The 56,585-nt window shown below is 71.5% G+C and carries 49 protein-coding genes (2 of these 49 only partly in view); 26 read left to right on the plus strand and 23 right to left on the minus strand.

What is annotated here, in order from left to right:
* Both ACSHV8_RS08155 and ACSHV8_RS08160 read right to left on the minus strand, forming a co-directional pair.
* A protein-coding gene (locus tag ACSHV8_RS08155) for a hypothetical protein (protein ID WP_436530968.1) crosses the window boundary here: on the minus strand, positions 1–158 show its start. 178 nt of this gene lie to the left of the window's left edge; the window shows 158 of its 336 coding nt (coding positions 1–158); the start codon lies at positions 156–158; its stop codon lies off the left edge, out of view.
* Positions 159–206: 48 nt separating this feature from the next.
* The gene (locus ACSHV8_RS08160; RefSeq protein WP_436530969.1) at positions 207–1,130 is read right to left on the minus strand and encodes an SMP-30/gluconolactonase/LRE family protein; all 924 of its coding nucleotides are present in this window, start codon (positions 1,128–1,130) and stop codon (positions 207–209) included.
* A gap of 71 nt (positions 1,131–1,201) precedes the next feature.
* Between ACSHV8_RS08160 and ACSHV8_RS08165 the strand changes: the two genes are divergently transcribed.
* Positions 1,202–1,645, plus strand: coding sequence for an Lrp/AsnC family transcriptional regulator (locus tag ACSHV8_RS08165; RefSeq protein ID WP_436530971.1), 444 nt, complete (start codon positions 1,202–1,204; stop codon positions 1,643–1,645).
* Positions 1,646–1,802: 157 nt separating this feature from the next.
* On the opposite strand, the gene ACSHV8_RS08170 is transcribed toward ACSHV8_RS08165, so the two are convergent.
* A complete protein-coding gene (locus ACSHV8_RS08170; protein ID WP_436530973.1) occupies positions 1,803–2,408 on the minus strand; it encodes a CGNR zinc finger domain-containing protein in 606 nt (201 codons plus the stop codon).
* Between the two features lie 46 nt (positions 2,409–2,454).
* Between ACSHV8_RS08170 and ACSHV8_RS08175 the strand changes: the two genes are divergently transcribed.
* Positions 2,455–3,183, plus strand: coding sequence for an MBL fold metallo-hydrolase (locus ACSHV8_RS08175; protein WP_436530975.1), 729 nt, complete (start codon positions 2,455–2,457; stop codon positions 3,181–3,183).
* Positions 3,184–3,254: 71 nt separating this feature from the next.
* On the opposite strand, the gene ACSHV8_RS08180 is transcribed toward ACSHV8_RS08175, so the two are convergent.
* Both ACSHV8_RS08180 and ACSHV8_RS08185 read right to left on the minus strand, forming a co-directional pair.
* The gene (locus ACSHV8_RS08180; protein ID WP_436530977.1) at positions 3,255–3,770 is read right to left on the minus strand and encodes a hypothetical protein; all 516 of its coding nucleotides are present in this window, start codon (positions 3,768–3,770) and stop codon (positions 3,255–3,257) included.
* The gene (locus ACSHV8_RS08185) at positions 3,767–4,561 is read right to left on the minus strand and encodes a class I SAM-dependent methyltransferase (RefSeq protein WP_436530979.1); all 795 of its coding nucleotides are present in this window, start codon (positions 4,559–4,561) and stop codon (positions 3,767–3,769) included. Before ACSHV8_RS08185 ends, ACSHV8_RS08180 begins: the two co-directional genes overlap by 4 nt.
* Before the next feature lie 89 nt (positions 4,562–4,650).
* On the opposite strand from ACSHV8_RS08185, the gene ACSHV8_RS08190 reads away from it, so the two are divergent.
* Positions 4,651–7,539, plus strand: coding sequence for an ATP-binding protein (locus ACSHV8_RS08190; protein ID WP_436530981.1), 2,889 nt, complete (start codon positions 4,651–4,653; stop codon positions 7,537–7,539).
* Between the two features lie 44 nt (positions 7,540–7,583).
* Here the strand turns inward: ACSHV8_RS08190 and ACSHV8_RS08195 are convergent, their stop codons facing one another.
* On the minus strand, positions 7,584–9,005 hold the full coding sequence (locus ACSHV8_RS08195) for a DHA2 family efflux MFS transporter permease subunit (protein ID WP_436530983.1): 1,422 nt from the start codon (positions 9,003–9,005) through the stop codon (positions 7,584–7,586).
* Positions 9,006–9,100: 95 nt separating this feature from the next.
* On the opposite strand from ACSHV8_RS08195, the gene ACSHV8_RS08200 reads away from it, so the two are divergent.
* The 7 genes from ACSHV8_RS08200 (at position 9,101) to manD (ending at position 16,059) form a co-directional block, all read left to right on the plus strand.
* On the plus strand, positions 9,101–9,817 hold the full coding sequence (locus tag ACSHV8_RS08200) for a TetR/AcrR family transcriptional regulator C-terminal domain-containing protein (protein ID WP_436530985.1): 717 nt from the start codon (positions 9,101–9,103) through the stop codon (positions 9,815–9,817).
* 74 nt (positions 9,818–9,891) lie between these two features.
* Complete coding sequence (locus ACSHV8_RS08205; RefSeq protein WP_436530987.1) at positions 9,892–10,899, plus strand: LacI family DNA-binding transcriptional regulator; 1,008 nt, start codon at positions 9,892–9,894, stop codon at positions 10,897–10,899.
* A 16-nt stretch (positions 10,900–10,915) separates the two neighbouring features.
* Entirely contained in the window at positions 10,916–12,124 is a 1,209-nt protein-coding gene (locus tag ACSHV8_RS08210; protein WP_436530988.1) for an ABC transporter substrate-binding protein, read from the plus strand.
* On the plus strand, positions 12,121–13,158 hold the full coding sequence (locus ACSHV8_RS08215) for an ABC transporter ATP-binding protein (RefSeq protein WP_436530990.1): 1,038 nt from the start codon (positions 12,121–12,123) through the stop codon (positions 13,156–13,158). Before ACSHV8_RS08210 ends, ACSHV8_RS08215 begins: the two co-directional genes overlap by 4 nt.
* Positions 13,155–14,042: an ABC transporter permease gene (locus ACSHV8_RS08220; protein ID WP_436530992.1), complete on the plus strand. Its 888-nt coding sequence runs from the start codon at positions 13,155–13,157 to the stop codon at positions 14,040–14,042. Before ACSHV8_RS08215 ends, ACSHV8_RS08220 begins: the two co-directional genes overlap by 4 nt.
* Positions 14,039–14,872 (plus strand): ABC transporter permease, encoded by an 834-nt coding sequence (locus ACSHV8_RS08225; protein ID WP_436530994.1) that lies wholly within the window; start codon positions 14,039–14,041, stop codon positions 14,870–14,872. Before ACSHV8_RS08220 ends, ACSHV8_RS08225 begins: the two co-directional genes overlap by 4 nt.
* On the plus strand, positions 14,869–16,059 hold the full coding sequence (gene manD, locus ACSHV8_RS08230; RefSeq protein WP_436530996.1) for a D-mannonate dehydratase ManD: 1,191 nt from the start codon (positions 14,869–14,871) through the stop codon (positions 16,057–16,059). The genes ACSHV8_RS08225 and manD overlap by 4 nt, the downstream gene beginning before the upstream one ends.
* Here the strand turns inward: manD and ACSHV8_RS08235 are convergent.
* Both ACSHV8_RS08235 and ACSHV8_RS08240 read right to left on the minus strand, forming a co-directional pair.
* The gene (locus ACSHV8_RS08235) at positions 16,022–16,603 is read right to left on the minus strand and encodes a TetR/AcrR family transcriptional regulator (protein WP_436530997.1); all 582 of its coding nucleotides are present in this window, start codon (positions 16,601–16,603) and stop codon (positions 16,022–16,024) included. The two genes, manD and ACSHV8_RS08235, sit on opposite strands and share 38 nt — an antisense overlap.
* Before the next feature lie 4 nt (positions 16,604–16,607).
* Positions 16,608–17,783 carry a glycosyltransferase gene (locus tag ACSHV8_RS08240; protein ID WP_436530999.1) on the minus strand — a complete coding sequence of 392 codons (1,176 nt, stop codon included), beginning with the start codon at positions 17,781–17,783 and terminating at the stop codon, positions 16,608–16,610.
* A 110-nt stretch (positions 17,784–17,893) separates the two neighbouring features.
* Between ACSHV8_RS08240 and ACSHV8_RS08245 the strand changes: the two genes are divergently transcribed.
* Complete coding sequence (locus ACSHV8_RS08245; RefSeq protein WP_436531001.1) at positions 17,894–18,757, plus strand: LLM class flavin-dependent oxidoreductase; 864 nt, start codon at positions 17,894–17,896, stop codon at positions 18,755–18,757.
* On the opposite strand, the gene ACSHV8_RS08250 is transcribed toward ACSHV8_RS08245, so the two are convergent.
* On the minus strand, positions 18,741–20,165 hold the full coding sequence (locus ACSHV8_RS08250; RefSeq protein WP_436531003.1) for an alpha/beta hydrolase: 1,425 nt from the start codon (positions 20,163–20,165) through the stop codon (positions 18,741–18,743). The genes ACSHV8_RS08245 and ACSHV8_RS08250 overlap by 17 nt on opposite strands.
* Positions 20,166–20,254: 89 nt before the next feature.
* On the opposite strand from ACSHV8_RS08250, the gene ACSHV8_RS08255 reads away from it, so the two are divergent.
* Entirely contained in the window at positions 20,255–21,016 is a 762-nt protein-coding gene (locus ACSHV8_RS08255) for a hypothetical protein (RefSeq protein WP_436531005.1), read from the plus strand.
* Between the two features lie 38 nt (positions 21,017–21,054).
* On the plus strand, positions 21,055–21,972 hold the full coding sequence (locus ACSHV8_RS08260; protein ID WP_436531006.1) for a hypothetical protein: 918 nt from the start codon (positions 21,055–21,057) through the stop codon (positions 21,970–21,972).
* A 32-nt stretch (positions 21,973–22,004) separates the two neighbouring features.
* On the opposite strand, the gene ACSHV8_RS08265 is transcribed toward ACSHV8_RS08260, so the two are convergent.
* The 3 genes from ACSHV8_RS08265 to ACSHV8_RS08275 form a co-directional block, all read right to left on the minus strand.
* Positions 22,005–22,217: a hypothetical protein gene (locus ACSHV8_RS08265; RefSeq protein WP_436531008.1), complete on the minus strand. Its 213-nt coding sequence runs from the start codon at positions 22,215–22,217 to the stop codon at positions 22,005–22,007.
* The gene (locus ACSHV8_RS08270; RefSeq protein ID WP_436531010.1) at positions 22,214–22,366 is read right to left on the minus strand and encodes a hypothetical protein; all 153 of its coding nucleotides are present in this window, start codon (positions 22,364–22,366) and stop codon (positions 22,214–22,216) included. Before ACSHV8_RS08270 ends, ACSHV8_RS08265 begins: the two co-directional genes overlap by 4 nt.
* 274 nt (positions 22,367–22,640) lie before the next feature.
* Positions 22,641–23,414, minus strand: coding sequence for a DeoR/GlpR family DNA-binding transcription regulator (locus tag ACSHV8_RS08275; protein ID WP_436531012.1), 774 nt, complete (start codon positions 23,412–23,414; stop codon positions 22,641–22,643).
* 97 nt (positions 23,415–23,511) lie between these two features.
* On the opposite strand from ACSHV8_RS08275, the gene ACSHV8_RS08280 reads away from it, so the two are divergent.
* From ACSHV8_RS08280 to ACSHV8_RS08300, 5 genes are all read left to right on the plus strand, one after another.
* A complete protein-coding gene (locus ACSHV8_RS08280; RefSeq protein ID WP_436531014.1) occupies positions 23,512–24,807 on the plus strand; it encodes an alpha-glucosidase/alpha-galactosidase in 1,296 nt (431 codons plus the stop codon).
* Between the two features lie 72 nt (positions 24,808–24,879).
* Complete coding sequence (locus ACSHV8_RS08285) at positions 24,880–25,761, plus strand: SIS domain-containing protein (protein ID WP_436531016.1); 882 nt, start codon at positions 24,880–24,882, stop codon at positions 25,759–25,761.
* Positions 25,762–25,809: 48 nt separating this feature from the next.
* Positions 25,810–27,108, plus strand: a complete 1,299-nt coding sequence (locus ACSHV8_RS08290; protein WP_436531018.1) for an ABC transporter substrate-binding protein — start codon at positions 25,810–25,812, stop codon at positions 27,106–27,108.
* Positions 27,108–28,028: a carbohydrate ABC transporter permease gene (locus ACSHV8_RS08295; RefSeq protein ID WP_436531019.1), complete on the plus strand. Its 921-nt coding sequence runs from the start codon at positions 27,108–27,110 to the stop codon at positions 28,026–28,028. Before ACSHV8_RS08290 ends, ACSHV8_RS08295 begins: the two co-directional genes overlap by 1 nt.
* Positions 28,028–28,849, plus strand: coding sequence for a carbohydrate ABC transporter permease (locus ACSHV8_RS08300; RefSeq protein ID WP_436531020.1), 822 nt, complete (start codon positions 28,028–28,030; stop codon positions 28,847–28,849). The genes ACSHV8_RS08295 and ACSHV8_RS08300 overlap by 1 nt, the downstream gene beginning before the upstream one ends.
* Before the next feature lie 113 nt (positions 28,850–28,962).
* On the opposite strand, the gene ACSHV8_RS08305 is transcribed toward ACSHV8_RS08300, so the two are convergent.
* From ACSHV8_RS08305 to ACSHV8_RS08335, 7 genes are all read right to left on the minus strand, one after another.
* Positions 28,963–29,379, minus strand: coding sequence for a hypothetical protein (locus ACSHV8_RS08305; RefSeq protein ID WP_436531022.1), 417 nt, complete (start codon positions 29,377–29,379; stop codon positions 28,963–28,965).
* Positions 29,380–30,138: 759 nt separating this feature from the next.
* Positions 30,139–30,921, minus strand: a complete 783-nt coding sequence (locus ACSHV8_RS08310; RefSeq protein WP_436531024.1) for an ABC transporter permease — start codon at positions 30,919–30,921, stop codon at positions 30,139–30,141.
* Positions 30,918–31,871, minus strand: coding sequence for an ATP-binding cassette domain-containing protein (locus ACSHV8_RS08315; protein ID WP_436531026.1), 954 nt, complete (start codon positions 31,869–31,871; stop codon positions 30,918–30,920). The genes ACSHV8_RS08310 and ACSHV8_RS08315 overlap by 4 nt, the downstream gene beginning before the upstream one ends.
* Positions 31,872–31,951: 80 nt before the next feature.
* Entirely contained in the window at positions 31,952–32,797 is an 846-nt protein-coding gene (locus ACSHV8_RS08320; protein WP_436531028.1) for a DUF4097 family beta strand repeat-containing protein, read from the minus strand.
* 17 nt (positions 32,798–32,814) lie between these two features.
* Positions 32,815–33,324 (minus strand): ribbon-helix-helix protein, CopG family, encoded by a 510-nt coding sequence (locus ACSHV8_RS08325; RefSeq protein ID WP_436531029.1) that lies wholly within the window; start codon positions 33,322–33,324, stop codon positions 32,815–32,817.
* A 57-nt stretch (positions 33,325–33,381) separates the two neighbouring features.
* Complete coding sequence (sigJ, locus tag ACSHV8_RS08330) at positions 33,382–34,236, minus strand: RNA polymerase sigma factor SigJ (protein WP_436531030.1); 855 nt, start codon at positions 34,234–34,236, stop codon at positions 33,382–33,384.
* Between the two features lie 12 nt (positions 34,237–34,248).
* Positions 34,249–35,136, minus strand: coding sequence for a carbohydrate kinase family protein (locus ACSHV8_RS08335; RefSeq protein ID WP_436531032.1), 888 nt, complete (start codon positions 35,134–35,136; stop codon positions 34,249–34,251).
* 202 nt (positions 35,137–35,338) lie between these two features.
* Between ACSHV8_RS08335 and ACSHV8_RS08340 the strand changes: the two genes are divergently transcribed.
* From ACSHV8_RS08340 to ACSHV8_RS08355, 4 genes are read left to right on the plus strand one after another with little or no spacing between them, the layout of a single operon-like run.
* On the plus strand, positions 35,339–36,226 hold the full coding sequence (locus ACSHV8_RS08340; protein ID WP_436531034.1) for a 1-phosphofructokinase family hexose kinase: 888 nt from the start codon (positions 35,339–35,341) through the stop codon (positions 36,224–36,226).
* The gene (locus ACSHV8_RS08345) at positions 36,220–37,065 is read left to right on the plus strand and encodes a class II fructose-bisphosphate aldolase (protein ID WP_436531036.1); all 846 of its coding nucleotides are present in this window, start codon (positions 36,220–36,222) and stop codon (positions 37,063–37,065) included. The genes ACSHV8_RS08340 and ACSHV8_RS08345 overlap by 7 nt, the downstream gene beginning before the upstream one ends.
* Positions 37,066–37,075: 10 nt before the next feature.
* Positions 37,076–38,449, plus strand: coding sequence for an SMI1/KNR4 family protein (locus ACSHV8_RS08350; protein ID WP_436531038.1), 1,374 nt, complete (start codon positions 37,076–37,078; stop codon positions 38,447–38,449).
* A 43-nt stretch (positions 38,450–38,492) separates the two neighbouring features.
* Positions 38,493–38,765, plus strand: a complete 273-nt coding sequence (locus ACSHV8_RS08355; protein WP_436531040.1) for a sulfurtransferase TusA family protein — start codon at positions 38,493–38,495, stop codon at positions 38,763–38,765.
* Between the two features lie 140 nt (positions 38,766–38,905).
* Here the strand turns inward: ACSHV8_RS08355 and ACSHV8_RS08360 are convergent, their stop codons facing one another.
* On the minus strand, positions 38,906–39,385 hold the full coding sequence (locus tag ACSHV8_RS08360) for a hypothetical protein (RefSeq protein ID WP_436531042.1): 480 nt from the start codon (positions 39,383–39,385) through the stop codon (positions 38,906–38,908).
* 174 nt (positions 39,386–39,559) lie between these two features.
* Here ACSHV8_RS08360 and ACSHV8_RS08365 point away from each other — a divergent pair, with 174 nt between their 5' ends.
* Positions 39,560–50,434, plus strand: a complete 10,875-nt coding sequence (locus ACSHV8_RS08365; RefSeq protein ID WP_436531044.1) for an amino acid adenylation domain-containing protein — start codon at positions 39,560–39,562, stop codon at positions 50,432–50,434.
* Positions 50,435–50,493: 59 nt separating this feature from the next.
* Here ACSHV8_RS08365 and ACSHV8_RS08370 read toward each other — a convergent pair whose 3' ends face one another.
* On the minus strand, positions 50,494–51,375 hold the full coding sequence (locus tag ACSHV8_RS08370) for a CPBP family intramembrane glutamic endopeptidase (protein ID WP_436531046.1): 882 nt from the start codon (positions 51,373–51,375) through the stop codon (positions 50,494–50,496).
* Between the two features lie 98 nt (positions 51,376–51,473).
* Here ACSHV8_RS08370 and ACSHV8_RS08375 point away from each other — a divergent pair, with 98 nt between their 5' ends.
* On the plus strand, positions 51,474–53,426 hold the full coding sequence (locus tag ACSHV8_RS08375; protein ID WP_436531048.1) for a sensor histidine kinase: 1,953 nt from the start codon (positions 51,474–51,476) through the stop codon (positions 53,424–53,426).
* Positions 53,420–54,085: a response regulator gene (locus ACSHV8_RS08380; protein WP_436536717.1), complete on the plus strand. Its 666-nt coding sequence runs from the start codon at positions 53,420–53,422 to the stop codon at positions 54,083–54,085. Before ACSHV8_RS08375 ends, ACSHV8_RS08380 begins: the two co-directional genes overlap by 7 nt.
* 12 nt (positions 54,086–54,097) lie before the next feature.
* Here the strand turns inward: ACSHV8_RS08380 and ACSHV8_RS08385 are convergent, their stop codons facing one another.
* Complete coding sequence (locus ACSHV8_RS08385; RefSeq protein ID WP_436531050.1) at positions 54,098–54,682, minus strand: TetR/AcrR family transcriptional regulator; 585 nt, start codon at positions 54,680–54,682, stop codon at positions 54,098–54,100.
* Between the two features lie 142 nt (positions 54,683–54,824).
* Between ACSHV8_RS08385 and ACSHV8_RS08390 the strand changes: the two genes are divergently transcribed.
* Complete coding sequence (locus tag ACSHV8_RS08390; RefSeq protein ID WP_436531051.1) at positions 54,825–55,862, plus strand: lysylphosphatidylglycerol synthase transmembrane domain-containing protein; 1,038 nt, start codon at positions 54,825–54,827, stop codon at positions 55,860–55,862.
* Positions 55,863–55,993: 131 nt separating this feature from the next.
* On the opposite strand, the gene ACSHV8_RS08395 is transcribed toward ACSHV8_RS08390, so the two are convergent.
* Positions 55,994–56,585: the 3' portion of a GNAT family N-acetyltransferase gene (locus tag ACSHV8_RS08395; RefSeq protein WP_436531053.1), read on the minus strand. The gene runs 35 nt beyond the window's last position; only the last 592 of its 627 coding nucleotides appear in the window; the start codon falls outside the window, past its right edge; the stop codon is at positions 55,994–55,996.

Consider the following 56,585-nt stretch of genomic DNA (forward strand, 5'->3'; position numbering starts at 1 on the left):
GAACTCGACGCGGCGATGCATGCGGCTAGGACTGTGGCCAGGGCGGCGATCACCTGAATCTGTTTCGTCGCCCGGGCGACGATGTTCGCGGCGACCACCTCGGGATGTTCCGGAGGGTCCGCCTCGTCCTGCTGCTCAGTCCTGCTATGTCCTGACATACTCCACATAGTAGTGATCAAGTCCGTCGCGTGCGGGGTTTTCGCAGGTCACCGCCCTGCCCGAGAGGGGGACGTCAGGAGGTTGACGCCGTTGAACGTGACGCGCAGGGCGTAGACGGACGTGCCGGCCGTGATGAACAGGTGGTTGAGCTGCGCGCCGCCGAACGTGAGGTTGGCGACCGGTTCCGGGGTCAGCAGTTTGCCGATCAGCGTGCCGTCGGGCGCGAAGCAGTGCACGCCGTCCCACGCGGCCGCCCAGATCCGGCCGTCGGTGTCCGCCCGGAGCCCGTCGAAGCGCCCGAAGTCGCAGGTCGCGAAGATGTCACCGCCCTGCAGGGCGCCGTAGCCGGTCACCTCGAAGACCCGGATGTGACTGGGCTCCTGCCGGGTGTCGGCGATGTAGAGCAGCCGCTCGTCCGGGGAGAACGCCAGCCCGTTCGGCCGGCTGAAGTCGTCGGCGACCACGCGCAGGTCACCGGTGTCCGGGTCGAGCCGGAAGACGTAGCAGGCGCCGCCGAACTCGCTCTCCGCGCGGTGGCCCTCGTAGTCGCTGCTGATGCCGTAGACCGGATCGGTGAACCAGATCGTCCCGTCGCCGCGCACCACCACGTCGTTCGGGCTGTTCAGGCGGTGGCCCCGGTACGTGTCGGCGAGCACGGTCACGCGGCCGTCGTGCTCGGTGCGGGTCACCCGGCGGTTGCCCTGCTCGCAGGTGATCAGGCGACCCTGCCGGTCCACGGTGTTGCCGTTGGCGTAGCCGGAGTTCTGGCGGAACACGCCGACCGTCCCGCTGGTCTCGTCCCAGCGCATCAGCCGGTCGTTGGGGATGTCGCTCCAGATCAGATAGCGCCCGGCCGGGAAGTAGGCCGGGCCCTCGGTCTTGCGGCAGCCGGTGTGCAGGCGTTCCAGGACGAAGTCGCCGTCGACGTACCGGAACCGTTCGTCGAGCATCGTGAATGCGGTGGCGGTCATGCCCGCAGCGTAGTCATACCGAACCTGGTAAGGTCAAGCACGTCAATTGCCGAACATCATCAGGAGATCGTGTGGACGAGATTGATCGGCAACTGCTGACGCAGCTTCAGGAGGACGCGACGCGGTCCTACGCCGACCTCGGGCGGGCGGTCGGCCTCTCCGCGGCCTCGGCCCATGATCGGGTACGGAAACTGCGCGATCGTGGCGTGATCCGCCGCACCACCGTCGAGGTCGATCCGGCCGCCGTGGATCGGGGCGTCGCCGCCTACGTGATGATCGACGCGAACTCCTGGATGGGTGACGCGCCGACCCGCGACGCGCTGCTGGCGATCCCGTCGATCCAGGAGGCCCACGTCGTTGCCGGCGCGTCGTCGCTGCTGGTCAAGGTCCGCACGGCGACCACCGAGCAGCTCCAGGCGACCCTGCGCGACCTCTACGCCATCGCCGGAGTTTCCGGCACCCGGACCGTGGTCGTCCTGGAGACGTTCTTCGAACGCCCCCTCAGCCTGGACTAACCGAAATGTCGGCTCGGCCGAGAGTGTTCAGGGCATCCGTTCAGCCCGGGGCAGGCGAAGCGCCGCACATGCCGGTCAAGGCTGGAGCGGCTGCAGCGTCCGCTCAGTCCGGGGCGGGCGCAACGGCGGCGAAGGCTGGAGCAGCCACGACGTCCGCTCAGGCCGGGGTGGCTGTGCGCCGGGCGTAGGCCCGCGCGGCCCGCGCCCGGTCACCGCAGCGGACCGAACACCACTGCCGCCGCCCGCCGCGCAGCAGGTAGCGAAGGCAGGGCCGGGAGTCGCAGGCGGCCAGCCGCACCGCGTCCGGCCCGGTGAGCAGATCGGCGGCATCGGCCGCGATCACCCCGAGCGCGTGATCCACGACCTGATCGGTCGGGTGCGGGGCCGACCGGTGCAGCCCGAGTGCCGTGTCCCAGTGCAGTTCGGCCGCGGTCGGCACCCGGGTCAGGGTCGCGTTGACGGTCTCCAGGGCCCCGGCCGGGGGCGGCGCCCCCTGCACGAACGCCGCGAGGATGCCGCGGATGGCCTCGCGCAGCGCCCGCACCCGGCCCGCGCAGATCTCTTTCAGTTCCGCGTCGGCCGGGATCAGTGCCCGCTCGGCCAGCCAGGCGGTCGCCGCGGCCGGGGTGTCGAGGAGATCGGTCACCGTCCCGCCGGGTGTGGCGAGAACGCTGTTGGCCAGGTCGAGGCCGGGATGCCGGTCGGCCCCGGGCGCAGTGTCGATCACAGTTCTCACGGTACCGCTTGCCCTTATCCGTGACAAACGGCTAGCGTCACGGATGACACCACTTCTATCCGTGAGGTTCGCGATGATCAGTGTGCAGACGTTCGGTGGTCCGACCGCGCTGTTCGAGTACGGCGGCCTGCGCTTTCTCACCGACCCGACGTTCGACCAGCCGCGCAGCTACGTCTACCCGAGCCGCACCACACTGGTCCGGCTCGCGCCGCCCAAGGCCGGCCCGGAGACCCTCGGCCGGGTCGACGCGGTGCTGCTCTCCCACGACGAGCACGCCGACAATCTCGACGACGCCGGTCGCGCCCTGCTCGCCGACGTGCCGCTGACGCTCACCACCGTCAGCGGCGCCGGGCGTCTCGGTGGCCGCGCCCGCGGTCTCGCTCCCTGGGAGTCCGTCCAGGTCGGCGACGTCACCGTGACCGGTGTTCCGGCCCAGCACGGCCCGGAGGGCTGCGAGCCGATCACCGGCGACGTGACCGGCTTCGTCCTGACCGGGAACGATCTGCCCACGGTGTACGTGAGCGGCGACAACGCCTCCCTCGAGATCGTCGAGCGGATCGCCGGGCGCTTCGGCCCGGTCCCGACCGTGATCCTGTTCGCCGGGGCCGCGCGCACCGGCCTGTTCGACGGCGCCCTGCTCACCCTGGACAGCGAGCAGGCGGCCGAGGCGGCCCGGATCCTCGGGGCCGACCAGGTCGTCCTGGTCCACCACGACAGCTGGGCCCATTTCACCGAGGGCCGCGACGTCCTGGTCAAGGCGTTCACCCGGGCCGGCCTGCTCGACCGCCTCCAACTCGACTGATCCCGATCAGCGCGGGCCGGCCACGTGAGAGCTACCACCGGCCCGCGGGTCGGGCAACGACCGGGCCGGCGTCACAGCACCGTCAGACCGCGCCCGGTGCTGTGGCTCTCGCTGTTCGGGAAGAGCGCCTCGCGATCCACGTCAGCATGCACATGGCAGCTGATCTTCGCGTCGCCGTCGTCCAGGCAGATCAGGGTGAGCCGCACCTCGTCGGTGTCGCCCGGCCCGAGGTCGGTGTCGGCCGTCCGTACGAAGAAATCGGTGTGTTTCGTCCCGGCCTTGAGCGGTTTGGTCGCCTCCTGGTCGGAGAACGTCTCCCCGGTCAGGACGTCGGGCACGATCAGCTTGGCGACGGCCCCCTTCGTCCCGGCCGCGTCGGCGATCGCCACGTGGTAGAGGACGTTGATCACCCGTACGCCGTTGGGAACGCCGCCGTTGAAGGCGCTCACCGTGAAGGCGCCGATCTGGTCGGTGGTCAGCACGTTCTGGTCCGGGTCGGTCGGCGTGACCTCGGTGATCTTCACGGTCACCAGGCTGTCGACGTAGTCGCGGACCGCGGCCGGGATGTCGTGCAGGACGATGCTCATCGCGATTCTCCTTTGGTCTTCCAGACGCCGTTGAGCAGGGGGAGCAGGACGTATCGGTCGGGGTCGGCGGCGGTCTCGCGCCGCAGTGTGTCGATCGCCTTCTCGGCGTCGGCCGGGGTGGTCAGCCCTTTCGCGTAGGCGACCGGGAGCAGGCTCACGTAGACGCTCTCCAGGATCGGCGTGCCCACCGCGACCGGGACCAGGCGTCCGGCGACGTCGGTGCCGTCCGGTGCGCCGATGCCGGCCTCGGCCATCAGGTACGGCAACCGGCTGCCGGCCCGCACGTCGCACCCGGCCGCCCCGAACGCCTCGATCAGCACCGCGGTCATCTCGTCGACGATGTCCAGCGGCGGGTTCACGCCGACCGCGCTCAGGTCGTAGTCCTGCACCACCAGGTGACCGCCGGGCGCGACGGCGTCCCACAACCGGCGCAGCACCTCCGCCTGCCGCGGCGTGTGGAACAGCAGCAGACGGGCGTGGACCAGGTCGTACGGGCCGCCCGGCACCGGATCGTCCGCGGTCAGGTCGTGGATGATCACCCGGCCCGGCGCCAGTGAGCTGATCCCCGGGTCCAGGTCGATGCCGGTCACCTCGCCGGACGGGCCGACCCGCTCGGCCATCAGCCGCATCGTCTCGCCCGGCCCGCATCCGGCGTCCAGGCAGCGGTCGCCGGTGCCGAGCCCGACCAGATCCAGCAGTCGCGCGGTGTCGGCCGACCAGAGCCGGGCCTGCGCCCGTACCCTCTCGTTCTCCTCTTCGGTGCGCCCCAGCGCATAGTCCGTTGTCTCCATGCACCGATGCTGGCCGTGACGGGGACCGGTTGAATCGTGGATCCGACCACGAGGTTTCGCGGAAGGCCACCACGACGTACGGTCCAGCCATGCCGCGGCTGTTGCTACAGCGCGATGCGGAGCTGGCGATGCTCGTCCACCGGCTCGGAGAAGTGCGCTCCGGAACCGGTGCGGTGATCGTGGTCGAGGGCCCGGCCGGCATCGGCAAGTCCAGTCTGCTCGCCGCCGCCGGTCTCGACGCGGAGGCGGCCGGCCTGCGGGTGTTGTCCGCGTGGGGCGGCCCGCTCGAACGTGACGCCGGTTGGGGGATCGCCCGGCAGCTGTTCGCGCCGCTGCGGCAGACCCTCGAATGGGACACCCTCGCCGTCGGGGCCGCGGCTCCCGCGCGCCGGGCCCTCGACGACGAGGGCGCCACGCACGCGCCGACCGGTGACGCCATGCACGCCGCGGCGCACGGCCTGACCTGGCTGACCTGCGGACTCGCGGCCCGCGCGGCCACCCTGCTGCTCGTCGACGACGTGCACTGGGCGGACGCGCCGTCGCTGCGCTGGCTCGGCCAGCTCACCCGCCGGATCACCGGGCTGCCGCTCGGCATCCTCTGCGCGGTCCGCTCCGGCGAACCACCGGCCGAACCCGACCTGCTCGCGGAACTTCTCGCGGCGGCCGGTGCGCCGGTGCGGCCGAGCCCGCTGGGCCCGGAGGCGGTCCGGTCGATCGTGCTGGACCGCCTCCCGGCCGCCGGTCCGGCGTTCACCCGGGCCTGCCACGCGGCCAGCGCCGGCAACCCGTTCCTGCTCGGCGCGCTGCTCGACCATCTCGCGGCCGAGCGCGTCGAGCCGTCCGACGAGGTCGCCGCCGGTCTCAGCGACTTCGGCCCGGACCAGGTCGCCCGCGCGGTCGACCGCCAGCTCGCCCGCCTGCCGCGCGGCACGGCCGACCTGGCCCGCGCGTTCGCGGTCCTGGGCCGCGGCGCACCCCTGCGACAGGCTCGCGATCTGGCCGGTCTGGATCATTCGCTGGCCTCACGCTCGGCCGACCGGTTGCGGTCCGCCGGGCTCCTGGAGGGCGGGATCGAGGGGTACGCACTGGTCCACCCCCTGGTGGCCGGGGCGCTCTACGGAGGCCTGCCGGCGGGGGAGCGCGCGGATTGGCACCGCCGGGCCGCCCGCATGCTGGTCGCCGAGCACGCCGACCCGGAAACCGTCGCGCTGCACCTTCTCCGCACCGAACCCGCTGGTGAACCGGCCACCGTCGCGGCCCTGAGCGCCGCCGCCGACCGAGCGTGGCGACGCGGTGCGGCACAGAATGCCGCGACCTTCCTGCGGCGGGCATTGACGGAAGGACCGATTTCCGCGTACGTGTCAGCGGATCTGCTCGGCCGCCTCGGCCTCGTCACCGCCGAACAGGTCAAGCCCGAGGCGTACCCGCTGTTCGCCCAGGCCGTCGAGCGCGCGACCGATCCTGATCAGCGCGCGAGCATCACGCTGGCCGGGGCACGGGCGCTCGGCATGGCCGGCTACCACGACCAGGCCCTCCAGCTCTGCCACCGCGTTCTCGACAGCGATCCCGGCGCGGCCCCGGCGGTCCTCGACGAGATCGAGGCCGAGCTGGTCTGCTCGGCCTGGCTGGACGCCGCGACGGTCCCCGAGGCGCGGCGGCGCACCCTGCGACACCCGTTCCCGGGCGCGGCACCGATGTGGGGTGTCCACCACGGTCACCTCGCGGCCGTCGAGGGCCGACCGGCGGCCGAGACCGCCGCGATCCTGCGCCCGGTGCTGGACGCCGAGATCGGCTCGCTGCTCGCCACCGTCCTGAAGTTCGCCCTGGTCGCGACCGAGGAGCTGGACACCGTGCGGGCGCTCTGCGACGCGCTGATCGATCAGGTCCGGCCGCGCGGCTGGATGACCGCCCTGGCCCACGGCAGTTTCGTCCGGGCGCACGCCCTCGTCACGGCCGGCCGGGTCCGGGAGGCGGTCGCCGACGCCCGGTTCGCGTTCGAGTTCAAGATGGCCAACCCGCCCGCCCCCGGCCTCGTCTGGACCGTGTTCCCCCTGGTGGAAGCCCTGACCGAGGCCGACGACCGGCCGGCCGCCGAGGCCGCCCTGACCGCCGCCGAAGCCGGCGGCTGGGGCAACCCGCCCGGCCCGCCACCTCCGGCCGGCGGGCCGGGCCCGGGGTCGCAGGTCGGATTGGGCACGCTGGCGCCGGGCAAGTTGCGGACCGCGCTGCTCCTGGAACGCCGCGCCCGCCTGCGCCTGGCCCAGCACCGCCCGGCCGACGCCCACACCGACCTGACCGCGGCGGCCGCGACCTGGCAGGCGCTCGGCGCGAGGCACCCGGGCCTGGCCGCCTGGCGCGTCGACGACTGCCTGGCCCTGTCCGCGCTGGGCGATCTGGAGACCGCCCGCCACCTGGCCGAGGAGCACCTGGACCTGGCCGCCCGGGTCGGCCTGGCCGGTCCGCGCGGCGCCGGCCTGCGGGCTCTGGCCCGCACGGTCTCCCCGGCCGAGGCCGTGCCGCTGCTGACCCAGGCCGCCCACCTGCTCGCCGCGTCCCCGATGCGCCTGGAACACGCCCGGGTCCTGACCGACCTGGGCGCCGCCCTGCGCCGGGCCAACCAGCGGGCGGCCGCCCGCGAGCCGCTGACCCAGGCCCTGGACCTGGCCGATCACGGCGGTATGCGCCTGATCGCCCGCCGGGCCCGCCAGGAGTTGCTGGCCGCGGGCGGCCGGCCGCGACGGTCGGTGATCTCCGGGCCGGGCGCGCTGACCCCGTCCGAGCATCGGGTGGCGGTGCTGGCCGCGCTGGGCCACAGCAACAAGGAGATCGCCGACCAGCTCTACGTCACCCGGCGCACGGTCGAGACCCACCTCACCCACATCTTCCAGAAGCTCTCGGTCACGAGCCGAGCCCAGCTGGCCACGTCCCTCCCTGACCGCACGTCCCTCTCTGACCGCACGTCCCTCCCTGACCGATAGTCACGAGCCGCGCCCCGGCGCGGGCGGGAACGCCCGACCGATGGTCACGACCCGCGGCCGGCGCGCGAGGTCTCCGGGGGAGCGCCCTCGGCCTCCGCCGCCGGCCGGGTGCCGCGCAACAGCAGGGCCGGGATCAGCAGCAGCGCCGCGGCCCCGGCCGTCCACCAGAAGGTCGTGCCGAAAGCCGCACCGAGCGATCCTCCTCCGGCCGCGTTCCGCTGCAGCGACACCGCCAGGACGGTCACCCCGAGCGAAGCCCCGACCTGCTGGAACACCCGCGTTGCGGTAGTGGCGTGCGGCACCGCGACACGATCCACCCCGCTGTAGATCCCGCTCTGCGCCGGCACCAGGACCGCCCCGAACCCCACCCCGCCGATCAGCAGCAGCGGCATCAGCAACCACTGGCTGGTCCCGGCCTCCAGCTGGGTGAACGCGAGCGCCACCCCGAGCAGCAGCACCGACCCGGTGACGGCGACGGCCCGCGCGCCGACCCGGGCCATGACCCGCCCGGCCAGGATCAGCGCCAGCGCCGACCCGACCCCGTTCGGGGCGAGCAGCAGCCCGGCGTGCAGCGGCGTGTACCCGTGAACCTGCTGGTAGTAGAGCGGGATCAGCAGAATGTTCCCCACCAGGGCCACCATCGCCAGGAACATCAGCACCGCCGACGCCGTGAAGTCCCGGTTCCCGAACAGCCGCAGGTCCACGATGGGCGCCGCGGCCCGCAGCGCGTGCACCACGAACGAGCCGAGCAGTCCCGCGCCGACGACCAGCGCGACCAGGGTCGGCGTGCCGAGTCCGCCGTCGTCGCTGATCCGGGACAGCCCCCAGATGATCGCGACCAGCGCGGGCGAGAGCAGCACCAGCCCGGCCACGTCGAGGCGGGCCTTCTCCGAAGGGCGATCGGCCGGCAGGACACGGGCCGCGGCCCAGGCCGCGACCAGGCAGATCGGCAGGTTGACCAGGAAGATCCAGCGCCAGCCGGATCCGGTGACCAGCACGCCACCGAGGATCGGGCCCAGCACCGGCCCGAGCAGCATGGGCACGCCGATCAGGCCCATCACCTTGCCGAAGTTCCGCCCGGCGGCCTGCCGCGCGATGATCGTCTGGAAGAGCGGGAGCAGCATCCCGCCGCCGACGCCCTGCACGGCGCGCATCGCGATCAGGCTCGGCGCCGACCAGGCCAGCCCGCACAGCAGCGAGCCGATCGTGAACAGCCCGAGCGCGCCGAGCCAGGCGCCGCGGCTGCCGAACCGGTCGATGGCCCAGCCGGCGACCGGGATCATCGCGGCCATGGCCAGCATGTACGACGTGCTGACCCACTGGATGACGTCGAGGTCGGCGTCGAAGTCGCGGCGCAGGCTCTCCAGCGCGATGTTGACCATCGTGGAGTCCATCTGCACCAGGAAGACGCCGAGCAGGGTCGCGCCGATGAGCGCGAGCAGGTTCCGCGGGATTTTCTCGGTCACGATCAAGACCTTTCGAGACGACGTACGGGATAGCGATACGCTGTATCAGTGACGGTACACCGTATCGCTTCTCCGTACACCGCTAGAATTTCGCCGTGACTGAGAACCGTGGTCCGCTGTGGACGCGCCCGGCCGCCGCCAAGCCCGAGCGGCTCACCCGCGAGACGGTCGTCGCCGCCGCGGTGGCCCTGGCCGACCGTGAGGGCCTGGAGGCGGTCTCGGTGCGGCGGCTGGCCACCGAGCTCTCGGCCCGCCCGATGAGCCTCTACACGTTCTTCGAGCGCAAGGACGACCTGGTCGACCTGATGATCGACCACGTGCTGGGCGAGATGCTGGTCCCGGAGCTGCCGGTCGGCGACTGGCGGGCCGCGCTGCGGGCGGTGCTGCACCGGCAGATCGCGGTCGGCCGGCAGCACCTGTGGGTGATGGGTGTCTTCGGGACCCGGGCGCCGATCGGTCCGAACGCGGCCCGGCACGCCGAGCAGTCCCACCAGGCGATCGCCGGGCTGCAGCTGGGTGCCGAGCGTTCGATCAAGCTGCTGCGGGCCGTCGACACGTACCTCTGGGGCTATGTGACCCTGAACGGTCAGGAGCTGGTCGCCCGGCAGCGCGACGGCCTCAGCGAGCAGGAGTGGCAGGCCTCCACGGAGGCGTATTTCGCCGAGCTGACCGCCGGTGGTGACCTGCTCAACCTGGCCGCGGCCGGCCGTTCCGCCCTGCTGCGCGGCACGGTCGAGGAGTGGACGGCCGACTTCGACGAGGGCCTGAACTGGCTCCTGGACGGCTTCGAGCGGACCCTGGACGAGTCGTAGCATCGACGACGGCAACTTCTTGACAATATTCTGGAAACGATTCCAGACTGACTCCACTGATCGATCGTCATCGAATGATCAAGGAGTCGGCCGTGGCGGTGACCATCAAGGACGTCGCCCGGCTGGCCGGGGTCTCGCAGTCCTCGGTGTGCCGGGCGCTGGCCGAACCGGCCCGGGTCCGGCCGGAGACCCGCGAACGCGTCGAGCGCGCCGCCCGTGAGCTCGGCTATCACCCCAACCGGGTCGCCCGCAGCCTGATCACCGGGCGCACCCTGAACATCGGCGTGGTCCTGCCGGATCTGGCCAACCCGTTCTTCCCGTCGGTGGTCAAGTCGATCCAGACGCAGGCGCGCCGGTTCGACTACGCGGTCTTCCTCAGCGACACCGACGAGGACCCGGCGGTCGAGGTCCCGGCCATCCGGGCCCTGGCCAAGCAGGTCGACGGGTTCCTGCTCTGCTCGCCCCGGGCGCCCGACGAGGACCTGCGGTCGTTTGCCGGGGAGAAGCCGATCGTCGTGCTGAACCGCCGGATCACGCCGTTCCCGTCGGTCACCGCGGACAGCGCCGACGGCATGCGGCAGGCCGTCGCCCACCTGCACGCTCTGGGACACCGCGACATCGCGTACGTCGCCGGCCCGCGCACCTCCTGGTCCAACCGCGACCGGCAGCGGGGCCTGCGCGCCGCCACCGCCGCCCGCGGGATGAACCTGGTCGAGGCCGGCAACGTCGCGCCCACCGCGGACGGCGGGGCCGCCGCCGCCGACCTCGTCCTGGCCACCCCGGTCACCGCCGTCCTGGCCTACAACGACCTGGTCGCGCTCGGTCTCATCCAGCGGTTCCGGGCCCGGGGCGTCGACGTGCCCGGGCGTCTCAGCGTCGTCGGTTTCGACGACATCCCGGTCGCCGGGCTGGTCGGCCCGCCGCTGACCACCGTCGCGATCGGCAAGGAGCAGATCGGCCGGGTCGGGGTGGATCTGCTGCTCGAACTGATGGCCGACCCGGATTCCAGCAGCACCGCCCGCCGGGTGCTGCCCACCCAGCTCATCGTGCGTGGTTCGACGGGCCCGCTCCCGCAGAAATAGCAGAAGGGATCCACCCATGTCGCCCAGTCGCCGCCAGTTCATCACGCTCACCGCCGCCGCCGTCACGGTCGCCGCCTGCAGCCCGCCCGACAACAACAACCCGGCGACCAGCGCCACCGGCCCGGTCCCGGACAAGCCGGCCAAGGCGGTCACCCTCAACGTGCTCGACGTGGCCGGGAACCTGCAGCTCACCCAGGGCATGATCGACGACTTCGTGGCCAAGAACGGCGGCGTCGTCGAGCGGGTCACCTACACCAAGGCGACCGCTCCGGAACTGGTCGGCAAGATCAAGGCCCAGCAGGCGGCCAACCGGGTGGACATCGACCTGGTGCTGACCGGGGTGGACGGACTGGCCGCCGGCATCGAGCAGCAATTGTGGGTCGCGCTGCTGCCCACGTACGCGAATCGTCTTTCCGGAATGGAAAAATACCTGGCCGGCGCGGCCGCGATGCAGAAGCTGGCCGGCAACGAGGGTGTCACCGTGACGTACTACCCGTCGGGGCCCCTGATCGAATACCTGCCGTCCAAGGTGCCGAGTCCGCCGAAGAGCGCGGCCGACCTGCTCACCTTCGCCAAGGCCAATCCGGGCGCGGTGCAGTACGCCCGCCCGTCCAACTCCGGGCCGGGCCGCACGCTGCTGATGGGCCTGCCCTACCTGCTCGGCGACTCGGACCCGAAGGACCCGGTCAACGGCTGGGCCAAGACCTGGGACTACCTCAAGCAGCTGGGCGAGTCGATCACGCTCTACCCGTCGACCACCAGCGAGACGATGAAGAACCTGGCCAACGGCTCGGCGAAGATCATCGCGTCGACGACCGGCTGGGACATCAACCCGCGCGTGCTCGGGACCGTGCCCAAGGAGGCCCAGGTCGGCACGCTCGACGGCTTCCACTGGGTGACCGACGCGCACTACGCCGTCGTGCCCAAGGGCGTCTCGACCGACAAGCAGTCCGCGGTCCTCAACCTGCTGGCCTGGATGCTCACCCCGGAACAGCAGGCCAAGGCGTACGACAAGGGCTACTTCTACCCGGGCCCGGCGGTCGACGGCGTGACCATCGAGATGGCGCCGCCCGAGAGCCAGCAGGCGATCAAGGACTACGGGCGGCCCGAGTACACCCAGCTGATCGCCGACAACCCGATCGAGGTCCCCCTGGAGGCGAAAGCCCTGGTCGCCGCGTTCGACCGCTGGGACCGCGAGGTCGGCGGCTCCAAGGTCAAGAAATGACGACGTTCGAGACGCTGCGCCTGGACGGGGTGACCCGCCGGTTCGCCGGTGCGGACGCCCTGACCGGGCTCGACCTGGAGATCCGGCGCGGCGAGTTCATCGCGCTGCTCGGGCCGTCCGGCTGCGGCAAGTCGACCGCGCTGAACTGCCTGGCCGGGCTGCTCCCGCTCAGCGACGGCAGCATCTGGCGGGACGGGACCCGCCTGGACGTCCTGCCGCCGGAGCGCCGTGGATTCGGGATGGTGTTCCAGAACTACGCGCTCTTCCCGCACATGTCCGTACACAAGAATGTCGCTTTCGGTCTGAAGATGCGCGGCGTGAACCGGGCCGAGACGCGGCGCCGGACCGACGAGGCGATCAAGCTGGTCCACCTGGAGGAACACGCCGGCAAACTGCCCGGGCAACTCTCCGGCGGCCAGCAGCAGCGCGTCGCCATCGCGCGGGCCGTCGTCGTCGAACCGTCGCTCGTCCTGATGGACGAGCCGCTGAGCAACCTCGATGCGAAACTGCGCCTGGAGATGCGCACCGAGATCCGCCGGCTGCACCAGAACCTGGGCCTGACCACGGTGTACGTCACGCACGACCAGGAGGAGGCGCTGTCCATGGCCGACCGTCTGGTCGTGCTGCGGGACGGGCGCGTGCAGCAGATCGGCACGCCGTCGGAGGTCCACACGCGCCCCGCGAACCGGCACGTCGCCGATTTCCTGGGTTTCCGCAACCTGCTGCCCGGCCTCGTCTCCGGTTCGTTCGTCAAGATCAACAATTGGGGGGTACGGACGGCGGGCACGCCCGTCGGCTCCCTCAGCGACGGCGATCCGGTCGTCGCCGCGATCCGCCCCGAGGACATCGTCCTGGGACCCGGTGGCGTCGAGGTGACCGTCGAGGTCGTCGAGTACCACGGCCGCGAGTTCGCCGCCGAGGCCCGCACCGCCGACGGCCTGCACCTGCATCTGCGCACGTCGGAGCACCTGGCCCCGGGTGACAAGGTGCTCGTCTCGTTCCCGCCCGAGCGGCTTCTGGTGTTCCCGGCATGACCGCCCCCGCCCTGGCCGTCCGGCACCGTCTCGCCGAGCGCGGCATCGACCCGCAACTGCTGCTCCTGGTCCCGGCCACGGTGTTCGTGGTCGCCCTGTTCATCTACCCGTTCGGCTACGGCATCGCGCTGTCCCTGCAGCCCGCGCAGGGCGGGGCGCTCGCCGCCTACCGCGCGTTCTTCAGCGACGCCTACCAGCGGGACACGATCACCACGACCCTGGCCATCGCCCTGCCCGCGGCCCTGTTCAACGTCCTGGCGGCGGTGCCGATCGCCTACCGGATGCGCGGCCGTTTCCGTGGAAAACGCCTGCTCACGACGATCCTGGTCGTGCCGATCACGCTCGGTACCGTGCTCACCGCCGAGGGCCTGCTCAACTTCCTCGGCCCGACCGGCTGGCTCAACCGGGCGTTGCTCAGCCTGAACATCGTCGATCAGCCGGTCACGCTCACCCACAACTACTGGGGTGTGTTCTTCTCGCTGATCATCACCGGGTTCCCGTTCGCGTTCCTGCTCGTCCTCTCCTACCTGTCCGGCATCGATCCGAGCCTGGAACGGGCCGCGGCGACCCTGGGCGCGGGCTGGGCGCAGCGGTTCTTCCGGATCACGCTGCCGCTGCTCGCGCCCGGGCTGGCCACCACGTTCTGCCTCACGTTCGTGCTCGCGTTCAGCGTCTTCCCGTCGGCCATCCTGGTCGGCGACCCGTCCGGCAGCACCCGGGTGATCAGCATCGCGGCCTACGAGGCGGCCTACGTGCACTACGACTACGCGGCCGCGTCGGCCGCGGCGATCGTCATGGGCGCGGTCGAACTGCTGGTCATCAGCATCGTCCTCGGCCTGCGGAGCCTGCTTTACACCGGTTCGACGGCGGGAGGCAAGGGATGAGACGGCGGATCGTGGCCAGCCCGGGCGCGTGGCTGGTGTGGGGGCTCGTCGTCATCTTCTTCATCGGGCTGGCCGGCGTGATCGGCTCGGTCGTCGTCAACTCGTTCGGCGTGCGATGGTTCGACACGTGGCTGCCGGAGGCGTTCACCACCCAGTGGTACGGCCAGGCCTGGACGGACTTCACGCTGCTGCCGGTCCTCACCGTCACGCTCGTGGTCTGCCTGCTCGTGGCCGGCATCTCCGTCCTGATCGGCGTGCCCGCGGCGTACGTGCTCGCCCGTCGCCGCTTCCCGGGCAGCCGCCTCGTCTACCTGCTCTTCCTGCTGCCGATTCTCATGCCACCCATCACGTACGGGATCCCGCTGGCCACCGTCCTCTACAAGTACGGCCTGGCCGGTCACCTCTCCGGCGTCGTCCTGGCCAACCTGGTCCCGTCGGTCCCGTTCGTGATCCTCACGATGACCCCGTTCATCGAGCAGATCGACCCGTCGGTCGAGCGCGCGGCCCGCATGTGCGGCGCCCGCACCCGGCACGTGTTCACCTCGATCCTCGCCCCGCTGCTGGTCCCCGGGATCCTGGCCGCCTCGATCCTGGTCGTGGTCCGCACCGTCGGCATGTTCGAGCTGACCTTCCTGACCGCCGGGCCGGACTCGCAGACCCTGGTCGTGGCCCTGTTCTACTCGATGTCGGCGGCCGGGATCCGGGCCCAGCAGTCGGTCGACGCGATGGCCGTCATCTACTGCGTGATGATGCTGGTCCTGCTCGTGGTGGCGCTGCGTTTCGTGAATCCGACCCAGCTGGTCGCCCGGGTGAAAGAGGAACCCGAGTGAGAATCGTCGAGGCCCGGGTGATCGTGACATGCCCGGGCCGCAACTTCGTGACCTTGAAGATCGTCACTTCCGAGGGCGTGTACGGGGTGGGCGACGCGACCCTGAACGGGCGCGAGCTCGCGGTGGCCGCCTACTTGAGCGAGCATGTGGTTCCGGCGCTGATCGGGCGGGATCCGGCGCGCATCGAGGACACCTGGCAGTACCTGTACAAGGGTTCCTACTGGCGGCGGGGGCCCGTGACCATGACGGCCATCGCTGCCGTGGACACCGCGCTCTGGGACATCAAGGGGAAAGTGGCCGGCCTGCCGGTGTATCAGTTGCTCGGCGGACGGTCGCGGGAGGGCGTGACCGTTTATGGTCACGCCAACGATGTCTCGGACATTTCACGATTTATGGCCCAAGGCTATCGTGCCGTCCGAGTCCAGGCTTCCATACCCGGCCTCCCGTCGGTCTACGGAGTCGGCAAGCCGGGGGAGACCTACGAACCCGCCTCCTCAGCGGTCCCTTCGGAGGCGGTCTGGGACACCTCGCTCTACCTCGACCACATCCCGCGCGTCTTCGCCGACGTCCGCGCCGAATTCGGGCCGACCTTGAAGTTGCTGCACGACGTCCACCACCGGCTCACCCCGATTGAAGCCGCCCGCCTCGGCCGCAGCCTGGAGCCCTACGCCCTGACCTGGTTGGAGGACCCGGTCCCGGCCGAACTCCAGGACGGCTTCCGCCTGATCCGGCAGCACACCACGACACCCCTCGCGGTCGGCGAGGTGTTCAACACGATCTGGGACTGCCAGGAACTCATCACGTCCCAGCTCATCGACTACATCCGCGCCACCGTCGTACACGCCGGCGGCATCACCCACCTGCGGCGCATCTTCGACCTGGCCGCGCTGCACCACGTCCGCAGCGGCTCGCACGGCGCCACCGACCTGTCCCCGATCTGCCTGGCCGCGGCCCTGCACGTGGACATCACCATCCCCAACTTCGGCCTCCAGGAGTACATGCCCCACACCCCGGAGACGGACGCGGTCTTCCCGCACGGCTACCACTTCGAGGGCGGCTACCTGCACCCGTCCGAAACCCCGGGCCTGGGCGTCGACATCGACGAGGACCTGGCCGCCCGCTATCCGTACCGTCCGGCCTCGCTGCCGGTCAACCGCCTGACCGACGGGACCCTGCACAGCTGGTGAGGCCGGTGATCAGGCGCTCGACGTCGGGCCCGGCCGGGCCCGAGGAGAAACCCGAGAGGCGATGCTGGAGGAGACCCTCGACACCGGCCAGCACGAGCGGCGCGACCCGCCGAGCCTCCGGGACGCCGAGCGACGTCAGGGCGGCCGCCGTCCAGTCGACCAGGAGCCCGCGGTCGGCGTTGAGCTGCTCCAACAGGGACGGCTCGACCACGCCCTGGGCGAAGATGACGAACCGCGCCGCCGTCCGGACCCGGGACACACTCGTGGCGTCGTCGACGAAATCGGCGTACGCGCGAATGAGCTCGGACATCTCCCCGGGGAAGCCGGCGGCGAGCCGCATCGCGTAACTTTCCGCGTCGAGCTGCCGAAGGCGCTCGATCGCGCCGTCGACCAGCCGGGCCCGGGTGCGGAAATAGTTCGAGGTCGAGCCGGGCGGGAGCCCGGCGGTGACGTCGACCCGGGCGTGACTGAGCGCGTGCAGGCCGCCGGTCCCGATGACCTGCAGGGCCGCGTCGGCGATGCGGACGGCGGTGGGGTGCGGCACCCGGTCACCCTACTTTCCGGATCTCGGCGACCGCCGCACCCGGCCCGTCCTCGACAGCGAGCCGCCGGGCCACCGCCGCGGCGCCCGGCCGGAAGGCCGGCGCCTCCTCGATCGCCTGGGCCAGCCGCCTCGGCGTGAGGCCCCGCATCGGCACGGGCCGTGGACCGGAGTCCAATGCGGCGATCCGCTCTCCCCAGAACGGCTGGTCGGCCGTGAACGGCACGGCCACCGACGGGACGCCCGCCCGCAACGCCGCGGCGGTCGTCCCGGCCCCGCCGTGATGGACCACCACCGCCGTGCGCGGGAACAGCCAGGCGTGCGGCTCCTCGTCGATGACCAGCACGTTTCTGCCCTCGGCCGACAGGCCCGCCGCCCCCCGTTGAACGACGGCCCGCCGGCCGAGGTGTTTCAGCGCACCACGGACGGCATCGGCCGACCCGGGGGCGGTCATGCTGCCGAAGCCGATGAAGATCGGCGGCTCGCCGTCGTCCAGGAACGTCCGCAACCGCTCGGAGAGACCGGTTCCGGCCGGCGGCCACCAGTAGCCGGTCATCGGACGGTGCGCCGGCCAGTCGTCCGGCGGCGGTACGACCGTGGGGCTGACGCCGTACACCGCCGGCCATCGCTCCCGCTCCATCCGCCGGAACATCGCCCGCGGGCCCAGCGGTGCCAGGCCCAGCTCGGCGCGGAACGCGGCGGTCGCGCGGGCGAACGGGAGCTGCCCGAGCAACCGGAACGCCCGGCCGGCGGCCCGGTTGCCCCGGCCGCCGAGCGAGTTCGTGGTCAGGATCAGTGGCGGGAACGCGCGGGTCGGTTCGAGCGGCTGCAGGAACGCGCCCATGCTCGGGATCCCGCGCGCCTCGGCGACGTGGTAGCCGAGCAGGCCCATCGGGGCGAGCAGCAGCAGGTCGGCGTCGCGGGCCGGGGCCGCGATCGCCCGCCCGATCTGCGGCCAGTGGGCGACCAGGGTGCTGGTGAGGCGGGCCGAGCTGAGCGGGCCGTCGCCGAACTCGACCGGCAGGGCGGCGAAGCCGAGGCCGGCCTCGTCCACGAACCGGCGGAGCGAGGCGTGGGTCGCGACCGTCACCCGGTCGCCGGTCGCGGTGAGGGCGGCGCCGAGGGCGGTGTACGGCACGACGTCGCCGCGTGTCCCGATCGTCACGATCGTCACGATGGCCATGGCCGCCAAGCTACTACGATCCTAGTAGTCGCGCCATGACGTAGCGAAGCGGAACGCAGTTCCGTATAGTTAGACGGAACCGCGTTCCGCTTTCTGTCGTCAGGAGAACCATGCCCACGTACGGGATCATGACCGCGCCCCAACAGGTCGACTACCAGGACATCCTGCGAGTCTGGGAGGAGGCCGACGCCGTGCCGGAGATCGGGCACGCCTGGCTCTTCGATCACCTCATGCCGATCGGCGGCGACCCCGGCGGCCCGATCCTGGAGGGCTGGACGCTGCTCTCCGCGCTGGCCGCCCGGACCCGGCGGCTGCGCCTCGGCCTGCTGGTGACCAGCAACCGTTTCCGCCCGCCGGCCGTGCTCGCCAAGATTGCCACCACGGTCGACGTCGTCTCCGGGGGCCGCCTCGACTTCGGGATCGGCGTCGGATCACGCCCGGGGCACCCCCTCGCCCTGCGCGAGTACACCGCGCACGGCCTGCCGTTCCACGACGTCGATCACGCCGTCGGCAGCCTCGACGAGGGTCTGACCGTGATCAAACGACTGTGGACGTCACCCGAGCCGTTCGACTTCGACGGCACGTACGTGCAGGTCAAGGGGGCTTTCGGGAACCCCAAGCCGGTGCAGCGGCCGTACCCGCCCATCATGATCGGCGGACGGGCGTCGGCCACCCTGCGCATCGTCGCCCGCCACGCCGACCTGTGGAACATCCCGGGCGGCGGCCCGATCGAGGACCTGGCCGCCCGGAGTGCGCTGCTGGACCGCTACTGCGAGAAGATCGGCCGCGACCCGGCCGAGATCACCCGCTCGATCCACCTGGGCGTCTCCTACGACGACCCGGCCGCGACCCGCGTCAAGATCGCGGAAGCCCTCGACGCCGGTTTCCAGCACTTCGTCCTCAGCGTGCCCGACCCCTACCCGCAGGGCGTCGCCCGCTGGCTGGCCGACGAGGTGATCAGCGCCAACAGGTGACGTCGCGCGCCGGCCGGACGCCGTCGGCCAGGAACGTGGTCACCCACGCGTCCCCGCACGCGTTGCCGTTCTCCAGGTAGGAGCCGTGACCGCCGGCGTCCACACTCACCATCCGGGCCCGATCCCCAAGAGCCAACCGCAAATTCAAGGCTTTCCCGTACGGCGTGGCCGGGTCCCGCAGATTCTGCACGAGCAGCACGTTCGACGGCCCGCGCGGCGTGACCCGGACCGGCGGCTCCTCCGGCGCGGGCGCGAACGCGCAGGTGTAGATGTTGACCGGCATCCCCGCGGTCAACGGGTGGGCCCGCCGGTCCGCGGCCACCCCGGCGGCATACGCCCGGACGTCCCGCGGCCAGCTCACGTCATGGCAGATCGTCGCGTCGAGCACCGCGAACGTGTTCTGCAGCGCCGCCTCGGGCGCCGCCGTCGTCGCCGGGAGCGGCCCGCCGGCCAGGGCGGCGCTCATCAGCCCGGCCAGCTGCGGGAACCGCGCGTCCGAGTACAACCCGTTGAGCAGATTCGCCCGCAGGGTGTTGCCGTCCAGCACCGGCGGGTTCGCGCCCGGCCAGGGCAGCGGCGCGGCATCCAGGCGTTCGGCGAGCCTCAGGTAGGTGCCGCGCACGTCGGTTCCCAGGTGATACTGCCCGTCCCGGGCGGCGGCCCAGGCCGCGAAGTCCGGGAACCGGTCCTCGACCCCGATCGCGTAGTTGGCCGCCCAGCCGCGTTCCACCAGGTCAGGGTCGGGGTCGTCGTTGCTGTCGAGCACCACGCGGTCGGTCCGCGCCGGGAACATCGTGGCGTAGACGGCACCCACGTAGGTCCCGTAGGACACACCCCAGTAGGAGATCCGCGGCTCGCCGAGCGCACGCCGGATCGCGTCCAGATCGCGGGCCTCGTTCCGGGTGCTGATGCTGTCGTAGACCGCCCCGCCGTTCTCCGCGCAGGCTTTGGCCGCCCGTCGAGCCCAGGCCACGTTGGTTTCGATGCTCCCGCCCGGCCCCGGCCACGGCAGAATCCCGGTCTGCGTGATGTCGGCACTCTGCAGGTCGCAGGAGACCGGCGTGCTGGCGCCGACCCCGCGCGGGTCGAACGAGACGAGGTCGTAGCGATCAAGAACGGACTGGGGGAGCTTGCCCAGGTAGGCGCTCGGCCGGTTCAAGCCGGAATTCCCCGGCCCACCCGGGATGAGCACCAGCACCCCTCGACGCGATTCCGGCGTGGCCGTCCGGATCCGCGACACCGCAAGCGCAAGGTGCGGCCCCTCGGGCCGGGCATAGTCGACCGGGACCGACAGGGTCGAGCACTCCTGCCGCCCGCCGGTGGCGCAGGCCGTCCAGTCGAGGCCGGGCGGAGCGGCCGGAACCGTGGTACCGGCGCTGAGAAGAGCAGCGATCAAGACCGTTTTCATACGATCGAGCCTGGCCCCCCGATCACCCGGGGTCGATAGAGCTGGCTCCCCGCCGATGGTCGGGTCAACCCCACTGACACTATGTGATCATGACCGTGGTCTGGCGTGTGCTTCGTGTGGCCCTGCTGGTGTTGTGGCTGCTCGCCGCGGCCGGAAGCTGGTGGACCGCACCCCGGCAGGTCGGCTACGACGAGGCCCGGGCCGCGATCGCCGACAAGAGCCTGACCGTGTACCAGTGGGGCGACACGTGGGACTCGAACTCGCGGTTCGTCTGGTTCGCCGCCGCCACCCTGCTGTCCTCGGGCCAACCGGGCCCGACGTTCGCGTGGCGCACCGCCGACGGCCGGGTCCGCTGGGCCGACACGGAATCCTTCGACCAGGTCACCACGACCGTCGCGGTCGACGGCTACTCCGGCCCGGGCGCGGCCGGCCTCGCCCAGCAGCTGCAGGCGGCCGGCCTCGAAAACCGATCCGGTTCCGTCGAGGCCCCCGGCCCGTGGGCCACCGGCGCCGCGGCCGTCCTGGCCCTGGCCGTCCTGGTCGTCATCATCGCCGGACCGGCGCCGGTGCTCGGCACCCGGTGGTTCTGGTTCTGGCTGACGTCACTCGCCCCGCTCGGCCTGGGGGTGATCTTCTGGCTCCTGCGGGACCGCCCCTGGTCACGGTCGGCCCGCCCCGCGGAACAGCCGGGCCGACCGTGGTCCCGCGTAACCCGCGCCGGCGCGTCCCGGGACCGCGGCTGGTTCGGCCTGGTGCTCGGCCTCCTCGCCGCCTTCCTGCTCGGCGTCGTCCTCACCGTGCTGAACAGCCTGCTCGGCGACCGCTGGGTGCCGCAAGCCCTGACCTGGTGAACCCGGCCCTCGTGGCGACCGGCCGGTAGAAAGACCGGGTGAAGGACAGCGACGCCGACATCGAGTCCGAACTCAGCCAACTCCGTAGCTGCCCGGCGAGCGATCGTCGAACTCTCGTATTACGGCTCACCAGGCGAGGACCAGCGATCGTTCCTGAGCTGCAGCGGATCCGGCGGCACGGCCCCGGCCGGCTGCGCGCCGCCGCGCTCGAAGTGTTGGTCACCATCGCCGGCGAGGTGGGCCTGCACCCGGCCGACCTGGCCGCGGCCGAACGTCTCGTGCGTATCAAGGCGCCCTCGGAACCGTTCCTGAACATCAGCCTCTGCTGGGACGCGTGGATGTGCGTCCGGGGCGGCGATCAGCGCGGCATCATGGCCGCTCTCGGGCTGACCCCGATCCGGCCGGCAACGTTCGCCCTGGCCAACACGGTGGTCTCCGACGGGAGCGACGGTCCGGTCTTCGTCACACCGCAGTTGAACGGGTGGACCGTCGTCGCCGGTGGATGGTGCGATCCGCAAAGAGACGAACGAGGCGACGCGGTCCGCCACCTGGTCGAGCAGCTAAGCAGCCGGTACGGCGAGGCGCACGCCTACTCCGTCACCGAGTACGGCGACGAGTCGGACTGGCTGATCGCGCAAGCCGGCCGCACCGTCCGGCGGTACAGCGAGACCGACCCGGTCTGGGCGATCGGCCACCCCCTGCCCGTCGAGCGCCGTCACCTCGACGCCCTGGGCGTCACCGGCGGCCCGGAGAAGATGCGCTCGGACCCGGACATGGAAGAGGCATTCTCCGACTTCTCGTTCGCGTGCACCGCCCGCACAGTCGCCGCCGAGATGAGCATCGACATCGTCGGAGGCGTCCAGCGAAGCACCTCCACCGTCGAGGGGCTCGGCATCCTGGCCCGGACCCCGGGCACAGCAGCCACCAGCATCGCCCCGTCCGCCTACCAGATCTAGCCGATCCTGAGGGCCGAATCCCCGGGTTGGTGTCAGGGGCGGACGAAGACCGCCAGGCGGCCGGCGGGACGGACGCTGTTCGACGTGTAGACCGTTGCGGCGTTGCCGTCGGGGGCGGTCAGCAGGTATTGGTGGCGGACGCCGGGCATGGGTTCGGCCAGGGCTTCGAGCAGTTGTGCCGTGCCGTCGCCCTGCCGCTGGCGGGCCGCGCGTACGCACATCTCCTTGAGGCCGCTGAATGTCACACGGGCTCTCTCGCTGACGGGGTGAGGGCTGTTCCGTAGAGCTCGGCGAGGAGCCGGCGGACGGTTCGTGGGATTCCGGTCTTGTCGGTGACCTCCTCGGCCACGAGTTGCACGGGACGCTCGAAGCCGGTCAGTTCCTCGCCGGTCATCGAGGCCGCGATGAAGCCGGGCAGCAGGTACGCGCGGCCGTCGGATGTCGGGAGGCCAGGGACGGATGGCCCGTTTTGACGCCGGTCGCACGGGTGCCGGCGACGGTGATGACGTAGGCCAGGGCGTCCAGGCGGGGAGTTCTGCCAGAACCAGTCGTCGTGGGAGGGTGGCCGGAGGCCCGGCGGTTCGTCACCGGGCTCCGGCAGCAGGGGTGTCCATGCCACGACGGCATCATGCCCCCGCCGTACGACAAAAGGGCCGGCTGACGCCCGGTCAGGTGGCGATGAGGACCTCGGTGCCGGTGCGGCGGATGGCGTCGAGGGCCGACGGGTCGGCGCTGGCGTCGGTGACCAGGGTGGCGACGTCGGTGACCGGGCAGATGCCGGCCAGGCAGACCTTGCCGACCTTGGAGCCGTCGGCGACGACGATGACGCGGTCGGCCCGGCGGATCATGGTGGCGTTGGTGTTGGCCTCGATCTCGTCGTGGGTGGTGAGGCCGCCGCGGGCGCTGATGCCGTCGACGCCGACGACGGCGACGGCCATGTTGAGGCCTTGCAGGGCCTGGTCGGCGATCGGGCCGACCAGCTCGTACGACTGGGTGCGGGACACCCCGCCCGTCATGATCAGTTTGAGGCGGGGGCGCAGGGCCAGCTCGGCCGCGATGTTGAGGGCGTTGGTGACGACGGTCAGGTCGACGCGCTCGGCGAGCAGGCGGGCGAGCAGGAGCGTGGTGGTGCCGCCGGTGAGGCCGAGCGTCAGCGGGCCCTTCGGGAGCAGGTTGGACACCGTACGCGCGATGAGGGTTTTTTCTTCGCGGTGTTGCCCGGTGCGGTAGCGGACCGGCAGCTCGTAGGCCACGTCGACGGCGACGGCGCCGCCGTGGGTGCGGGAGAGCAACCGCTGGTCCTCAAGGATCTGCAGGTCACGCCGGATGGTGGCGGCGGAGACGGCGAATTCGTCGGCTAAAGTGCCGGCGTCGACCGAGCCGGTGGCGGTGACCCGTTCGAGGATGGCCGACACACGGTCGGCGCGACGCAGAGACGACATGGAACCTTCCGAGGACGACTGATCAAACGCGCAATCAATATAGTTCGTTTCCGAGCGATCCTTGCACGACCGTGCATGTGGTCCGAAACTCCTTTCCATGACCGTGATCGCATTCCTGGGCGCCGGAAGTGTGGTGTTCACCCGTGAGCTGCTGGCGGACATCCTCTCCTTCGACGAGTTACGCGGCGTCACCCTGGCCCTGCACGACATCGACCCCGAGCGGCTGGAGACGGCCGAGCTGATCGCTCGCCGGACCGCGCAACAGCTCGGCGCAAGTCCGAAAGTGACCGTTCACCTCGACCGGCGCAAGGCCCTGGAGAAAGCCGACTTCGTGATCAACGCGATCCAGGTCGGCATGTATCCGGCCACCGTGCGTGACTTCCAGATCCCGGCCAAGTACGGGTTGCGGCAGACGATCGCGGACACGCTCGGCGTCGGCGGGATCTTCCGGGCGCTGCGGACGTTCCCGGTGCTGGACGGGATCGCCGCCGACATGCGCGCGATCTGCCCGGACGCGTGGCTGCTCAACTACACCAATCCGATGGCGATGAACGTCGCCTACCTCGGCGCGATCGCCCCCGATCTCCACGTCGCCGGGCTCTGCCACTCGGTCTTCTGGACCGTGCACGACCTGGCCGGGCTGCTCGGGATCCCGCACGAGGAGGTCGACTACACCGGCGCCGGGGTCAACCACCAGGCCTGGCTGCTGCAGTTCGAGCATCGAGGGGAGTCGCTCTACCCGAGGCTCGACGCGCTGCTCGACCAGGATTTTCAACTGCGCCGACGCGTACGGATGGACATGTACCGGCGGATCGGCTACTTCCCGACCGAGACCAGCGAGCACTCCTCCGAGTACGTGCCGTGGTACCTCCGGCACGACCAGGAGATCGACCGTCTTCGCATCCCGATCGGCGACTACCTGCGCATCAGCGCCGAGAACGTGGAGGATTACCACACCACGCGCCGCGGCCTGCTGGCCGGCGAACCGCTCGATCTGACCCGCGAGGCCACCGAGTACGCCCCGCAGGTGATCCACAGCATGGTCACCGGCACGCCGCGCCGCATCCACGCCAACGTGATCAATTCCGGACTCATCGACAACCTCCCTTCCGCGTACGCGGTGGAGGTCCCGTGCAACGTCGGAGCGCATGGCCTGACCCCCGAGCGGGTCGGCGATCTCCCTCTCCCGTGCGCCGCGCTCAACCGCGCGTTCGTCAGCGTGGGCGAGTTGACCGTTCGCGCGGCGCTCGACGGGGATCCGCGCATGGTCCGGCAGGCGGCGATGGTCGACCCGAACACGGCCGCCACGCTGACCGTCGACGCCATCTGGGAGCTGTGCGACGAGCTCACCGCCGCCCACGGCGACCTGATGCCGGAGAGCCTGCGCGCCTGAACGCGCAACCCAGAATGTTCATTTGATGCGCGCATCTTGTAAAGCGAGCACAAACGAGCATAATCCACGAGCATGAATAACACGCTCGCCGAGGTCGCCAGCCAGCCCGAGATGTGGCGGCGAACCACGTCGCTCGCCTCCCCGGCCCGGGACGAACTGGCCGCCCCCGGGGAACGGATGCTGCTGCTCGGCTGCGGCACGTCGTGGTTCGTCGCGCAGAGCATCGCCGAGCTGCGCGAGAGTGCGGGCCTCGGCGAGACCGACGCGGTCTGCGCGTCCGAGTACGTGCCGCGCCGCCGCTATGATCGGGTCGTCGCGATCACCCGCTCGGGCACGTCGACCGAGGTCCTCGACGCGTTGCGACAGGTGCCCGCGGGCACCCGCCGGATCGCGATCACGGCCGTCCACGGGGAGCCCGTGGACGACCTGACCGATGCCCAGCTCCGGCTGGACTTCGCGGACGAGGCCAGTGTCGTGCAGACCCGGTTCCCGACCTCCGTGCTGACTCTGGCGCGGACGACGTACGGGAAAAAGGATCTTGATCCGATCGTGGCCGACGGGGACACCGCTCTCGCCGCGGCGCTGCCGGCCGACCCCGCCGACATCGATCACCTGGTGTTCCTCGGCACCGGATGGACCGTCGGCGTCGCTCACGAGGCGGCGCTGAAGGTCCGCGAGGCGGCCCAGGCCTACTCCGAGTCGTACCCGGCGATGGATTTCCGGCACGGGCCGGTCGCGGTAGCCGGGCCGCGCAGCCTGATCTGGTCGTTCGGCGACGTGCCGGCCGAGCTCGACGACGTGGCGCGCGCGGCCGGCGCCACGGTGCACCGCGACGATCTCGACCCGATCGCGCAGCTGGTCCTCGCCCAGCGTTTCGCCCTGGCCCTGGCCGCCCACCGCGGCCTCGACCCCGACAGTCCGAGATTGCTCACCCGCTCCGTCGTCCTTGCCTGAAATTCGTCCTCACCTGAACCGCCACTGTTGCCGCGGAGGTGTCCTGACATGAGACCCGGATTGTTCACAGGCGGCGCGGCCGCCCTCCTATTGCTGACCGCCTGCATGGGCGGAACCACGGAACCCGGCAAGGACTCGGCGGCCGGCTACGACCCGAAGGCCACCGTCGAGATCACCTGGTGGACGGGCCAGAGCGAGGAGGCCGAGAAGGTCGCCGAGAACCTGGCGGCCGAGTACCACACCGCCCACCCGAACGTCACGGTCAAAACCTCGTCCGGGGCGCCGACCACCGACGACCTGCTCACCAAGCTGTCGGCCGGTTTCACCGGCGGCACCTATCCGGACGTCTCGTACGCCTACGGCAGCTGGGCCGGTGAGCTCGGGGCCAGCGGCAAGACCCAGGACCTGACCGCTTTCGTTCAGGACCCGGCGTTCAAGTGGGCGGAGATCCCGGAGGCCGCGCGGCTGACCGCGACCACCGGCGGCAAGGTGATCGGTGTTCCGGCGCTCGTCGACAACCTCGCGCTCCTCTACAACAAGCCGTTGTTCGACAAGGCCGGGCTCGCCTATCCGACCGATCAATGGTCGTGGGAGGACTTCCGGAACGCCGCCAAAAAACTGACCGACCCGGCCACCAACACCTACGGAACGGCCTATTCGGTTTCGGGCAGCGAGGACACCACCTGGCACCTGTGGCCGCTTCTCTGGCAGAACGGCGGAAAGATCCTCGACGGCAACAAACCGGCCTTCAACTCCGAGGCCGGCGTGAAAGCCCTGGAGACCCTGCGGCAGATGGCCGTCGACGACAAGTCGATGTACCTGGACCAGACCGACGAGCGCTACTGGCGACTGTTCAACAGCGGGCGCATCGGCATGATGATCTCCGGCCCGTGGGCCCTGCTCGAACTGAAAGAGGCCAAGCTCTCGTACGGCGTGGCCGACCTCCCGGGCGTCAACGGCGATCACCAGACCGTTTCCGGCCCGGATCTGTGGGTCCTGTTCGACCACGGCGACGCGAACCGGGCCGGCGCCTCGCGCGACTTCATCTCGTGGCTGACCAGCTCGGCCGTCGACGCCAAGTGGAATCTGGCGGTCGGCAACCTGCCCCTGCGGACCACCGAGTCGACCACCCCGGAATTCACGAACTACGTGAAGGAGTACCCGGGCGGCGACAAGTTCTTCGCCAATCTGGCCAACGCCAAACAGGCCCGCCCGACCGTGCCCGGCTACGAGGAGATGTCCCGCAACGTCGGTGACGCGATCGCCTCCGTACTCCAAGGAAAATCGACGCCGAAACAGGCGCTGGACGCCGCCGCCAAGAAGTCCGAGAGCGCGTTGGTGAATTGATGGCGGCACTCACGTTCGCGGTTGCCCGGCCCGTCCGGGTGCCCCGCCCGAAGGCCCGGCGCCACGTGACCGGCTGGGCCTTCGTCGGACCGGCGACCCTGATCGTTGTCGGACTCTCGCTCTTTCCGGCCGTGTGGGCGTTCTTCATCTCGCGCGCCAAGTGGAACGGCATCACGGCCGGTGTCCCGGTCGGCTGGCGCAATTACCAGCAACTCGCGCACGACCCCGACATGCTCGCCGCGGCCCGGCACACCCTGTTGCTGACCGCGCTATTCGTGCCGTTGTCGATCGTGCTCGGCATCGTGGTGGCGATCGCGCTCAATCAGCGGATCCGGCTCATCGGTTTCTATCGCACGTGCATCTTCGTGCCGTACGTGGCCTCGGCCGCGGCCACCGGCATTCTCGCCTCGTTCGTGTTCAACCCGCAGTTCGGCGCGGCCAACGACGTGCTGCGTCACCTCGGGATCCCGCAGCAGCAATTCCTGGAGAGCCCGTCCCAGGCCCTCTACGTGATCGTGCTGATCGCGCTCTGGGGCGAGGTCGGATTCACCACCGTCATCTACCTGGCCGCGCTGCAGGACATCCCGAAAGAGCTCGTGGAGGCCGCGACCATGGACGGCGCCGGCCGGTGGCGCGTGTTCCGGCACGTCACGCTGCCGGAGCTGCGGCCGGTGACGGTGTTCGCGGCGGTCTGGCAGACGATCACCGCGGTGCAACTGTTCGACCTGATCTACACGACGACGCGCGGCGGGCCGCTGAACAGCACCCAGACGGTCGTCTACTACATCTACGAATTGGCATTCCAGACCCAGCGACTCGGGTACGGCGCGGCCGCCGCCTATCTGCTTTTCGTGGTGACCCTGCTGCTCACCCTCGGCATCATCTGGTACAGCCGCCGGCGCGGTTCGGAGGTCTTCTAATGCTGCGGAAACTCCCGTTCAGCCCGTGGCATCTGCTGCTCATGCCACTGGCGTTGCTGTTCGTACTCCCGCTGGTCCAAATGGTTCTCACGTCGTTCATGTCCAACGCGGAGATCAACCAGTTCCCGCCGAAACTGATCCCGACGTCACTGCACCTGGAGGGCTGGCACGCGCTGCTCTCCGAGACGAACGCGCCGCGCTGGCTGCTCAACTCGGTCATCGTCGCCGCCGTCTCGGTCGTCGCGCACCTGGTCCTCTGCTCCACCGCCGGCTACGGCTTCGCCCGCCTCAAGTTCGCCGGCCGCGGCGTCGCGTTCGTGGTCGTCGTCGCCACCGTCATGATCCCGATCCAGTTGCTGATGATCCCGACGTACCTCATGTTCGCCCGCATCGGCATCGTCGACACCCTGGCCGCGGCGTTCGTCCCGTGGCTGGCCTCGGCCTTCGGGATCTTCCTGATGCGCCAGTTCTTCCTGTCCCTGCCGGCCGAACTGGAGGAAGCGGCCCTGATCGACGGCTGCGGACGCTGGCGCACGTTCCGCAGCATCGTGCTGCCGCTGGCCCGGCCCGCCCTGGCCACCCTGGCCGTCTTCACCCTGCTCTCCAGCTGGAACGACCTGCTCTGGCCGCTCATCGCCATCTCCGACGACAGCCGGTTCACCCTCCAGGTCGGCCTGGCCACCTTCCAGGGCACGCGCCACACCGAATGGTCCCAGTTGATGGCCGGCAACGTCCTGGCGACAATGCCCCTGATCCTGGCGTTCCTGCTGGCCCAGCGCCGCTTCATCGCCACCATGACCTTCAGCGGCCTCAAAGGCTGAAAACAATTTCGCCGTACGGCGGCAGCCCGGTCCCGCCGTCTCACGAACGCACCCGCCGCCGAAGCCCGGGGCCCAGCCGCACCCACCTGCTCCCCGGCTTCACCCCGGCCCGGTCAAACAAGAGCCAGGACGAAACTGCGCGTCCACTCCGACTGGCTCTCGACCCTGAGGTGTACCCGTGCGCCCGGCTCGAGCGGAGTGCCCTCATACTCGACGAACTCGAACCAGCCGGCGAATCGGACTCCGAGCAGCCTGTCGTTCGGGGAGACGCTTTCTACCGTCGCCTCGATCAGGGAACCCACCGGCCAACGCGCCGTGACCGCCGCCCACTGCGGGCCGCCGCATCGCCACCATCGGCAACGTCGGCCGCGCATCCCGGCGTCCAACGGCTCCAACCGAATCTCGTGTCCCCGGTGCCGGATGACCTCGAAGAAACCGCTGCGTCCGACCGCCGGCCACTGCTCAGGTTCGTCCGGAAGCCACAGGAGGTCCACCCAGCCGGGAACAGGATCGCCGAGGTCGACAGTCATTCCGGCTTGTCCCACACCGGCGGGGAACCTGGTGACCGTCCCCCGAACCCGGGATCCCAGCGGAAGCCGGCGTCGAACCGCGCTCAGATCGTCGTCAACCATCGTCCGGCCATTATCGGACTCGCCGCCAGATTCCGATACGTCAGCCTCGATGACCGGCGACCGGCTTCGAACGCCCTCTACGGGTGGCGGCTGAGGAGTTCACCGGCAAGACCTACATCCCACGAACCGTCCGCCGCCTCCTCGCTTCCGCCCCGCCGGCCTCCTGACGGTATACGTCCACCCCTGACATCAGCCCGGGAATGCGGCCCTCAGGCTGCGATCTACCCGTAGCTGGGCGTCATCGGCCTGCCCGAGCCGGCCAACGTCGCGGTGTTCCTGTTCGACACCCTTGGCCCCGCAGGTCGCCGCCTGCCGTGAATACACCGAGCGAGCTGTTTGTATTGGCCGACGGGGCGGCGATCCGGACGCCCAGCGGCTCTGGAGGGAGCGGGCGTGGCGGGATTCGACCACGTGCCGCTGCCCGACCTGCCGATGTGGATCGACGTGGAAGAGTCGCCGGTGCGGTGGTGGTCGAGGCCGGGCCGAGCCGGAGCCCCGGACCGAGCGCCGCAGCCGGCGGGTTCCGGCTGGTGCTGGGGGTTGTCTCAAGGGGCTTGAAACGACCCTGAGCACCAGCCGGGGGCGGTGGCGCCTGGCCCACCAGGGGCGGAGATGACGTCGTGTGGGGCGCGGGCTGACGACGTACGGGAAAAGGGGTTATCGAATGGCTTTTTGGTTGTAGCGACGCTTGGCCCAGAGGTAGGAGAGGACCGAGATGGCGGCGCACCAGGCCAGGGTGATCCAGGCGCTGTTGCCGATTCCGGTGCCCAGCAGCAGGCCGCGCAGGGTTTCGATGACCGGGGTGAAGGGCTGGTATTCGGCGAATTGGCGCAGGCCTGGGGGCATCGTCTCGGTGGGGACGAAACCGCTGCCCAGGAACGGCAGCAGGCTCAGGAACATGGGGGTGTTGCTGGCCGTTTCGACGCTGTCGGCGGCCATTCCCAGGGCGACCGCGAGCCAGGTCAGGGCGAAGGACGTGGCCAGCAGGATGCCGAGGACGGCGAGCCATTCGATCGGGGTGGCGTCGGGGCGGAAGCCGATCAGCAGGGCGATGCCGAGGACGAAGAGCAGGGCGATGAAGATCTGCACGAGGCTGCCCAGTACGTGCCCGGTGAGCAGGGATGCGCGGGCGATGGCCATGCTCCGGAAACGGTCGACGATTCCCTCGGTCATGTCCATGGCGATCGAGATGGCGGTTCCGGCGACCGCGCCGGCGACGGTGAACAGGAGGATTCCGGGGGTCAGGTAGTTCACGTATTCGGAACGGCCGCCACCCAGCCCGGCGCCGAGGGTGCCGCCGAACACGTACACGAAAAGCAGGAGGAAAATGACCGGCAGGCCGATCAGCATGATGGTGAGCGACGGATATCGCTTCAGATGCAGCAGCTGCCGCTGGAACATGGTGCGGGAATCGGTGATGGTGTGGGCCAGGGTCGTCATTTTTTCTCCTCGGTGGAAGCGCCGGTGAAGGCGAAGAAGACGTCGTCCAGGTCCGGTGTGTGAACGGACAGGTCGGTGGGTTCGATGCCGGCCCGGTCGAGGGCGGCGAGCGCGGTGCGCAGGGCGGTGACGCCGCCGTCGCTGGCGATCTGCAGGGTCAGCGCGTCGTCGTCGCGGTGCAGGACGTCGAGGACCTGAGCGGCCGAGCCGAGAGCGGCCGGGTCGGCGAAGCGCAGCTGCAGGTGACCGCCGGGGATGCGGCGTTTGAGCTCGTCGGGGGTGCCCTCGACGACGATGCGGCCGTGGTCGATGACGGCGATCCGGTCGGCGAGTTCGTCCGCCTCGTCGAGGTACTGGGTGGTGAGGAAGACGGTGACGCCCTCGGCGACCAGTTCGCGCACGATCTGCCACATGGTGTGCCGGCTGCGCGGGTCGAGGCCGGTGGTCGGCTCGTCCAGGAAGATCAGCTTCGGGTTGCCGACCAGGGTCATGGCCAGGTCGAGGCGGCGCTGCTGGCCGCCGGAGAGCAGCGAGACCGGTTTGTTCGCGGACTCGCCGAGGTCGAAGCGCTCGATCAGGTGATCGACCCGGCGGGCGCCCTCGGTCTTGCCGAGCCGGTGCAGTCTCGCCATCAGGATCAGGTTCTCCCGGAGCGTGAGCAGCCGGTCGACGGCCGCGAACTGGCCGGTCAGGCCGATCGCGGCACGGATCCCGTCGGGGTCGCGGGCCAGGTCGTGCCCGGCCACCCGGATCGAGCCGCCGTCCGGCGGGAGCAGGGTGGCCAGGATCCGCACCATCGTGGTCTTGCCGGCCCCGTTCGGGCCGAGCAGGGCGAACACGGTGCCCTCGGTGACGGTCAGGTCGATCTTCTCCAGGACGGTCTTGTCGCCGAACGACTTGCTCAGGCCGGCCACCGAGACGGCCGGCCGGGTGGTGACTGTGGTGGTCATCTGTTCCTCCGGGGGAGAAAAAGGGCATGGGGCATCGCCGGCCGTGGCCGGCGCGCCACGGCCGGGAGCAGCGGGGGTGATCAGGAGCGGTGGATCAGGATGTCGCCGAACGCCGTGCGCGCGCGGACCTCGGCCCGCTCGTCGGACTCGGCCGGACCGTCGGTCGCGGTCATCTCGTTGCGGACGTTGCCGTAGTGGGTGTGCACGTCGAGGCGGGCGGCGGTGCCGGGGCGGATGCCGACCTCGATGCGGCCGGCCGCGCTGCGCAGGGTGGCCGAGCCGCGGACCAGTTCCCGTACGTGAATGTTGCCGTTGGCGGTGTTGGCGGTGATCCCGTTGTCGGCGTGGTCGGCGCCGATGTCACCGTTGGCCGACTTGACCCGCAGCTCGCCGCCGGCGTGACCGATCCACGTCTCGCCGTTGCCGTTGTTGAGCTCGGCCGGCCCGGCGACCGATCGGACCTCGAGGCGGCCCGAGCCGGTGGTCAGGGTGGCCCGGCCGCCGACCGTGTCGGCCGTGACCAGGCCCATGCCGGTGGTCATGGACAGTTTCTCGGCCCGCTCGACCTGCAGGTCACCGGCGCCGCTGCGCAGCCGGCAGTCGCCGAGCGGGCCGGTGCAGCGGGCGTTGCCGATGCCGAGTTTGGCGTCGACGCCGGAGCCGGCCGGCAGTTCGACGGTCACCTCGACGGTGCCGACCTTGCCGAAGATGCCGAGGCCGGGCTGGCGTGGCCCGCGCACGGTCAGGGTGCCGGAGACGAGGTCGACGCGGGTCTCCTCGGCCGCCTTGACGTCCAGGTCGGCGGCGTCGAAGGCGGGCCGGACGGTGACGACGGTGTCCGGCCGGTCGCCGGCGATCACCGTCAGGTTCCCGGCGATGACGTCGAGGGAGAGGGAGACGGGTTCGGGGGTGTCGAAAACGGGCATCGTGATCTCCTCGGTGGTCAGCGGACCCAGCCGCTGTAGCGCTGGCCGCCGGTGGCCGGGTTGGTGACCGCGGGGCGGGGGGTGTCGCCGTCGGCCGCGGCCGACGCGGCGCGGATGAGCCAGGTGTTGATCGAGACGCCGGCGCGGGCGGCGGCCTGCTCGACCCGGGCCTTCACGTTCTCCGGGAGGCGCAGACTGATCCGGACGGTGGCCTCGTCCTCACCGGGGGCCGGAGAGGGAGCCGGTGCCGGTGTCGGTGTCGGCTGGTCGGTCCAGGCGTCGGCCGGGGCCGGGGCGACCACGAACGACGGCTCACGGTTGCGCAGGCGCAGGTCGACCGAGCCCGGCGCCAGATCGCGGGTGATCTCGGCGGCGGCCTCGGAGAGGGCGTCGAGCAGGGCGAGCCGGATCGCCGATTCGAGCGGCGCGGTCAGCCGGTCGGCCAGCTCACGGGCGTCATCGCCGCCGGTGGCGGCCGCGAGCGCGAGCTCGTGACGCACGGCGTCGATGTAGGGGCGCAGTTCCATGACGCCACTATGGCATCACCGTGATGCCACGTGCAACCACATGGCATCAGAGTGGCATTAATGCCAGGGGCGCAGCTTCTCCGGGTTGCGGACGGCCCACATCCGGACGACCCGGCCGCCGGTGATCGCGAAGGCGATCACCCCGGACGTGACGCCCTCGTGCTGGGTGACCAGGCCGGGCTGCCCGTTCACGGTGCGCTCCAGCAGCCGCAGGCCGGGCGCGCGCTCGGCCAGCCCGACCGCGAACCGGGCGACCTGCCTGCCGCCCTCGACCGGGTGGAGCAGCGCGCTGACCAGGCCGCCGCCGTCGGCGACGACCGTCGCGTCCGGGTCGAGCAGGCCGACCAGGGCCTCGATGTCCCGGGACTCCCAGGCCAGTTTGAAGTCGCGCACCACCCGGGCCTGCTCGGAGACCGGCGACGCGGGCACGGCCGACGTGGCGATCCGGCGCCGGGCCGATGATGCCAGCCGGCGGCACGCGGCCGGTGTGCGCCCGGCGACCTCGGCCACCTCGGCGAACGAGTAGCGGAACACGTCGTGCAGGATGAACGCGACCCGCTCGGCCGGCGTCATCGCGTCCAGGACCACCAGGAACGCCATGCTCACGGACTCGTCCAGGGTGATCCGGTCGGCCGGGTCGGCGTCCGGGGCGGCCGGGACCGGCTCGGGGATCCACTGACCGACGTAGCGTTCGCGGCGGACCCGGGCCGAGCGCAGCTGGTCGAGGCAGATCCGGCTGGCGACCGTGGTCAGCCACGCACCCGGCACGTCGATCGCCGCCTGATCGGTTCCGGACATGGCATACCAGCGGGCGTACGTCTCCTGCACCACGTCCTCGGCGTCGGCCAGCGACCCGAGCAGCCGGTAGGCGACGTTGATCAGCTGGCGGCGTTCCTGCTCCGGGCTCCCCATGACCCGCTCAGACTAACGCCGGTCGATCTCCTCCGGGCGGGCCTGGGCCTCGGTGCCGCCGGCCGCGCGGGTGCTCAGCGAACCGGCGATCGCCGCCCAGGCCACCGCCTCCTCGACGTCGCGGCCGGTCAGGCGGGCGGCGAGAAAACCGGCGTTGAAGCTGTCGCCGGCGCCGACCGCGTCGACCACCTCGACCGGGACGCCCGGCGCGGCGCACTCGCCACCCGGCCACCAGGCCCGGGCGCCGCGCGCGCCGTCCTTCATGACCACGGTCGTGCCCAGCTTCTCCGCGCCCTGACCGGCGGTGATCGCTTCCAGCTCGGCGGCGTTGGGCAGGAAGACATCGGTGTACGGCAGGATCTCGGGCACCCACTCCCAGCGCTCGGCCGGATCCCAGTTGGTGTCCAGCGAGGTGGTCACGCCGAGCTCGTGCGCGCGGGCGAAGACCGCGGCCAGCCCCGCGGCGAGTGCCGGCTGCAGGTAGAGCGACGCGACGTGGACGTGCCGGGTGCGCCGGAGCAGCGCGTCGGTGACGTGCTCGGGCCGCAGCGCGGCGATCGTGCCGGGCAGCGTCAGCATCGCGCGGTCCTCCGGCTCGACCAGCACGACGGTCAATCCGGTCGGCATGCCTTCGCCATCAAGATCAATCAGATGTACGTCACGAGCCGCCAGCCGATCACGCACCAGCGCTCCGAAGAAGTCGTCGCCGACGGCCGCGAGCAGCGCGGTCCGCAGGCCCAGGCGTGCGCAGCCGGTCGCGGTGATCGCCGCCGACCCGCCGAGAACCAGGTCGGCGCCGGTGAGCAGCTGCTCCTGCTGCCCGAAACGCGGCCGGACGTCGCCGCGCAGCAGCAGATCCGGGTTGGCGTCGCCGACCACCAGCACGTCGAACTCGCGCATACGCGCTGCCCTCCGATGTTCATATGGACAACTTGGGAGCACCATACGCGCACGATCGACGGTTGACACATGCACGTTCGATCAGTTGGAATCGAGCCAACGATCGCCGCCCAGCCGGTAGCCAGTCCGGCAGTCAGGTCGCCAGGGCTCCTCCCGTGGAGACCCGAGGCGGGGCAGATCCTCCGTTCCGTGGAAGCCCGACATGATCGTCACCGTCACGCTCAATCCCGCCCTGGATCTCACCTACCCGGTCGACGCCCTCGTCCCGCACCACACCCACCGGGTCGCCGCCGTCTCCGAACGCGCCGGCGGCAAGGGTCTCAACGTCGCCCGGGTGCTGCACGCGCTCGGCGAACCGGTCCTGGCCACCGGCCTGCTCGGCGGCCCGACCGGGGCGATCGTGGCCGGGCTGCTCGACGCCGAGGGCGTACCGGCCTCGTTCACGCGGATCACCGGCGACACCCGGCGCACCGTCGCGGTCGTCGACCACGAGGACGCGACCGGATTCTGGGAACCCGGGCCGATCGTGGCGCCGGCCGACTGGTCCCGGTTCGTCGACCACTTCCGCGGCCTGATCGGCCGCGCTTCGGTGGTCACCCTCTGCGGCTCCCTCCCGCCGGGACTACCGATTGATGCGTACGGCGTTCTGACCGCGCTGGCCCACGACGCCGGCGTGCCGGTGCTGCTGGACACCAGCGGCCCGGCGTTACGGGCCGGGCTGGCCGCCGGGCCGGCCGTCACCAAACCGAACACGTCCGAGCTGTCGGCCCTCGCGCCGGACTGGACGCCGGCCGACGTGCGGGCGCTGACCAGCGGATCCGTCGTCGTGACGGACGGTCCGGCCGGGCTGCGGGCGATCACGCCGGACGCCGAGTTCCGGTGCGCGCCGCCCGTCCCGGTCGCCGGCAACCCGACCGGGGCCGGGGACGCGTGCGCGGCCGCACTGGCCCGAGGGCTGCGCGATCGTGTGCCCTGGCCGCCCCTGCTGGCCGACGCGGTGGCGCTCGGCGCGGCGGCCGTGGCCAGCCCGGTCGCCGGCGCGTTCGACCCGGCCGTGTACCGCGAGATGCTGGCCGGTGCCGGATGCTGACACCGACCGGGGACCTCGTGGCCGACGTACGGGCCCGCGGCGGCGCGGCGTGCGCCTTCAACGTGATCACCGTGGAACACGCGGAAGCGATCGTGACCGGCGCCGAGGCGGCCGGCTGCCCGGTGATCCTGCAGATCAGCGAGAACGCGGTGCGGTTCCACCACGGGCGGCTGGCGCCGATCGCCGCCGCCGCGCGGGCGGTCGCGATGTCGGCCGGCGTGCCCGTGGCCCTGCACCTCGATCACGTGGAGTCGCCGGAACTCCTGGAGGAGGCGGCGCCGAACGGGTTCGGATCGGTGATGTTCGACGCGTCCCGACGGCCGTACGCCGAAAATGTGAAAGTGACGGCGCGCGTCGTCACGACATGTCACGCCGCTGGTCTGTGGGTCGAGAGTGAGCTCGGCGAGGTCGGCGGGAAGGACGGCGCGCACGCGCCCGGCGTCCGGACCGACCCGGGAGAGGCGGCGGCCTACGTCGCGGCCACCGGCGTCGACGCCCTCGCCGTCGCGGTCGGATCGTCGCACGCCATGCTCGAACGGACCGCCCGCCTCGACCAGGAGCTGATCGTGCGGCTGCGCGACGCCGTCCCCGTCCCGCTGGTCCTGCACGGCTCGTCCGGAGTGCCCGACGCCGAACTGACCGCGGCCGTGCACGGCGGCATGGTCAAGATCAATATTGGTACGGCGTTGAACACCGCATTCACCGGCGCGGTCCGGGCCACCCTGGGTGACCGTCCCGACCTGGTGGACCCCCGGCGCTACCTGACACCGGCCCGCTCGGCGATGGCCGACACCGTCGCCGCGGCCCTACGGCTGCTGAGTCCAGCGCTGCATCCGTGATAATCGCCGGGTGCGATCGATCTATGACTTCACGACCTGGGCGCCGCTGGTCGAGCTGATGCGGGCGGGCGGCGGCCCGGCCGAGGGCGGATACGTGGCGGGCTACGTCGGGCGCGGCTCGTGGAGTGTGCCGGTCTCCGAACATCAGTGGGAGGCCGAGCTCGCGGCCACCGAACGGGTGACCGGCGCGCTGGCCGAGGCCGGCCTGGACCAGATCTCCTTCGTGCTGGAGGAGTCCGCGCTGCACCTGATCACTTTCGGGCCGGCGGTGGAGGCGAGCACCGGGGCGAACCCGGGTGCGCTGATCCTGGCCGACGGGGCGGTGCCGGAGCCGTGGCGGCGGTTGCCCCGGCCGTCGGACGATGCTCCGGTCGCGGCGTCGGCGGATCCGGGGTTGTTGGAGAGCACGTTGCGGTCGCGGCTGGCGGCCGCTGTCGCGGGGGAGCAGAGCCTCGGGGGCGCGGCCGCTTCTTCTCCGCCCGCTGCCTCTTCTCCGGTCGCCGCGTCGGAGGGTGAGATCGCGTCCGCCGAGGAGCGGCTCGGGGTCGTGCTGCCGGACGAGCTGAAGGCCGTCTACCGGGTGTTCCGGGGCGGCTGGCAGGATTTCGGGGAGGACGAGGAGGCGGCCGAGCGCTGGTACGACGCGCTCCGGCTGGAACTGACGCCGATCACGGAGATCTACCTCGCCGAGCCGTCGACCCGGCCCTGCGAATGGGAGTTCGCGGCGATGGAAGCCGCGGTCACCGGACCCGACGACGCGGTGCAGGGACTCGTCGGATCAGCCGGCTGGATCGTGTTCGCCGAGAACGGGGGCGGCGACCGGTACGCGATCGACCTGACCCCGGGCCCGCGCGGACACCGGGGTCAGGTGATCCTGATCGGTCACGAGGAGAATGTCGGGGCCGAACTGATCGCCGACTCCCTGACCGACCTGCTGGTCCACCGGCGCGAACACGAGCAGCCGCGATCCCGGGCGGACCGGGCCCCGGCGGTCGCCCACGTCAACCGGGCCAGCGTGACCAGCATCGAAGCGGCCGCCCACCCCGACCTGGAAGTGCTCAGCATCGGGGTGTGGAGCGGGGAGCCGTTCCGGCTCGGACCGGTCATGGGCCTGCCCCGGCTGCGGACACTGTCCGCCTACCCGGGGACGCTGGCCGACCCGATGGAGATCGCCGGGCTGACCGGCCTCGAATACCTGGAACTGACACCCGAGGACTGGCGGGTGCTGCTCGACGCCGGGGCGGTGCCGGGCGGACTGGCGGCGGCCGGGATCGAACACGGCAACCGGAACCCGCTGGCGATCATGGAGCTGGCGAACGAGCTGCTCGCACTTCGCGGGCGCCCGCTGATCACCAGCACGGTCGTCGCCGTGAGCCCGTCCTGATGCGCCGGGAGCCGGTCTTGATCATTCGGGGGAGGGGGCGCCGATGACACCGGTCGTGCTCGACGGTGGGGACCGGCGCTGCGTGCTGCTCCTGATCGAACTGCGGCGGCTCATCGCGACGCTGGAAGCGGGCGCGGTGGTGCACCTGATCGCCACCGACCCGGCGGCGCCGCTGGACCTGCCGGCGTGGTGCCACCTGACCGGCCACGAGTACCTCGGGCCGGTGGCGGGGGACCGGCCGACCTACGCGGTCCGGGTGGCCGCCGACGCGACACCGACCGACGCCGCACGCCCCTGGCGCCCGGCCGCCTCCTGATCGCGGACATCGCTCGATCCGGACGGCCGGAACGAGCGTCCCCATCACGTCGCCTCGACCATACGGGCCGTGTCCGACAAAAAAATAGGCCGGGATCGCTGAGTGGATCAGCGCCCCGGCCCGGGTTGGTGGTGGCCGCGTCAGTTGACCTTGTTGTCGATGGCGGACGTGGCCTCGGCCGAGGCGCCCTCGCCGCCGGTGCTCGGCGTCGTGATGCTGGCCTTGACCGCATCGGTGTCCTGGCAGGCGGTCTGCAGCTTGAGGATCGCCGTGCCGACCTCGGCGGTCAGGACGGCCTCGTTGGGGTCGCCGGCCGCGGCCTGGGCCTGGGACACCGCGCTGCTGAGCACGTCGGTGGCCGCGGTGACGATCGTGCTCCGGGAGGTCCGGCCGAGGGTGACGATCTGCTTGGCGGTGGCCAGGTCCAGATCGCGCCCGTTCTCGCCGTGGGTGGCCTGGGACGCCATCGTGCACGCCGCCGCGGTTCCCTTGTCGAGCCCGGCCATGTTGGCAGCCCCGGCCGCGGTGGCGGTGGTAGGGGTATCTTCGCTGTTGTTGGCGCAGCCGGTGATCGCCAGGAGGGTGCACGTGGCGACAGCTGCGATGGTGGATCCACGCATGGTGCCGGAGGCTACCGGCCGACGATCATGACGGCCGGGACGGGGGTAGCTCAGTGTGATGTTCGGAACGTCCGTTCTGCGGTTGTCCGCATAGTTATAAGGGCGCGCGGACGCGAAGATGTGGTTACTCTGTGTGACGATCTAGGGCTTGAGCGGCCCCGATAGGGTGCGACGATGACGCTGACCGACGTACTCGTCCAGGCCGCCGCCCATGCGCCCGCTCAGACGATCGTGTACGTCGATGGGCCGCGCGTCGTCACGTACGCGGAGCTCTATGCGGACGCGTTGCGGGTCGGCGGTGGATTACGCGCGACCGGCCTCACGCAGGGTGACCATCTGATCATCACGGCCGAGGAGGAGTTCCTTCCGCTGTTCTGGGGCGCGGTGGTGGCCGGGGTCGTCCCCGTGCCGCTGCCGCCGGAACCGGCCCGGGTCGCGGCGGTGTCGCGCCGGCTCGGGTCACCGATGATCGTCGACGATGCCGGTGCCGCCGCGCTGCGGTCCGGTCCGCCACTGTCCGAGCCGGTGACGGTGGAGGACGACGACGTCGCGTTCCTGCAGTACTCGTCGGGGAGCACCGGGGCGCCGAAAGGGGTCGAACTCACCCACCGGAACCTGACGGCCAACCTCGCGCAGGCGTCCCGCGCGGCCGGGACGGGACCGGACGACGTGGTGTTGACGTGGATGCCGTACTTCCATGACATGGGTCTGATCGGGACGCATCTGGGGCCGATGTACGCACGGTGCCGGCAGGTGCGGATCAAGCCGATGACCTTCGCGAAGCGCCCGGAGCTGTGGCTGCGGGCGGCGCACGAGCACCGGGCGACAATGCTGACCGCGGCCAACTTCGCGCTGGCCCTGACCGTGCGCCGGGTTCGGGACGAGGTGCTCGACGAGCTCGATCTCCGGACGGTGCGGCTGATCATGGTCGGGGCGGAGCCGATCTCGGCCGGCGTGTGGCGGGCATTCTCGGACAAGCTGAGCCGGGCCGGCCTGGATCCGCGGGCCCTGCAGCCGGTCTACGGGCTGGCCGAGGCGACGCTCGCCGTCACGTTCCCGCCGCTGGACTCGCCGGCCCGGCCGGTGCGGCTCTCCCGGGCCGCCCTCGCCCGCGGGGTCGCCCTGGAGGTCGCGGCCGGCGGGGTCGAACTGATGGAGGTCGGTGATCCGGTCCCGGAGTGTGCCGTCCGGATCGTCGACGATTCCGGCGAACCGGTCGAGGAGGGCCTGGTCGGGCACGTTCAGGTCCGCGGCCCGAACGTCATGCGCGGCTACCACGACGACCCGGCGGCGACCGCGGATGCCCTGGTGGGCGGGTGGCTGCGGACCGGTGACCTGGGCTTTCTGCGCGCCGGGCGGCTCTGCGTGTCCGGCCGGGCCAAGGACGTCGTCTTCGTGCACGGGCGGAACTTCCACGCGTCCGATCTGGAGGAGGTGGCGGCCGGGACGCCGGGGCTGGGCGACGGGCCGATCGCGGTGGTCGGGGCGACCGACCCGGTGAGCGGCCGGGAGCGGGTCGTCGTCTTCCTGTCCGCGCCGGCCGTGCGCGCCGATCCCGGGAGTGCGGAACTCGCGCGGGTCCGGGTGGCCGAGGCGATCGGGTACGACTCGGTCGGCGTTCAGGTTCTGCCGCGAGGGGATTTTGCGCGTACGACGAGTGGGAAGCTCCGCCGTCACCTGCTGCGCGACCGGATCGCCGCGGAGACGCCGGTGGTCCAGGAGACGGCACCGGACCGGATCGCCGCGGAGACTCCGGCAGCTCCGGAATCGGCACCGGCTCCGGAATCGGCTCCGGTGCCGCGCACCCGGGAGGAGGCCGAGCGGGCCGTCCGGGCGGCGTGGTCCAGGGTTCTGAAGGTGCCCGCCGATCGGATCGGGGAGCAGGACCGGTTCCTGGCGATCGGCGGGTCGTCGCTGGCCGCCATGGAAGTCCTGGCCGAGTTGGAGGACGTGTTCGGGCGGACGCTGGATCCGGCCGAGCTGCGTGACTGCGCGACCGTTCCGGCGCTGGCCGGCCGCCTGCTCCTCGGCGGCTCGCCGCTCTCCCACGATGCGCCGACCCGTGGCGATGGGTCGCCCGGCGGTGAGGCCTCGTCCCGCGCCGCCGGGGAGGTGGCGGTCATCGGGATGGCCTGCCGGTTCCCGGACGCGGCGACGCCGGCCGAGTTCTGGGCGAACCTGCTGGCCGGGCGGGACAGCGTCCGCGACGACCGCGGTGCGTTCCTCGACGACCCGGCACTGTTCGACGCCGGATATTTCGGGATCGGGGAGGACGAGGCCCGCTGTCTCGATCCGCACGCGCGGATCTTCCTCGAACTCGCGCACGAGGCGCTGGAACGGGCCGGGTACGCGGGCCCGCGCCGCCACGGGCACCGGATCGGGGTGTTCGCCGCGGTGGGCGAGAGCACCTACGCCGAACTGTTCGACGAGTCCGATCGGGATCAGGCGTACGCCCTGACCGGAACCCTGCGCAACCTCACCGCGGCCCGGGTCGCGCATCTGCTCGACCTGCAGGGGCCGGCCCTGGCCGTGGACACCGCCTGCTCGTCGGCGCTGGTCGCGCTGCACCTGGCCCGGCTGAGCCTGGCCGCGGGCGACTGCGACCTGGCCGTGGTCGGCGGGGTCAACCTCACCGTGACCGATACCGCCCATCGGCTGCTGGCCGGCGCGCAGGCGCTGTCGCCGACCGGCCGGTGCCGGGCCTTCGACGCCGGGGCGGACGGGTTCGTGCCCGGCGAGGGCGGCGCGGCCCTGGTGCTGACGCGCCTCGCCGACGCCCGGGACCGGGTGCTCGCGGTCGTCCGCGGGACCGCGGTCAACAACGACGGCCGGTCGCTGAGCCTGATGGCGCCCAACCCGCTTCGGCAACAGCGAGTGATCAGCGATGCCTACCGTGCGTGCGGGGTGGATCCGGCCGAGGTGTCGTACGTCGAGGCGCACGGCACCGGCACCGCGGTCGGTGACCCGATCGAGGCGCGGTCGCTGGCCCAGGCCTTCCCGGACGGGCGGCCCCGGCTGCTCGGCTCGGTCAAGACCAACATCGGTCACCTGCTCAACGCGGCCGGGATGCCCGCGCTGGTCAAGGTCGTACTCGCCCTGCAACATGGTGAGCTGCCGCCGTCCCTGCACCACACCCGGCCGAACCCGCGGTTCGACCTGGCTGCGGCCGGCTTCGAGGTCCTGACCGAGCGTCGTCCCTGGCCGGGCCCGCGGGTGGCCGCGATCAACAGCTTCGGTTTCGGCGGCACGAACGCCCACGCCATCCTCGCCACCCCGACCCGACCTGCGACTCCAGCTCCCGCCGCGGCGTTCGCCGGGCTGGATGGTGAAGAGGCGGGCGGGGCCCTGCCGGGCCACGGACAGGCGGGTGAGGGCCTGCTGACCTGCGGAGAGACGGGTGGGGGCGGGCTGACCTGCGGAGAGGCGGGGCCGCACCTGCTGACGCTTTCGGCGCGGTCGGCCGAAGGCCTGCGGGCGGCGGCCGACGAGTTGGCCGAGCATCTGCGGGCGCATCCGGAACTCGACGAGGCCGACGTCTGTGCGACCGCCTCCACAGCGCGTGACGACGGCCCGTACCGTCTCGCCGTTGTTGCTCAGGGTGATCTGGCCGACCGCCTGGAAACTGCCGCCTTCAAACCGCCCGTGCCGCGGCCCGCGGAGACCGTCGAGTCGCCGCCGGCGGGTTGCCGGGACCGGGAATTGCTGGCGACCGTCGGGAAGTCGTGGGAGCAGGGCGCCGCCCTGGACCGGTCCGAGGTGGACGCCGGGACGCGCCGGGTCGAGCTGCCGACCTACCCGTTCCGGCGTCGCCGCTACTGGGCGACCGATCCGCTGCCGCCGACCCTCGCGGTGCCGCACTGGACCGACGCTCCGGACCGGAGCGCGCCCATGATCGAGCCGGCGGCGGTCGTGCGCGCCGAGCGGCCGGAACCCATCGCCGAGCCGGTGACCGTCGTGCACGCTGACCAGGAAGAACGTGACGCGACCGACGTCGTTCCGATGCTGCCCCGTGAGGGTTGTCTGGTGATCGTCACCCGCGATCTCTACGCCACCGGCACAGGCCTGGAAAAGCCGCATCCCGGGCATGCGGTCTGGTCCGGCCTGGCGATGGCCCTGGCCGATGAAAACCAGGGCTTGGGCGTACGGATCGTGGACCTCACCTCGGACACGACCGCGGAAGCCGCCGCGGCCGCCATCGAGCGGGAGGCCGCGGATCCGCCGGCGCCCGGCCCCGCGGAGATCGTCGCGTGGCGGGACGGGCGGCGCCTGTCCCGCACGTTCGTCCCGGCGCCCGCGGCGGAACCGCTGGTCCTGCCCCCGGACGGGCACTATCTGATCACCGGGGGAGCGGGTGCGGCCGGCGCGACGATCGCCCGGCATCTCGCCCGTCGGGGACGCCCGAGCCTGCTGCTGGCCGGCCGTTCCCCGGAACCGTCCGAGCTGCTGGACGAGCTTCGCCGGCTGGGCGCGACCGTGGAGTATCGGCGCGCCGATGTTGCGGTCGAGGACGACGTCAACGCGCTGGTCGAAGGGCACCGATTCGACGTCGTGGTGCACGCCGCCGGGGTCGCGCGCCCGGGCAGCCTGCGCGCGAAGAGCGCGGACGAACTGGCCGCCGGGATGGCGGCCAAGGTTCACGGCATCGAGCTGCTGACCCGGGCGGTCGGGCCGGATGCGCTGATCGTCGCGCTGTCGTCGGTTTCCGCGGTCGTGCCGGGGCTGGCCGGGGCGCTCGGCGACTACGTGGCCGGGAACGCCTACCTCGATGCGTTCGCGGCGGCGGCGCGCGCTCATGGACGTACCGTAATCGCGGTTGATCTTCCGGTTCTGGCTGGTGGCGGCCTGGCCGCCGGCTACTCGGCGGGAGGGGAAGCGCTTCCGCTCGACCGGCTGCCCGAGGTGCTGTGGTCGGCCGCCGCGCTCGGCGTCGCCCAGGTCCTGGTCACACCCCCGACGCCCCGCTCCCACCCGGCATCGGGCGCCGCGGGTCCACCGCGGTCGGTTTCCGCACTCAACGCCGCTCAACTGCCGAGGGTGTCACCGTCGGTTTCCGCGCTGAATGCCGGTCAACTTTCGGGAGCGGCGGCGCCGGTTTCCGCGCTTGGTGGCGGTGAGCGGTTGAGCACGCCGGAGTCGGTTTCCGCGCTTAGTGGCGGTGAGGGGGTGAGCGCGCCGGAGTCGGATTCCGGGCGCGGGGGTGGTCAGGTGCCGCGGTCCGGCTCTGCGGCTGGTCGGTCGTGGGCGGCCGAGGGCGAGCTGGCCGGTGTGGTTCGGGAGCTGTTGGCCGGGGCGTTGCGGAAAGAACCGGCGGAGATCGGGCTGGACGAGCCGTTCCTGGCGCTCGGGTTGGACTCGTTGACCGCGATCGACCTGGTCAAAGAGTTGGAGACGCGGCTCGGGCGGACGCTGTCGACGACGCTGTTCTTCGAGTTCCGGACGATTCGGGAACTGGCCGGGCACCTCGGTGACGGTGTGCGGGAGTTTCCGCTGAGCCCGGTGCAAAGGGCATTCTGGACGACCGGGCGGCTGCATCCGGACGTGCCCGCCTACGCGTCCGTGCGTCAGACGCTGAACGGGCCGGTGGACCCGGCGCGGCTGGCGGCGGCGTTGGCCGAGATCGAGCGGCGGCATCCGATGCTGCGGGCGCGGCTCGGCGGCGAGGGCCAGTGGATCGAGGCGGCGACCGGCGGGGAGTGGCCGATCTGGTTCACCGTGACCGAGCTGGATCGGCGGGTGGCCGAGCTCGATGACGAGCCGGGTCGGCCGGTGGCCTGGCCGGATGCCGAGCTGGATCGGTCGGTCTCCGAGCTTGATGGTGAACTGCGGAACCGGACGTTTGATCTGGGGGCGGAACCGCTGGTCCGGGCGGTGCTGGCGGTCGAGCCGGAGCGGGCGCACCTGATCCTGGTGGCGCATCACGCCGTGGCCGACGGCTACAGCCTGGCGATCCTCGGGGACGAGCTGTGGGCGCACTACGCCGGGGCCGAGCTGCCCGAGGCTCCGCGGACCACGTTCGCCGATCATGAGGCCCTGCGGAGTACGCCCAGGCCGGAGGACCTGGACTGGTGGCGCGCGACCCTGCGGGAGTATCCGCGGCTCGCGCTGCCGTTCGACGGGGATCCCGGTGCGGAACCCGAGCCGCCGTACGCGGTGCATCAGGTCGCGCTCGACCCCGGGCTGACCACGCGGCTCGAACGGGCGGCCCGCGACCGCGGGGTGTCGCTGTTCCATCTGCTGCTCGCCGGATACGTGCGCTGCCTGGCCCGCTGGAGCGGCCAGGACGATGTGCCGGTGCTCGTCGCCCGCGCCGGACGGACCGCGCGACTGTCCGGAATCGATCGGATGGTCGGGCCGTTCGCGGACACCCTGCCGGTGCTCGCGCGGATCGGCCCGGGACTGGCCGGGCGCCTGCGCGACGCGTGGCTGGAGAGCGAGCGTCACGGCACGGTCTCCACGGTGGATCTCGCGCGGATGCTGACGGCCGGTCCGGGCGGGCCCCGCACGGTCAGCCCGGCGAGCTTCAGCTTCGCAAGATTTCCGCGTACGGGCGGTGCGGTCGCCGACGTGGCCGCGACCACCGCGGGGACGGCCTCGGCGGCGACCCGGCTCGGGCTCGTCTGCTTCGAGGCCGGTGGAGCGTTGCACTTCTCCTGGAACTATCCGGTGGCGCTGTTCCGGGCCGCGACCGTGGAGCGTTTCGCGGCGGACCACCTGGCCGAGATCGCGGAACTCGCCACGCCCGAGAGGGTGGTGGGGGTGGCTGATCGGATTCGGGCACAGTCACGACGTACGCCGGCAGGGGTGGCGGTTCTTTCCGACGGCGAACCGATGACGTACGCGGAACTGGACGCGGCGTCGGACCGGCTTGCGGTGCGGCTGGCCGGATTCGGGGCGCGGCGGATCGGGCTGGCCACGGCGCCGGGAGCGGCCACCGTGGTCGGGCTGGTGGGGATCCTCAAGGCGAACGCGGCGTGGGTTCCGGTGGACACCGCCCATCCGGCAGCGCGGCTGCGGGACCAGCTGACGCGGGCCGGGGTGCGGGTGGTCGTCGGTGACCTCGGCGGCGACGGGTTCGCGCTGGTCGACCCGTGGGACGGGGCGGACGGGGATCCCCCGGTGCTGGAGACCGGGGCCGGCGACGACGCGTACGTGATCTTCACATCCGGGTCGACCGGGCGCCCCAAGGGTGTGCCGGTGAGGCACCGGGCCCTGGCCAACTATCTGGAGTGGGCGATTTCGGTCTTCGGGTATCGGGCCGGGGACCGGCTGGCGCAGACCGCATCGATCTGCTTCGACGCTTCGGTGCGGCAGCTGCTGGCACCACTGATGGTCGGGGCGACCGTGGTGTGCTGGTCGCGGGACACCCTGCGAGACCCGGAAGTGCTGGTCAGGCGGGTGGCCGGGGACGCCGTGACGGTGTGGAGTTCCGTGCCGACGCTGTGGGAGCGGCTGCTCGGGGCGGCCGAACGGACCGGCGCCGACCTCTCCGCGCTGCGATGGGTGCACGTCGGCGGCGAAGAACTCTCGGCCGCCCACGTGCGGCGGTGGTTCGACCTGCTCGGGCCCGGGCAGCGGATCGCCAACCTGTACGGGCCGACCGAGACGACGATCAACGCGACGTTCCATGTCGTCACTTCACGACCCGGCGATGACGTACGGGCGTTGCCGATCGGGCGGCCGGTGGGTGGGGCGATCATCCAGGTGACCAGGGACGACGGCACGCCGTGCGAGCCGGGCGAGGTCGGCGAGCTGTGGATCGGGGGCGTCGGGGTCGCGGACGGATACCTCGATGATCCGGAACAGACAGCGGCGGCTTTCGTGGACGGCTGGTACCGCAGCGGGGACCTCGGGGAGCGGGACCAGGACGGGGTGCTGTGGTTCCGGGGGCGGGTCGACGACCAGGTGAAACTGCACGGATACCGGGTCGAGCCGGGCGAGGTGGAAGCCGTGCTGCGCGGGCATCCCGAGGTGCGGGGCGCGGTCGTGCGGGTGGACGGGAAACGGCTGGTGGCCTGGGTGGAGTCCGGGGTGACGGCGGGGGTGCTGCGGACGTACGCCGAAGTGATCCTGCCGTTTTATCTTGTTCCGGCGCGGATTGAGATCGTGGCCTCGCTGCCGTTGACGGTCACCGGGAAGATCGACCGGGCGGTGCTTCCGGCGGGTGATCCGCCTCGGACAGCCACCGAGCGGGTACTGGCCCGGATCTGGGAGCGGCAGCTCGCTGTGCAGGGGGTGCGGCGGTCGGACGACTTCTTTGCGCTGGGCGGGGATTCGATCGGGGTGCTGGAGATGTTCGCGGCGTTGGAGGCGGAGATCGCCGTGCTGCCGCGACCGACGGTGATCTATCGGCATGCGACGTTGGCGGCGCTGGCCTCGGAGATCGATGCGGTTGCGGAGGATCCGGCGGCGTTCGCGTCTGTTTCGGCCGCGTCTGTGGGGGCGTTTCCGCTGACGCCCAGCCAGCGGGGATTTCTGCTGGCCGATGCGATGGGGGCCGGGTCGGCGTGGCTGGCGGCGCCTCGGCTGTGCGGCGTACTGGATCTCCGGCGGTTCCAGGAGGCCGTGGATGTGCTGGTCGAGCGGCACGGGATGCTGCGGACCGTGTTCGAGCGGGAGGCGCGGCCGCCGGTACAGCGGGAGTTGGCGGCGCCCGGGTCGCTGACCGTCGACTACGTCGCCGAGCCCGGATCGGTGGCCGCGGAGCTGGCGGCGGAGCGGGAGCATCGGTTCGATCCGGGGGTGTGGCCGCTGGTCCGGTTGCGGCTGTTGCGGGTCGGGGCGGACTCGCACGTTCTGGTTCTGCATGCGCATCACCTGGTGGGGGACGGGTACAGCGTGGCGTTGCTGGCTCGGGAGCTGCTGACCGTTTATGACCAGGTGTCGGATCGCTCTGTGGGGTTGACTCCGTTGCGGTCGTCGTTCCGGGACTACGTGGCGCTGGTCGGTGAGCAGGAGCCCGAGGTTGTTCCGGAGGACGGGGGGCCGTCCGGTCGCGGCGCGGACACGGCTACGGCCGGGATCACGGTGGGGGCGGAGGCGGTGGCGCGTCTGCGTTCGGGGGCCGGGGTTACCCCGGTGATGCCGGTGCTTGCCGCCTATCACCGGGCGCTCGGGCGGGTGCTCGGCCGGCCGGATCCGCTGATCGGGGTAGCGGCGACCGGTCGGGATCATGCGCTTCCCGATCTGGGCCGGGTCTTCGGGCCATGCGCCAGCGCTGTCGCCGTTCGACCCGGCCCCGGCGCGGACCTTGATCAGGTAGCGGCCGCGGTGGCCGAGGCCCGAGGGCGGAGCTTCGTCGCGCCGCACGGGTGGCGGCACTTCTTCACGTACCTGGATTTTGACGCGCTCGGGCGCCTGGAAGGCGAGAGTCTCCGCCTGACCTGGGACGATGTCGACTCGGAGATGCCGGTGCCGCCGGGCACGGACGTGCTTCTCGCCGCCCGACCGATCCCGGGCGGTTTACGTCTCACGTTCCGAGGCCGCCTCCCGGAGGCGATCCTGGTCGCCCTCGCCGCCCAGGTCCAGGCCGACCTGGAAGCTCCCGGCCGGTCCCCGTCACCGCCCGATCAGCCGAACCTGCTTTCGCGCTCGGATGCTGCCGACCCGGCGGCCTCGTGCTCGGATGTCGCCCGGCCGGCGGCCTCGTGCTCGGATGTCGCCCGGCCGGCGGCCTCGTGCTCGGATGTCGCCCGGCCGGCGGCCTCGTGCTCGGATGTCGCTCGGTCGGCGGTGGGGCCGTTGGACGCTGCGCTCGTCGGATACCTGCCTGCGCCCGGGGACCTCGCGGCCCTGGCCGGTGAGCTGCCGGATTCCGTTCGGCGCATGCTGCCGGGACTCTCGCGCGAGACCATTCGGGGGCTCGTCTTCCCGGACGGGCAGGCGCGGCTGCTGGAGACCGTGGACACGCCGCTGGGAAGATCCGGGTTCGTGTGCCTGCCCCGGTTCGCCGACGAGCTGGGGTCGCCGGGGCTGGCCGAGGACGCTGCCGCGGCGGCCGACCTCGCGGCGGCCCACGGCGCCCGGGCGGTCTCGCTGGCCGGGATGATTCCGTCCCACACCGGGTTCGGCGCCGCCGTCGCGAAGCTGGTCAGTACCGACGTCCGGGTGACGTCCGGGCACGCGGTGACCGCGGCATCGGTGGTCCGGACGACCTTCGCGGCCGCCGGGCGGAACCTCGCCGGCCGGGTCCTGGCCGTTGTCGGAGTCGGCTCGATCGGATCGTCGTCGCTGTCCTTGCTGCTCGCCGAAGCTTCGGAGCCGCCGGCCGCGATTCTGCTCTGCGACCTCCCATCCGCGAGCGACCGCCTCACTCGGCTCGCTGCTGAACTGCAGGACAACGGTTACCGCGGCCCCATCGAGATCCTCACCGGCGGCACTCCCGGAACGAGCGGCGCTGTCCGGGCCGAGGCCTCGCGCGAGCACGCGGCCGACAGCGCCGGTCGTGCCGACGACACCCACCACGCAGCCGGATCCAGTCGACCGGATGACACCCGCCGGCCGGACAGCGCCGGTCATGCCGACGGCATCCGCCGAGCAGACAGCGCCGGTCGCGCCGACGAGACCCGCCGGGCGGACGGTGTTGGTCGAGGTGACGGCTTCTACCGGGCTGACGTCATCATCGCGGCCACCAGTGGCGGGCCCGGGACCGTCGACGTGGACCGGCTGCGGCCGGGGACCGTGCTCGTCGACGACTCGTTTCCGCACTGCTTCGACACCGGGCGGGCGCTCGCGCGGATGCGGGACCACAACGACGTGCTGATCGTCGGCGGTGGGCTGCTGGACTGCGGACCCACGGAACGCACGGTCGCCGACGGGTTGCCGATCTCCGCGCATCCCGGCCGGCTGCCCGGGGCGATCGCGTCCTGCCAGCTGGAGTCTCTGCTCCACGCCGCCGACCCGGCGTTGCCGCTGGTGTGCGGGCCGGTCGAGGCGGCGCACGTCGCCGCGTACGGCAAAGCCTTGGATCTTGCGAAGGTGGACGCCGCGCCGCTGCACCTCCTCGGGAGGATCGTGGGTCGCGGAGAACGTCCGGAGGGTCGGTCCTCGTGAGTTGTCGCGCAGCGACGACGCGGCGATCCGGGTCGGCGGACGGTGACGACGGCATGGGGTCACACCGCCATCGGCCGGGCGGGCTGGATCGCCGGATCCGTGGCGCGGCGGCGGTGGAGCCAGAGGACGAACGCCGCATACGTCACCAGCATCACGACGTCGACCAGGGCGAACTTCCACGGCAGGTCGGCCGCGGTCTCGTCGATGGTCAACTCGCCGTAGGCCGCCGCGAGGAAGCTGCTCAGCAGATTGTTCGCGACGTGCAGCGCGATGCCGGCCTCCAGCCCGCCGGTGCGGACGGCGAGCCACCCGCACACCGCGCCGAACACGGTCAGGTCGGCGAAGCCCCACGGCGTGCCCCAGCCGTGCAGCGAGGCGAACACCACCGCCTGCACACCGATCGGCAGCCACGGCGAGCGCACCCAGCTGCCGACCGCCTGGAGGAGCCAGCCGCGGCACAGATACTCCTCCGCGGCCGACTGCAACGGCACGACGAGCAGGAGCACGAGGGTGGAGACCAGAAACGGCCGCCAGGCGACCAGGTCTCCGGTGGGATCGTCGTCGAGCACGAGCATGACCAGCAGCAACACCGTGGTCGTCACGGTGGCGACGCCGGCGCAGGCCCACAGCCAGCCCCATCTCAGGCGTCCGTCGACCGACGAGAGCGTGCCCGGCGGACGCAGCTGGAACCAGCGGGCCGCCAGCAACGTCGGTGGCAGCAGCGCGGCGATCGTCAGGAACGCCACCGCCAGGTCGGCGAGCGGGCCGAAGCTGGCGTCACCGTCCGCATTGACCGGGCGGCCGGCCAGCTCGGCCGGGATCGTCACCGCCAGATAGATGCCGACCGCGAGGACCACACCGGCGACGACCAGGAAGATCGTGCCCAGAACAGTCCGCCACCAGCGGTTGCCGGCGGTGCGAGCGAGCAGATGAAAAAGCATGCCGAAAGTCTGGCCGCCGCAAGCCCGCGGCGTATCCCGCTGGAGTAGGAATCCGACCACTAACTATCGATATAGGCGAGGCTAGGGTAAGGCCCACCATGGTCACCTGGTTGCTGCCCGCCGTCGTCGCCCTGACCCAGCTCGTCGTCTGGCCGGGCCTGCCGCTGCTGCTCGGCGAACCGATTCCGGTGACGTGGTCGACAGCGGTCACGATCGCCACGGTGGGCGTCACCGCAGGGCTCGGACTGCGGCGGCGGCGCCCGGTGCTGAGCCTGATGGTGGTCTCCGCGTCGCTGGCCGTCGCGACCCTGGTCGTGCCCGCCGACGACCAGGCTCCGATGCTGTTGCCGATCGGGGTCGCCGACCTGATCGCGCTGTTCAGCGTGGCCGCCCGATGCCCGCCGCGGACGATGCTGATCGCGCTCGGCGGGCTGGTCGTCGGGCAGGGTGCGCTGAGCGCGGTCCAGGACGGCGTCGGCCCCGGCGTCCTCCTCGAGATGCTGCTCTCCGTGGTTCTCGACGGAGTCGTCGCCGCCCTCGGGCGCGTCCGCGGTCGATGGACCGAGGAGAGGGCGGCCGCGGCACGTCGCCTTGCCGCCGCTGAGCAGGCACAACGCGAGGCCGCGGACACCGAGCGCCACCGTCTGGCCCGCGAGTTGCACGACGTCACCGCGCACCATCTGACGTCGATCGTGGTCAATGCGCAGGCGGCCGATCTGCTCGCCGCGCAGCGTCCGGAACTGCGGACGGAGGCGTTGTCGTTCGCCGCGCGGACCGGGCGCGACACGCTCGACGCGCTGCGCCGGCTGGTCGCCGTTCTGCCTGCTCAGGGCGAGGAGGACGAGGCGCCGCCGCTGGCCGAGCTGACCGCCGGTTTCCGCGAGCTCGGCCAGCGGGTGACCCTGGAACTTCCGGACGGCGAGCCACCCCGCGTGCTCGCGGGCGCGGTGCACGGCATCGTCCGCGAGGCGCTCACCAACACACTGCGCTACGCGCCCGAGGCAACGATCAAAATCCGATTTGCGTACGAGGGGGAAGCCGCCGAGCTCGTCGTGGCCGATGACGGCGGGACCTCGGAAACCCCCGGCGCTCCGGGGCTCGGCGGTGGCCGCGGGGTCAGTGGGATGCGGGACCGGGCGCAAGCCCTGGGCGGCACCCTGACGGCCGGGCCCCGCGACGGTGGCGGGTGGCGGGTTCGGGCGTTGTTACCGTACGCGGGAAATCGCCCCCGCCGGAATCGCTGGTTGCGAAGTCAGCGGGTGATCGACGCGGGTCTTGCGCTTTTCGTGCTGGGGACGCCACTGGGCGGGCTGCTGGCGCCCGGGGACGGTCCCGCACTCGGCCCGGCGGGTGTCGTGCTGGTGACGTCTGTCCTGGTCGCGCACGTGGTGCCGCTGCTCTGGCGGCGGAACCGGCCGTGGTGGGTGCTGCTCGCGGTGGTGGTGACGACGTGGCTGGGGCCGCTGCTGGTCGGCGTCGGGGCGGTCCGGGCCGACGACTCCTGGGTGTTCCTGTTCAGCTTCGGCGCCGAAGTCCTGGCGGTCTACGCGGTCGGGGCGTGGGGCGTGCGCCCGGAGCGGACCTGGCTGGCGCCGATCGGGGCCACGCTCTCCTCGGCGGCCGCCCTCGCGGTGCTGATCACCGCCCTCATCGTGACCGATCAGGATCAGGAGCTGACCGCGCCGTACGCGATGGTGTCGGTCATCGTGCTGACCGTTCTCGCCGGGGTGGTGATGGCCGGGCCGATCGTCGGTGGCTGGGCCGCCGGCCGCGCCGCCCGGGGACGGCGGGATCGTCGCCGGGAGCGGGAGGAGGCCGGGGTGGCGTCGGCTGCGGCCCTGGCCGCACTGCGGGCGCGGGCCGAGCGGGCGCGGATCGCGGACGGATTGCGGGCGGCGGTCCTGGTGCCGGCGGAGGCGCTGCCGCGGTCGGCCGAGGAAGGTGACCTCGGCGGGGTGCTGTCGTCGGCGCGGGACGCTCTGGCGGCGATGCGGTCGCTGCTCGACGGCCTCAACGGGACCGTTCCTGATCAGGAGGTGGCGTCATCGTAGTGCGGGTGCTGATCGTGGACGATCAGGTCATGGTCCGGGCGGGACTGTCCGCGATCGTGGGCTCCCAGCCGGACCTGGAAGTGGTCGGGGAGGCGGGGGACGGGGCGGCGGCGCTGGAGTGCGCGGAGCGGCTGGTGCCGGATCTCGTGCTCATGGACGTACGGATGCCCGGGGTTGATGGTTTGACCGCGACCGCACGGCTGACCGCCGGACCTCGGCCGCCCCGCGTCCTGGTTCTGACGACCTTTCATCAGGATGCGTACGTATTCGCGGCGCTACGGGCCGGAGCATCCGGTTTTCTGCTGAAAGACGCGGAGCCGGCGGAACTGATCGCGGCGATCCGGACCATCGCCGGTGGGGAGGCGATGCTGGATCCGGCGGTCACCCGGCGTTTGATCGACGCGTTCGCCGCTGGGGCCGTTTCGGCTGCTCCGGGTACTGATGAGCGGCTGGTGGGGCTTACTCCGCGTGAGCGGGACGTGCTTCTGCAGATCGCTCAGGGGCGGTCGAACGCGGAGATCGGGGAGGCGCTGGGGATCGGGGTGGGGACCGTGAAAGCGCATGTGAACGCGTTGCTTTCCAAGATCGGCGCGCGAGATCGGGTGCAGGCGACGATCATCGCCTACGACACCGGGCTGGTCCGGCCGCGCTCGTCCTGAGGCTGTCCACTTTCAGCCGGTCGGCGTCACCATCGCGGAGGCTTTGCGGAACGTCTCGGGGAGCGAGGTGTCGGGATTGTCCAGCCAGAACTGGACGCTCGTGCGCAGCGCGGTCATGAACGTGGCGACCAGGACGCGCGCGCGGAGTTCCGCATCCGGGCCGGTGCAGCGGGCGGCGATCTCGGCGGCCAGATCACGCTCGATCGCCGTGTAGGCGGCGATCTGGTGGGCCAGATGATTCGGGTCGCGGTGCAGCTCACGGCGCTGGATCAGCCAGGAGGTGTCGGCCTCGGCGAAAGCCTCGGTGAGCAGGTCGGAGGCCGCGCCGGTGAGCACCGTCCACGGGTCGGCGGCCGGCTGCTGGCGGATCGACTCGCAGAGCCGGCGCATCCGGTGCGCGTCGCGGTAGTAGAAGACCTCTTCCTTGTTCGCGAAATAGTTCGTGAACGTTCGCCGCGAAACCCCCGCCGCTTCGGCGATGGCGTCGATCGTGACGTTGTCCGCGCCGCGCTGGGCGGCCAGTCGGACGGCGGCCTCGTGCAGCGCCATCCGGGTGGCCATTTTCTTGCGTTCGCGCAGCCCGAGGTTTTCCTCCACAGCGCAACCCTAATGCGGCGTGACCCACTTCTCAAAGTGCAAACTTGCCTAGAGTGCAAACAAAGACGAGGCTGAGAGCGTGAGCACCTGGGGGGATGCCGCAAACCGGCGGCGTGCTTGGCGATGGTTGTCACGGATCGCCGTGATACTTGTCGCCGTGGCCGCCGTCTGGGTCACCGTCCGCGGCCGGCTCCCGGCCCCGGGTGCGATCTGGACCATTCTGCGTACGGCGGACGCGCGCTGGGTGGCCGCCGCGCTGGGCGTGCAGGTGGTCTCGCAGGCCGCGTTCGCCCTGCAACAACGCCATCTGCTGGCCGCCGTCGGAGTCCGGGTGTCGCGGGTGGCGATTCTGGCGATCACGTACAGCCGGTCGGCGATCAGTCTTGCGCTGCCCGCCGGGTCGGCGATGTCGGCGGCCTACGCGGTGCAGCAGTATCGCCGGCGCGGCGCGACCGGGGCCACCGCCGCCACAGTGGCCGTGATCTCGATGCTCGCCTCGATGGCCGGGCTGCTCGCGGTATGTGTGCTCGCGTTCGGGCAGGGGCCGCTGCTGAACTGGTGGCACTCGGCCTCCTACGAGGCGATCGCGGCGGCGGTCGTGGTCACCGGAGCCCTGGTGGCGGTGGTGCGGGCCGGCGGCCGTACCCCGAAATCGGTCGATCCTGATCTGAATCGGTCCGACCGTGACCATGTCGAATCGATCTCGGTGATGCGGCGGGCCGGAGCCTGGATCCATCGGGAATGGACGGCGGCGGTTACCGCCGCACGGTCGATCCCGCCGCGCGACGCGGCCGCGGCCCTGCTGTGGTCGGCGCTGAACTGGGCGGCGGACGCGTTCTGCCTGGTCGCGGCCGCCCAGGCCTGTGGTCTTCCGGCCGGCTGGCAGACGGTCGGGGCGGCCTATCTCGTGGCGCAGGTCGTCCGGCAGATTCCGCTGAGCCCGGGCGGTCTCGGATTCGTCGAGGCCAGCCTGGTCACCGCGTTGAGCTTGGGCGCGTCACCGGCGGCCGCGGCCGCGGCGGTACTGCTGTATCGGATCGTCTCGTTCTGGCTGATCCTGCCGGTGGGGCTCCTGACGTATCTGGGGTTGCGCCGGGTGCCGGCTCGGTCGGTGGACCTCCCGGTCACCCCGGTTTTGCCCCGGCCGCGGCGGGCGGAGTTAGCCGAGTCGTCGCATTAGGGAGTCAGCCGAGTCGTCGCATGGGGTTGCTGGTCGCAAACCCACCCGCACTCCGACAACCGCAAACCGGCGCACAACGCCAACGCCGACACAGGGCGTTCGTGGGCGAGATGTCCGCTGCGGCGATCGGTCTACCGGCCGGGCCTCCGGTCGGCGGCGAAGCGGGCCAGATGGACGGCGACCGGGCGCAGGCCGCGACGCTGATAGAGACGGATCGCGTGGTCGTTTCCGTGCAGCGCGGCGATGAACAGGTCGCCGATGCCGGCGGCGTCCAACTCGGCGTCGACCCGGTCCAGCAGCTGCGAACCGACGCCCTGCCCTCGGGCTTCCGGCGCGACCGAGAGCGTTTGCAGCTCGGCCATCCGGGAGCCGGTGACCCAGGTGTCGTCCGGCCCCGGCCGAACCTGGACCAGCGCATACCCGATCAGACCGCCGGCAGCTGTCGGCCCGGCCTCGGCCTCGGTCTTGGCCTTGGCCTTGGCCGCCGGTTCTGCCTCCGTTTCTACTTCCGTCCCCGCTTCCGTCCCTGCTTCCGTCCCTGCTTCCGTTTCTGCGGGTGCGGCCTCGGCCAGCAGGATGAACGAGTCGGGGTGGGCGAGCCACTCGACGTATGCGGAACGCCGGGCTGCCCAGGAGGCGTCCCTCGGCTGGTAGACGGCATCCGGCGTGACCTTCTGATGGTGCTCGTGCAGCGCGAGCCAGAGTGGCTCCAACCGGTCGACG

Origin of the sequence: Actinoplanes sp. HUAS TT8 (assembly GCF_051380535.1) — a bacterium.
In the GTDB taxonomy this organism is placed as follows: domain Bacteria; phylum Actinomycetota; class Actinomycetes; order Mycobacteriales; family Micromonosporaceae; genus Actinoplanes.

Excerpts from the sequence above, each read along its gene's own strand:
- ACSHV8_RS08345 (WP_436531036.1), top strand. The coding sequence starts at position 36,220 with ATGCTGACACCGACCGGGGACCTCGTGGCCGACGTACGGGCCCGCGGC.
- ACSHV8_RS08225 (WP_436530994.1), top strand. The coding sequence starts at position 14,039 with ATGAGACGGCGGATCGTGGCCAGCCCGGGCGCGTGGCTGGTGTGGGGG.
- ACSHV8_RS08325 (WP_436531029.1), bottom strand. The coding sequence starts at position 33,324 with ATGGAACTGCGCCCCTACATCGACGCCGTGCGTCACGAGCTCGCGCTC.
- ACSHV8_RS08310 (WP_436531024.1), bottom strand. The coding sequence starts at position 30,921 with ATGACGACCCTGGCCCACACCATCACCGATTCCCGCACCATGTTCCAG.
- ACSHV8_RS08285 (WP_436531016.1), top strand. The coding sequence starts at position 24,880 with ATGAATAACACGCTCGCCGAGGTCGCCAGCCAGCCCGAGATGTGGCGG.
- ACSHV8_RS08270 (WP_436531010.1), bottom strand. The coding sequence starts at position 22,366 with ATGACCGGCGAGGAACTGACCGGCTTCGAGCGTCCCGTGCAACTCGTG.
- ACSHV8_RS08370 (WP_436531046.1), bottom strand. The coding sequence starts at position 51,375 with ATGCTTTTTCATCTGCTCGCTCGCACCGCCGGCAACCGCTGGTGGCGG.
- ACSHV8_RS08205 (WP_436530987.1), top strand. The coding sequence starts at position 9,892 with ATGATCAAGGAGTCGGCCGTGGCGGTGACCATCAAGGACGTCGCCCGG.
- ACSHV8_RS08335 (WP_436531032.1), bottom strand. The coding sequence starts at position 35,136 with ATGCGCGAGTTCGACGTGCTGGTGGTCGGCGACGCCAACCCGGATCTG.
- ACSHV8_RS08160 (WP_436530969.1), bottom strand. The coding sequence starts at position 1,130 with ATGACCGCCACCGCATTCACGATGCTCGACGAACGGTTCCGGTACGTC.
- ACSHV8_RS08320 (WP_436531028.1), bottom strand. The coding sequence starts at position 32,797 with ATGCCCGTTTTCGACACCCCCGAACCCGTCTCCCTCTCCCTCGACGTC.
- ACSHV8_RS08305 (WP_436531022.1), bottom strand. The coding sequence starts at position 29,379 with ATGACTGTCGACCTCGGCGATCCTGTTCCCGGCTGGGTGGACCTCCTG.
- ACSHV8_RS08245 (WP_436531001.1), top strand. The coding sequence starts at position 17,894 with ATGCCCACGTACGGGATCATGACCGCGCCCCAACAGGTCGACTACCAG.
- ACSHV8_RS08280 (WP_436531014.1), top strand. The coding sequence starts at position 23,512 with ATGACCGTGATCGCATTCCTGGGCGCCGGAAGTGTGGTGTTCACCCGT.
- ACSHV8_RS08365 (WP_436531044.1), top strand. The coding sequence starts at position 39,560 with ATGACGCTGACCGACGTACTCGTCCAGGCCGCCGCCCATGCGCCCGCT.
- ACSHV8_RS08190 (WP_436530981.1), top strand. The coding sequence starts at position 4,651 with ATGCCGCGGCTGTTGCTACAGCGCGATGCGGAGCTGGCGATGCTCGTC.
- ACSHV8_RS08315 (WP_436531026.1), bottom strand. The coding sequence starts at position 31,871 with ATGACCACCACAGTCACCACCCGGCCGGCCGTCTCGGTGGCCGGCCTG.
- ACSHV8_RS08175 (WP_436530975.1), top strand. The coding sequence starts at position 2,455 with ATGATCAGTGTGCAGACGTTCGGTGGTCCGACCGCGCTGTTCGAGTAC.
- ACSHV8_RS08360 (WP_436531042.1), bottom strand. The coding sequence starts at position 39,385 with ATGCGTGGATCCACCATCGCAGCTGTCGCCACGTGCACCCTCCTGGCG.
- ACSHV8_RS08210 (WP_436530988.1), top strand. The coding sequence starts at position 10,916 with ATGTCGCCCAGTCGCCGCCAGTTCATCACGCTCACCGCCGCCGCCGTC.
- ACSHV8_RS08250 (WP_436531003.1), bottom strand. The coding sequence starts at position 20,165 with ATGAAAACGGTCTTGATCGCTGCTCTTCTCAGCGCCGGTACCACGGTT.
- ACSHV8_RS08340 (WP_436531034.1), top strand. The coding sequence starts at position 35,339 with ATGATCGTCACCGTCACGCTCAATCCCGCCCTGGATCTCACCTACCCG.
- ACSHV8_RS08300 (WP_436531020.1), top strand. The coding sequence starts at position 28,028 with ATGCTGCGGAAACTCCCGTTCAGCCCGTGGCATCTGCTGCTCATGCCA.
- ACSHV8_RS08375 (WP_436531048.1), top strand. The coding sequence starts at position 51,474 with ATGGTCACCTGGTTGCTGCCCGCCGTCGTCGCCCTGACCCAGCTCGTC.
- ACSHV8_RS08355 (WP_436531040.1), top strand. The coding sequence starts at position 38,493 with ATGACACCGGTCGTGCTCGACGGTGGGGACCGGCGCTGCGTGCTGCTC.
- ACSHV8_RS08220 (WP_436530992.1), top strand. The coding sequence starts at position 13,155 with ATGACCGCCCCCGCCCTGGCCGTCCGGCACCGTCTCGCCGAGCGCGGC.
- ACSHV8_RS08215 (WP_436530990.1), top strand. The coding sequence starts at position 12,121 with ATGACGACGTTCGAGACGCTGCGCCTGGACGGGGTGACCCGCCGGTTC.
- ACSHV8_RS08180 (WP_436530977.1), bottom strand. The coding sequence starts at position 3,770 with ATGAGCATCGTCCTGCACGACATCCCGGCCGCGGTCCGCGACTACGTC.
- ACSHV8_RS08275 (WP_436531012.1), bottom strand. The coding sequence starts at position 23,414 with ATGTCGTCTCTGCGTCGCGCCGACCGTGTGTCGGCCATCCTCGAACGG.
- ACSHV8_RS08295 (WP_436531019.1), top strand. The coding sequence starts at position 27,108 with ATGGCGGCACTCACGTTCGCGGTTGCCCGGCCCGTCCGGGTGCCCCGC.
- sigJ (WP_436531030.1), bottom strand. The coding sequence starts at position 34,236 with ATGGGGAGCCCGGAGCAGGAACGCCGCCAGCTGATCAACGTCGCCTAC.
- ACSHV8_RS08290 (WP_436531018.1), top strand. The coding sequence starts at position 25,810 with ATGAGACCCGGATTGTTCACAGGCGGCGCGGCCGCCCTCCTATTGCTG.
- ACSHV8_RS08240 (WP_436530999.1), bottom strand. The coding sequence starts at position 17,783 with ATGGCCATCGTGACGATCGTGACGATCGGGACACGCGGCGACGTCGTG.
- ACSHV8_RS08255 (WP_436531005.1), top strand. The coding sequence starts at position 20,255 with ATGACCGTGGTCTGGCGTGTGCTTCGTGTGGCCCTGCTGGTGTTGTGG.
- ACSHV8_RS08185 (WP_436530979.1), bottom strand. The coding sequence starts at position 4,561 with ATGGAGACAACGGACTATGCGCTGGGGCGCACCGAAGAGGAGAACGAG.